54 protein-coding genes (1 of these 54 running past the window's edge) are annotated in these 57671 nt (G+C 52.9%); 23 read left to right on the top strand and 31 right to left on the bottom strand.

Annotated features, from left to right (window positions below; translation table 11 throughout):
* A protein-coding gene (locus J5224_RS13805; protein ID WP_264625914.1) for a hypothetical protein crosses the window boundary here: on the top strand, positions 1 to 428 show its 3' portion. 22 nt of this gene lie to the left of the window's left edge; only the last 428 of its 450 coding nucleotides appear in the window; its start codon lies beyond the left edge, outside the window; it ends in the stop codon at positions 426 to 428.
* 219 nt (positions 429 to 647) lie between these two features.
* On the opposite strand, the gene clpA is transcribed toward J5224_RS13805, so the two are convergent.
* Together clpA and clpS are read right to left on the bottom strand one after the other, a co-directional pair.
* Positions 648 to 2924 (bottom strand): ATP-dependent Clp protease ATP-binding subunit ClpA, encoded by a 2277-nt coding sequence (gene clpA / locus J5224_RS13800; RefSeq protein ID WP_264625913.1) that lies wholly within the window; start codon positions 2922 to 2924, stop codon positions 648 to 650.
* Positions 2925 to 2954: 30 nt separating this feature from the next.
* Positions 2955 to 3272, bottom strand: a complete 318-nt coding sequence (clpS, locus tag J5224_RS13795; protein WP_264625923.1) for an ATP-dependent Clp protease adapter ClpS — start codon at positions 3270 to 3272, stop codon at positions 2955 to 2957.
* A gap of 432 nt (positions 3273 to 3704) precedes the next feature.
* Between clpS and cspD the strand changes: the two genes are divergently transcribed.
* Positions 3705 to 3926, top strand: coding sequence for a cold shock-like protein CspD (gene cspD / locus J5224_RS13790; protein WP_264625912.1), 222 nt, complete (start codon positions 3705 to 3707; stop codon positions 3924 to 3926).
* A gap of 93 nt (positions 3927 to 4019) precedes the next feature.
* Here cspD and J5224_RS13785 read toward each other — a convergent pair whose 3' ends face one another.
* On the bottom strand, positions 4020 to 5687 hold the full coding sequence (locus J5224_RS13785) for an ATP-dependent endonuclease (protein WP_264625911.1): 1668 nt from the start codon (positions 5685 to 5687) through the stop codon (positions 4020 to 4022).
* Positions 5688 to 5805: 118 nt separating this feature from the next.
* A complete protein-coding gene (locus J5224_RS13780) occupies positions 5806 to 6690 on the bottom strand; it encodes a hypothetical protein (RefSeq protein ID WP_264625910.1) in 885 nt (294 codons plus the stop codon).
* A gap of 262 nt (positions 6691 to 6952) precedes the next feature.
* Here J5224_RS13780 and hcp point away from each other — a divergent pair, with 262 nt between their 5' ends.
* Both hcp and hcr read left to right on the top strand, forming a co-directional pair.
* Positions 6953 to 8605, top strand: a complete 1653-nt coding sequence (gene hcp / locus J5224_RS13775) for a hydroxylamine reductase (protein WP_264625909.1) — start codon at positions 6953 to 6955, stop codon at positions 8603 to 8605.
* Positions 8606 to 8664: 59 nt separating this feature from the next.
* Positions 8665 to 9681, top strand: coding sequence for an NADH oxidoreductase (gene hcr / locus J5224_RS13770; protein WP_264625908.1), 1017 nt, complete (start codon positions 8665 to 8667; stop codon positions 9679 to 9681).
* A gap of 1 nt (position 9682) precedes the next feature.
* Here hcr and J5224_RS13765 read toward each other — a convergent pair whose 3' ends face one another.
* Entirely contained in the window at positions 9683 to 10801 is a 1119-nt protein-coding gene (locus tag J5224_RS13765; RefSeq protein ID WP_264625907.1) for a glycosyltransferase, read from the bottom strand.
* Positions 10802 to 11002: 201 nt separating this feature from the next.
* Entirely contained in the window at positions 11003 to 11815 is an 813-nt protein-coding gene (locus tag J5224_RS13760) for a polysaccharide deacetylase family protein (protein WP_264625906.1), read from the bottom strand.
* Positions 11816 to 12198: 383 nt separating this feature from the next.
* On the opposite strand from J5224_RS13760, the gene artP reads away from it, so the two are divergent.
* The 5 genes from artP to J5224_RS13735 all read left to right on the top strand — a co-directional run bounded on the left by artP (position 12199) and on the right by J5224_RS13735 (position 15979).
* On the top strand, positions 12199 to 12927 hold the full coding sequence (gene artP / locus J5224_RS13755; protein ID WP_264625922.1) for an arginine ABC transporter ATP-binding protein ArtP: 729 nt from the start codon (positions 12199 to 12201) through the stop codon (positions 12925 to 12927).
* A 20-nt stretch (positions 12928 to 12947) separates the two neighbouring features.
* Positions 12948 to 13679: an arginine ABC transporter substrate-binding protein gene (gene artJ / locus J5224_RS13750; protein WP_264625905.1), complete on the top strand. Its 732-nt coding sequence runs from the start codon at positions 12948 to 12950 to the stop codon at positions 13677 to 13679.
* A gap of 9 nt (positions 13680 to 13688) precedes the next feature.
* Positions 13689 to 14405: an arginine ABC transporter permease ArtQ gene (gene artQ / locus J5224_RS13745; protein WP_264625904.1), complete on the top strand. Its 717-nt coding sequence runs from the start codon at positions 13689 to 13691 to the stop codon at positions 14403 to 14405.
* Positions 14405 to 15073, top strand: coding sequence for an arginine ABC transporter permease ArtM (gene artM / locus J5224_RS13740; RefSeq protein WP_264625903.1), 669 nt, complete (start codon positions 14405 to 14407; stop codon positions 15071 to 15073). Before artQ ends, artM begins: the two co-directional genes overlap by 1 nt.
* A 174-nt stretch (positions 15074 to 15247) precedes the next feature.
* Positions 15248 to 15979: an arginine ABC transporter substrate-binding protein gene (locus J5224_RS13735; protein ID WP_264625902.1), complete on the top strand. Its 732-nt coding sequence runs from the start codon at positions 15248 to 15250 to the stop codon at positions 15977 to 15979.
* Between the two features lie 58 nt (positions 15980 to 16037).
* On the opposite strand, the gene rlmC is transcribed toward J5224_RS13735, so the two are convergent.
* From rlmC to nfsA, 9 genes are all read right to left on the bottom strand, one after another.
* On the bottom strand, positions 16038 to 17165 hold the full coding sequence (gene rlmC, locus J5224_RS13730) for a 23S rRNA (uracil(747)-C(5))-methyltransferase RlmC (RefSeq protein ID WP_264625901.1): 1128 nt from the start codon (positions 17163 to 17165) through the stop codon (positions 16038 to 16040).
* A 94-nt stretch (positions 17166 to 17259) separates the two neighbouring features.
* Entirely contained in the window at positions 17260 to 17736 is a 477-nt protein-coding gene (locus tag J5224_RS13725) for a YbjO family protein (RefSeq protein WP_264625900.1), read from the bottom strand.
* Between the two features lie 79 nt (positions 17737 to 17815).
* Positions 17816 to 18661, bottom strand: a complete 846-nt coding sequence (gene potI / locus J5224_RS13720) for a putrescine ABC transporter permease PotI (protein WP_264625899.1) — start codon at positions 18659 to 18661, stop codon at positions 17816 to 17818.
* Positions 18658 to 19638, bottom strand: a complete 981-nt coding sequence (potH, locus tag J5224_RS13715) for a putrescine ABC transporter permease PotH (RefSeq protein ID WP_264625898.1) — start codon at positions 19636 to 19638, stop codon at positions 18658 to 18660. The genes potI and potH overlap by 4 nt, the downstream gene beginning before the upstream one ends.
* A gap of 12 nt (positions 19639 to 19650) precedes the next feature.
* Positions 19651 to 20784 (bottom strand): putrescine ABC transporter ATP-binding subunit PotG, encoded by a 1134-nt coding sequence (gene potG / locus J5224_RS13710; RefSeq protein WP_222160418.1) that lies wholly within the window; start codon positions 20782 to 20784, stop codon positions 19651 to 19653.
* A gap of 164 nt (positions 20785 to 20948) precedes the next feature.
* Complete coding sequence (gene potF / locus J5224_RS13705) at positions 20949 to 22058, bottom strand: spermidine/putrescine ABC transporter substrate-binding protein PotF (protein ID WP_264625897.1); 1110 nt, start codon at positions 22056 to 22058, stop codon at positions 20949 to 20951.
* A gap of 384 nt (positions 22059 to 22442) precedes the next feature.
* Complete coding sequence (locus J5224_RS13700) at positions 22443 to 22922, bottom strand: YbjN domain-containing protein (RefSeq protein WP_264625921.1); 480 nt, start codon at positions 22920 to 22922, stop codon at positions 22443 to 22445.
* An 89-nt stretch (positions 22923 to 23011) separates the two neighbouring features.
* Entirely contained in the window at positions 23012 to 23908 is an 897-nt protein-coding gene (gene rimK / locus J5224_RS13695; protein ID WP_264625896.1) for a 30S ribosomal protein S6--L-glutamate ligase, read from the bottom strand.
* Positions 23909 to 23926: 18 nt separating this feature from the next.
* Positions 23927 to 24649 carry an oxygen-insensitive NADPH nitroreductase gene (gene nfsA / locus J5224_RS13690; protein WP_264625895.1) on the bottom strand — a complete coding sequence of 241 codons (723 nt, stop codon included), beginning with the start codon at positions 24647 to 24649 and terminating at the stop codon, positions 23927 to 23929.
* A gap of 263 nt (positions 24650 to 24912) precedes the next feature.
* On the opposite strand from nfsA, the gene J5224_RS13685 reads away from it, so the two are divergent.
* A complete protein-coding gene (locus J5224_RS13685; RefSeq protein WP_195312865.1) occupies positions 24913 to 25176 on the top strand; it encodes a GrxA family glutaredoxin in 264 nt (87 codons plus the stop codon).
* A 63-nt stretch (positions 25177 to 25239) separates the two neighbouring features.
* Here the strand turns inward: J5224_RS13685 and J5224_RS13680 are convergent, their stop codons facing one another.
* On the bottom strand, positions 25240 to 25608 hold the full coding sequence (locus J5224_RS13680; RefSeq protein WP_264625894.1) for an inner membrane protein YbjM: 369 nt from the start codon (positions 25606 to 25608) through the stop codon (positions 25240 to 25242).
* A 361-nt stretch (positions 25609 to 25969) separates the two neighbouring features.
* Between J5224_RS13680 and J5224_RS13675 the strand changes: the two genes are divergently transcribed.
* Positions 25970 to 27658 carry an aspartate:alanine antiporter gene (locus J5224_RS13675; protein ID WP_264625893.1) on the top strand — a complete coding sequence of 563 codons (1689 nt, stop codon included), beginning with the start codon at positions 25970 to 25972 and terminating at the stop codon, positions 27656 to 27658.
* A 239-nt stretch (positions 27659 to 27897) separates the two neighbouring features.
* On the top strand, positions 27898 to 28671 hold the full coding sequence (gene deoR / locus J5224_RS13670) for a DNA-binding transcriptional repressor DeoR (RefSeq protein WP_264625892.1): 774 nt from the start codon (positions 27898 to 27900) through the stop codon (positions 28669 to 28671).
* Here the strand turns inward: deoR and J5224_RS13665 are convergent.
* The 4 genes from J5224_RS13665 to J5224_RS13650 form a co-directional block, all read right to left on the bottom strand.
* Entirely contained in the window at positions 28668 to 29837 is a 1170-nt protein-coding gene (locus tag J5224_RS13665) for a serine hydrolase (protein ID WP_264625920.1), read from the bottom strand. The genes deoR and J5224_RS13665 overlap by 4 nt on opposite strands.
* 306 nt (positions 29838 to 30143) lie before the next feature.
* Positions 30144 to 30803: a methionine ABC transporter permease gene (locus J5224_RS13660; RefSeq protein ID WP_264625891.1), complete on the bottom strand. Its 660-nt coding sequence runs from the start codon at positions 30801 to 30803 to the stop codon at positions 30144 to 30146.
* A complete protein-coding gene (locus tag J5224_RS13655) occupies positions 30796 to 31812 on the bottom strand; it encodes a methionine ABC transporter ATP-binding protein (RefSeq protein ID WP_264625890.1) in 1017 nt (338 codons plus the stop codon). Before J5224_RS13655 ends, J5224_RS13660 begins: the two co-directional genes overlap by 8 nt.
* Before the next feature lie 88 nt (positions 31813 to 31900).
* On the bottom strand, positions 31901 to 32752 hold the full coding sequence (locus J5224_RS13650; RefSeq protein ID WP_264625889.1) for a MetQ/NlpA family ABC transporter substrate-binding protein: 852 nt from the start codon (positions 32750 to 32752) through the stop codon (positions 31901 to 31903).
* A 250-nt stretch (positions 32753 to 33002) separates the two neighbouring features.
* Between J5224_RS13650 and J5224_RS13645 the strand changes: the two genes are divergently transcribed.
* The gene (locus tag J5224_RS13645) at positions 33003 to 33620 is read left to right on the top strand and encodes a glutathione S-transferase family protein (RefSeq protein ID WP_264625888.1); all 618 of its coding nucleotides are present in this window, start codon (positions 33003 to 33005) and stop codon (positions 33618 to 33620) included.
* A gap of 39 nt (positions 33621 to 33659) precedes the next feature.
* On the opposite strand, the gene J5224_RS13640 is transcribed toward J5224_RS13645, so the two are convergent.
* A complete protein-coding gene (locus tag J5224_RS13640) occupies positions 33660 to 34793 on the bottom strand; it encodes a PQQ-dependent sugar dehydrogenase (RefSeq protein ID WP_264625887.1) in 1134 nt (377 codons plus the stop codon).
* A gap of 231 nt (positions 34794 to 35024) precedes the next feature.
* Here J5224_RS13640 and rimO point away from each other — a divergent pair, with 231 nt between their 5' ends.
* Together rimO and sanA are read left to right on the top strand one after the other, a co-directional pair.
* The gene (gene rimO, locus J5224_RS13635) at positions 35025 to 36362 is read left to right on the top strand and encodes a 30S ribosomal protein S12 methylthiotransferase RimO (RefSeq protein ID WP_264625886.1); all 1338 of its coding nucleotides are present in this window, start codon (positions 35025 to 35027) and stop codon (positions 36360 to 36362) included.
* A gap of 177 nt (positions 36363 to 36539) precedes the next feature.
* Positions 36540 to 37319: an outer membrane permeability protein SanA gene (sanA, locus tag J5224_RS13630; protein WP_264625919.1), complete on the top strand. Its 780-nt coding sequence runs from the start codon at positions 36540 to 36542 to the stop codon at positions 37317 to 37319.
* Between the two features lie 38 nt (positions 37320 to 37357).
* Here sanA and yeiB read toward each other — a convergent pair whose 3' ends face one another.
* The 3 genes from yeiB to J5224_RS13615 all read right to left on the bottom strand — a co-directional run bounded on the left by yeiB (position 37358) and on the right by J5224_RS13615 (position 41152).
* Positions 37358 to 38524, bottom strand: a complete 1167-nt coding sequence (gene yeiB / locus J5224_RS13625) for a DUF418 domain-containing protein YeiB (RefSeq protein WP_264625885.1) — start codon at positions 38522 to 38524, stop codon at positions 37358 to 37360.
* A gap of 68 nt (positions 38525 to 38592) precedes the next feature.
* On the bottom strand, positions 38593 to 39261 hold the full coding sequence (folE, locus tag J5224_RS13620) for a GTP cyclohydrolase I FolE (RefSeq protein WP_222160407.1): 669 nt from the start codon (positions 39259 to 39261) through the stop codon (positions 38593 to 38595).
* A gap of 214 nt (positions 39262 to 39475) precedes the next feature.
* A complete protein-coding gene (locus J5224_RS13615; RefSeq protein WP_264625884.1) occupies positions 39476 to 41152 on the bottom strand; it encodes a methyl-accepting chemotaxis protein in 1677 nt (558 codons plus the stop codon).
* A 761-nt stretch (positions 41153 to 41913) separates the two neighbouring features.
* Here J5224_RS13615 and ptrR point away from each other — a divergent pair.
* The 4 genes from ptrR (at position 41914) to J5224_RS13595 (ending at position 45415) form a co-directional block, all read left to right on the top strand.
* Positions 41914 to 42780, top strand: coding sequence for a putrescine utilization regulator PtrR (gene ptrR / locus J5224_RS13610; protein ID WP_264625883.1), 867 nt, complete (start codon positions 41914 to 41916; stop codon positions 42778 to 42780).
* A gap of 80 nt (positions 42781 to 42860) precedes the next feature.
* The gene (locus tag J5224_RS13605; protein ID WP_264625882.1) at positions 42861 to 43982 is read left to right on the top strand and encodes an S-(hydroxymethyl)glutathione dehydrogenase/class III alcohol dehydrogenase; all 1122 of its coding nucleotides are present in this window, start codon (positions 42861 to 42863) and stop codon (positions 43980 to 43982) included.
* A gap of 25 nt (positions 43983 to 44007) precedes the next feature.
* Positions 44008 to 44850, top strand: a complete 843-nt coding sequence (fghA, locus tag J5224_RS13600) for an S-formylglutathione hydrolase (protein WP_264625881.1) — start codon at positions 44008 to 44010, stop codon at positions 44848 to 44850.
* A gap of 355 nt (positions 44851 to 45205) precedes the next feature.
* The gene (locus J5224_RS13595) at positions 45206 to 45415 is read left to right on the top strand and encodes a KTSC domain-containing protein (RefSeq protein WP_264625880.1); all 210 of its coding nucleotides are present in this window, start codon (positions 45206 to 45208) and stop codon (positions 45413 to 45415) included.
* 95 nt (positions 45416 to 45510) lie between these two features.
* Here the strand turns inward: J5224_RS13595 and J5224_RS13590 are convergent, their stop codons facing one another.
* From J5224_RS13590 to yieE, 3 genes are all read right to left on the bottom strand, one after another.
* Positions 45511 to 46473, bottom strand: a complete 963-nt coding sequence (locus J5224_RS13590) for a 2-hydroxyacid dehydrogenase (protein ID WP_264625879.1) — start codon at positions 46471 to 46473, stop codon at positions 45511 to 45513.
* A gap of 511 nt (positions 46474 to 46984) precedes the next feature.
* On the bottom strand, positions 46985 to 48460 hold the full coding sequence (locus J5224_RS13585; protein ID WP_264625878.1) for an amino acid permease: 1476 nt from the start codon (positions 48458 to 48460) through the stop codon (positions 46985 to 46987).
* A gap of 143 nt (positions 48461 to 48603) precedes the next feature.
* Positions 48604 to 49476, bottom strand: a complete 873-nt coding sequence (gene yieE / locus J5224_RS13580) for a DNA-binding transcriptional regulator YeiE (RefSeq protein WP_264625877.1) — start codon at positions 49474 to 49476, stop codon at positions 48604 to 48606.
* Positions 49477 to 49590: 114 nt separating this feature from the next.
* On the opposite strand from yieE, the gene J5224_RS13575 reads away from it, so the two are divergent.
* Together J5224_RS13575 and nfo are read left to right on the top strand one after the other, a co-directional pair.
* Positions 49591 to 50661, top strand: a complete 1071-nt coding sequence (locus J5224_RS13575; protein WP_264625876.1) for a YeiH family protein — start codon at positions 49591 to 49593, stop codon at positions 50659 to 50661.
* A 113-nt stretch (positions 50662 to 50774) separates the two neighbouring features.
* Positions 50775 to 51617, top strand: a complete 843-nt coding sequence (nfo, locus tag J5224_RS13570; RefSeq protein ID WP_264625875.1) for a deoxyribonuclease IV — start codon at positions 50775 to 50777, stop codon at positions 51615 to 51617.
* A 55-nt stretch (positions 51618 to 51672) separates the two neighbouring features.
* Here nfo and fruA read toward each other — a convergent pair whose 3' ends face one another.
* The 3 genes from fruA to fruB are packed head-to-tail and all read right to left on the bottom strand — an operon-like array spanning position 51673 to position 55452.
* Positions 51673 to 53367: a PTS fructose transporter subunit IIBC gene (fruA, locus tag J5224_RS13565; RefSeq protein ID WP_264625874.1), complete on the bottom strand. Its 1695-nt coding sequence runs from the start codon at positions 53365 to 53367 to the stop codon at positions 51673 to 51675.
* A 16-nt stretch (positions 53368 to 53383) separates the two neighbouring features.
* The gene (gene fruK / locus J5224_RS13560) at positions 53384 to 54325 is read right to left on the bottom strand and encodes a 1-phosphofructokinase (RefSeq protein WP_222160345.1); all 942 of its coding nucleotides are present in this window, start codon (positions 54323 to 54325) and stop codon (positions 53384 to 53386) included.
* Positions 54322 to 55452, bottom strand: coding sequence for a fused PTS fructose transporter subunit IIA/HPr protein (gene fruB / locus J5224_RS13555; RefSeq protein WP_264625873.1), 1131 nt, complete (start codon positions 55450 to 55452; stop codon positions 54322 to 54324). The genes fruK and fruB overlap by 4 nt, the downstream gene beginning before the upstream one ends.
* Before the next feature lie 419 nt (positions 55453 to 55871).
* On the opposite strand from fruB, the gene J5224_RS13550 reads away from it, so the two are divergent.
* Positions 55872 to 57050, top strand: coding sequence for a sugar efflux transporter (locus J5224_RS13550; protein WP_264625872.1), 1179 nt, complete (start codon positions 55872 to 55874; stop codon positions 57048 to 57050).
* 15 nt (positions 57051 to 57065) lie between these two features.
* Here J5224_RS13550 and J5224_RS13545 read toward each other — a convergent pair whose 3' ends face one another.
* Positions 57066 to 57320: a YkgJ family cysteine cluster protein gene (locus tag J5224_RS13545; RefSeq protein ID WP_264625871.1), complete on the bottom strand. Its 255-nt coding sequence runs from the start codon at positions 57318 to 57320 to the stop codon at positions 57066 to 57068.
* Between the two features lie 211 nt (positions 57321 to 57531).
* On the opposite strand from J5224_RS13545, the gene J5224_RS13540 reads away from it, so the two are divergent.
* Positions 57532 to 57671 (top strand): aromatic amino acid transport family protein (locus tag J5224_RS13540; protein ID WP_319802441.1); only part of this gene is annotated, 140 nt, incomplete at its 3' end.

The raw sequence follows: 57671 nt of genomic DNA, 5'->3' as shown, positions 1-57671 counted from the left end.
ACTGGGCCTTAATTCCTGTAAAACTGGTAGGCCAATTATATTATTCAGAGAACAGTGGTCAGTCATTTTCTGGGATAGCAACATATGAACACCCTGAAGCGCCTTATGGTAGTAGGCAATTTGTTTTATCTGGGGGGTTTTTAGAGGCTACTCCTCCAATCCTAGGGGATATGGTCATTGACCTTGAATCTATTGATGGACAAATGCACATTAGTCTTCTTGATCCATCATTTTATTATGGCGAACTTAGCATTTCCGGCACACGCTTGCATTTATTTATTTATGAATTACCTGTGGCGGGCGAACCAGATGACAGAATTGTTCATGCTACGATTTTTACTGAGATAGAATTTAAAAACAATGCTCATGTTATTGAAAGAGCTCGCACAACTCAATCACTGAGTGTTGTTAAAAGTCCTATCGGCTAAGCCATACAAAACGGGGGTATATTGAGTTATGACTCATTTACCAGTTTGTATTTCTTTATTTTCATCAAAAAAGACATTAACTCAACTCACTTGGTAAGTTTTATAAAAACACATCATCTTGGTTTGCGATATTCTTATTCATTGTTCTATACACTTAACATTATCAATAAAAAAGCAGTGCTCTCGCACTGCTTTTTCTTTTACCGCACAACAATACACTCAGTGCACTGTCCCTTCCGCTTTCAGTTTCTGCGCACTGTGGAAGCTGTAAGTTAATGCTTTCGTAGCACTATCCAGTTCCACCTTCACGGAACCACCGTTCACCAACGACCCAAACAGCAGCTCGTTCGCCAACGGTTTTTTGAGGTTTTCCTGTATCACGCGCACCATTGGCCGCGCGCCCATCGCCTTGTCATAGCCTTTATCCGCCAGCCAGTTACGCGCATCTTCGCTGACTTCTAACGACACGCCCTTCGCGTCCAACTGCGCTTGCAGTTCCACAACAAACTTATCCACCACCTGCTGAATAATCTGCGCAGACAGATGGTTAAACCAGATGATGCCGTCCAGACGGTTACGGAATTCTGGCGTGAAGATCTTTTTAATCTCTTCCATCGCGTCGCTGCTGTTGTCCTGCTGTATCAGGCCAATCGATTTGCGCTGCGTCTCTTGCACGCCCGCATTGGTGGTCATGACGACAATCACGTTGCGGAAATCCGCCTTGCGACCGTTATTGTCAGTCAGCGTACCGTTATCCATCACCTGTAGCAGCAGGTTGAAGACATCCGGGTGCGCCTTTTCAATTTCATCAAGCAGCAACACCGAATGCGGATGCTTAATCACCGCGTCAGTCAGCAATCCGCCCTGATCGAAACCGACGTAGCCCGGAGGTGCACCGATCAGACGGCTCACCGTGTGGCGCTCCATGTATTCCGACATATCAAAGCGCAGAAGCTCAATATCCATCGCTTTCGCCAGTTGCACGGTGACTTCGGTTTTCCCAACCCCCGTCGGCCCGGCAAACAGGAAAGAGCCGACAGGCTTGCGCTCACTGCCCAAACCAGCGCGGCTCATCTTGATAGCCTCACTCAGCGCTTCGATGGCCTTATCCTGACCAAACACCAGCATCTTCAAGCGATCGCTGAGGTTTTTCAACACATCGCGATCGCTGGCAGACACGGTTTTCTCGGGGATGCGGGCGATACGCGCCACCACCGACTCAATGTCTGAAACGTTCACCGTTTTTTTGCGTTTGCTGGCTGGCATCAAACGACTGCGAGCACCCGCTTCATCAATCACATCGATAGCTTTATCCGGCAGATGGCGATCGTTGATGTATTTGACCGACAGTTCAACGGCGGCGCGCACGGCTTTGGCGGTGTAACGCACATCGTGGTGAGCTTCATATTTCGGTTTAAGCCCATTAATGATTTGTACGGTCTCTTCGACGCTTGGCTCAGTAATATCGATTTTCTGGAAACGACGCGCCAAGGCACGGTCTTTTTCGAAGATAGTGCTGAATTCTTGGTAAGTGGTAGAGCCGATAACCCGAATCTTACCGCTGGAGAGCAGCGGTTTGATCAGGTTGGCGGCATCTACCTGTCCACCCGACGCCGCGCCCGCACCGATGATGGTGTGGATTTCATCAATAAACAGGATGCTGCTTTGATCCTGTTCCAACTGCTTGAGCAGCGCTTTGAAACGTTTTTCAAAATCGCCACGGTATTTGGTGCCCGCCAGCAGCGAACCGATATCAAGAGAATAGAGCGTGCAACCGGCCATCACTTCCGGCACGTCACCTTGGACGATGCGCCAGGCCAGGCCTTCCGCAATGGCGGTTTTCCCTACGCCAGACTCACCGACCAGCAGCGGGTTGTTTTTGCGCCGACGGCACAGCACCTGGATGGTGCGTTCCAGCTCTTTTTCACGACCAATCAACGGGTCAATACCGCCAACGCGAGCCAATTGATTAAGGTTAGTGGTGAAGTTTTCCATGCGATCCTCCCCGCCTACCGGCTCTTCGTTGACAGGGTTTTCCGAGCTTGGTGCCTGACCGGGCTCTTCTTTACGCGTGCCGTGGGAAATGAAGTTCACCACATCAAGCCGACTCACATCATGCTTACGCAACAGGTAAGCGGCCTGCGATTCCTGCTCGCTGAAGATAGCCACCAGCACGTTAGCACCAGAAACTTCACTGCGCCCAGAAGACTGAACGTGGAACACGGCACGTTGCAATACGCGCTGAAAGCTCAGCGTCGGTTGCGTTTCACGTTCTTCATTATTTTGCGGTAACGTCGGGGTGGTCTGTTCGATGAACGTTTCCAACTCCTGGCGCAATGCAGCCAAATCCACCGAACAGGCTTCTAACGCTTCGCGCGCGGCCGGGTTGCTGAGCAACGCCAGTAGCAAATGCTCCACGGTCATAAACTCGTGGCGGCGCTCACGCGCTCTGGCGAAAGCCATGTTGAGACTGAGTTCCAGTTCTTGATTAAGCATAGGCGCCTCCCCACAATAAATTACCTGATATCAGGCCCTTTCCAGCGTACAGAGCAACGGGTGCTCATTTTCCCTTGCATAACGATTCACTTGCACCGTCTTGGTTTCAGCCACATCGGCACTGTAAACACCACAGACAGCCTTCCCTTCATAGTGAACCGTCAGCATAAGTTGCGTTGCGCGTTCAATATCATAAGAAAAGAACTTTTGCAGAACGTCAATAACAAATTCCATCGGGGTGTAATCATCATTGTTTAAAATCACGTTATACATCGATGGCGGTTGCAATTTTTGCTGCTGTTTTTCCAACAGAACGCTGTCAGAATGCGTCCAGGGACGGCTCTCCATACGTATCTGCGACGTTGCATTAACGTGGGTAACTTGCTCCCACCGATTTTCAATCCCCACACTGCGGTTACTCATTATTCATCCATCTTCATTAATGCGACACCAGGCTGAGTGTCCCACATCAACCATTTACTCTTTATTTTATCACCTGAACGCGCACTGTGTTGCCAAGAAGCAAGAAATCGTCCGGTGATGTCATCGGTAACAGCACACGTATTGAAGCAACAACCCTGCATGAAAATCATCAATTGCGTTACCTGCATCAAACTTTGACAAACTGCTCTGCGCTGCCCCGGTGGGATGGCTTGACGCTCTTTTCGATTTCACTAGAGTGTACAGGTGAATTGACGGGGTTTTAATCAATTCGCATTCATATCGACCAAATAACCTAACCTCTCGTTTCGATAATACTCTTGCGAAGGACGTAAATGCATGGAGACAGGTACTGTTAAATGGTTCAATAATGCCAAAGGCTTTGGATTTATCTGTCCCGAAGGTGGAGGCGAGGATATCTTTGCCCACTACTCGACGATCCAAATGGACGGTTATCGCACGCTGAAGGCAGGCCAGGCGGTCAGATTTGATGTTCATAAAGGGCCTAAAGGAAATCACGCCAGTTTGATCGTCCCGCTGATCGCAGAGGCTGTAGCCTAGCGGTGGTTTGAAGCACGTCCCCATTATCCACAAAAGAAAATGCTGGTTTTACAACCGGCATTTTTATTTTGAATCCTCTGAGAGCAGATCGGTTTAATCAGCGCGACCACGCGCTAACCAGAATACGCGAGAAAAAAGTGTGCGAATCAACACCGGAATGGCGTCATTGCCGCGCTCAGCCGCAGCCATTGCCACTTCAATGGCCAGATCCGGTTTTGAGGCACGGTGAATCGCTTTCACGATCACTTTCGCGGCCGAGAGTGGCACATTTTCCGGCAGTTGTGCAACACGGTGGAAAACGTCCTTATAGCCATTGCGATACATAAAATGTTCCATATCAGGGGCAGAAAGCATCGTTATATGGTCACGATCGGTTTCCCCCTGTTGGGTCAGTAGGCTGCGCGCCGTGGCAGCATACTTTTTACCTGCGTCATCGCCGTCCACCAGCACGTGCCACTCAATACCCATGCGGTGCGCAAATTTCAGCAGCGGTCGTAGCCCTGATTGCGCAAACTCAATGACGCGCACGCCTTCTGCTTCAAAGTGATGTCCACATTGACGGCCGAGCTCGCTCAGCATCCACACTTCCGTTTCGCCTTCAACCAGCAGCCAGCAGCGCGCAAACAGCGATGAGGGGCGATTAAAACGGATATGGAACGCGATACGGCGGCTGTCTTCAGGACTCATCCCTTGTCTGCCAATACGGTAAGTCGCCACCCGCGAGGACTCACGCACCAGGCGGCACACCTGCTCCACCGGCACCAGCGACAGCAGATCGCCGGAATTGGTGGTGGTGATTTTCTGCAAGGGCAAGTGCATCAGCAACTCCCAGGCAACCGACAGCATGATGGGGTGTAAGCGTGTTTCAGGATCTTCTATCAGCAACAGCGGACGCGATTCCGTATCCAGCGATACCACGCCTTTCGCCTGCAACAGCGTCGAAAACAATTCGAGAAGGATGATACGGCGGCTGCGACTGTTGGGATCGCTCAGCATCCGGTTGATGTTATCCAGAGCGCGCCAGGATTTTCCGCCATGCGCGCGCGCATGGCGGTGATGGCGCAGCGTGACATCTTCATCGCCCTGCTCGGAAAAATAATGTTCCAGCAGTTGCCGCATCACCACAATCCCCTGACGCAGATCCTGATCGGTCAGTCTCTGCGGATTGCGGGTTAGCTCCTGCATTAGTTGATTGAGGTGTTGGGTCAGGTCATCGCTGTTACTCTCCCGTACCGGCAACGGTGACACGTCAACCCGCTTGCGCCGGGTGAAGCGCGCATCGCGCAGCCGTAAAACCGGATGCAAGCGAATCAGTTCACGCGCCAGCGTATCAATGTTTTCCAGCGCCAGCGGCTGCCCGTCCGCGTCGAGGAAACTGCGCCAGGTGCACACCGCGCCGCTGTCATCCACTTCACCTTCCAGACGGTAGAAAATACGCTGTAACCTTCCCTCGCCCCTGACCCAAACCGGTGCCAGACCACGGTAACGCGGCCCAAGGTGATGCCCAACGCCGTTTTCACAGAAGGTGAAAATAACCTGTAAGTGATGTTCCCGGCTCGCTTCATCACCGGGCGTAAAGTGGAAGTCCTGTAAAGAGAAATGATACAACGGCAGCGCTGGCGACAGCAGCAGGGACAAGGCATCCAACAGACTTGACTTGCCCCAGGCATTTTCCCCAATCAAGACTGTATTGTGCTCCAGTACCAATGACAGACGATTGATGCCGCGGAACCCAACAATCTCCACGCTTTCAAGGTACATGCACACCTCCTGATGTTCGGGCTGCACAACTGCACAGCACTGTTTTCATTGTATACCCTAACGAGCGTGCTTTACCCCGACTGCCGTGTCATCCACAAGATGCCTTTTCTGTGATCCCTTACGGGTTCGAGCTTGCGTCACCAGAAATATTTCTCCTCATTGCTTTACAGTACGCCAGCACGTCATTCCCTGAGCGGAGAAGCGTGACATAGGATCGAATAGTTTTATCGACCGCGGCTCTGTCAAGGTTGGCAGGCGGATACGTGTACCAGAATTGGTGTAATCTCACCATCATGGCGGTCAGATAAATACGTTGCCCAATCGCAAGCTCGTCATACAGTTGGTGCGCACAGGCATAAAAATCATTGAGCTGCGCTAATTTGCAAATATTACTCGCCTGAAAAATCACTTCTGCTTGCGCATCAAACGTGCGCATATCAATGCTGATATTATATTGGCACTGGTAGGACAGCGCCGGACTCGAAGGCGGTTTCTGGCACATGGCCATGGTCCTCAGCTTCTTGCAAAATATCTCCACAATCTCCATGATGCCATCGTTTAACGCCAAATCGTCTATTGGGTATTGGCACTCAACCACGATAGCCCTGTCGAGCGTATAGTCTGGCTGCACGCGTAGGTTAAGTAACGTTGTAATTTCACGCTCGGTCAATCTGTGACAGCGGGCCTCAAGATGTTTAGCCTCTGTACAAATTTTGTAGAATGCGCCTTGTGCGCCATAGTGAGGTTTTTCTGCCAACACGTTGTGCATACCCTTTATTGATATCAGGGCATTGCAAATAGTTCGATTAGTCACTCTAAGATTGTCATAGTCATTGATGGGAAGGTAGGTTGCAATTTTTTGGATCATTTCAATCGGTAAGCTATCGATATTCACGATGTGGAAGGTCACTGTCGGGGATGCCGATAAGCACGTTGATGATGACACAGCAAGGTCTTCATACTGCTTGCAAACGCGGCTTTTCTTGGCGCTAACATCTAGCATGGGCAACAGAACTCCTGTATCACAAATTATTCAGTAGCAGATACTGTACGTGAAAGCAGAAATAGCCCCTTTCATAAAGTAGTCGCGTATGCATTTCCCGACGTAAACAGACTGAATTGAGACGTATTTTCATCCGACAAGGTGAAAATTGCGCTACATCAAATTTACCTGAAGTTGCATGTAAAAAGCCTTTTTTACTGAGGGGGAAGTCACTATGCTTCAAAACAAGCATTATAAATGCAACTTTAAAAAGGATAACGTTATGTTTTGTGTGCAATGTGAGCAAACTATCCGTACCCCGGCTGGAAACGGTTGCGCCTATGCGCAAGGCATGTGTGGTAAAACCGCTGAAACCTCCGATCTGCAAGACCTACTGGTCGCCGTATTGCAAGGGTTGTCAGCCTGGGCGCTGAAAGCACGTTCTCTGGATATCATCGACCACACGGTTGATAACTTCGTACCTCGTGCTTTCTTCGCCACGCTGACCAACGTCAACTTCGATTCGCAGAGAATCATTGGTTACGCGCAAGAAGCTATCCAGTTGCGTCACGGGCTGAAAACGCGCTGTCGTCTGCTTGAGGCAGATGCCAGCGTTGATCACCCGCTGTCTGAACTGCAACTGGCAGGCAACGATATTCCGACGCTGTTACAACAGGCCAGCCAGTTCGCACTGGATCATGATAAGGCCACGATTGGTGCCGACCTGCATGGTCTGCGTATGCTGTGCCTGTATGGCCTGAAAGGGGCCGCCGCCTATATGGAGCATGCCCATGTACTCGGCCAATACGATGACACTATCTATGCCGAATTCCACGCGCTGATGGCCTGGTTGGGCACGCAGCCGAGCGACATGGATACGCTGCTGAACAATGCCATGGCGATTGGCAAGATGAACTTCAACGTGATGGCAATTCTGGATAAAGGTGAAACCGATACTTACGGTCATCCCAATCCAACACAGGTAAACGTGCGTCCGGTCGCAGGCAAAGCCATTTTGATTTCCGGTCACGACTTGAAAGACCTGCGGATGCTGTTGGAGCAGACCGAAGGCACTGGCGTCAATATTTATACGCACGGTGAAATGCTGCCTGCGCACGGCTATCCCGAGTTGAAAAAATTCTCGCACCTGGTGGGTAACTACGGCAGTGGCTGGCAGAACCAACAGGTGGAATTTGCCAAATTCCCAGGTCCTATCGTGATGACCTCCAACTGCATCATCGATCCGAACGTTGGGAACTACGGCGATCGTATCTGGACGCGTAGCATTGTGGGTTGGCCGGGTGTGAACCATCTGGAAGGGGATGATTTCAGCCAGATCGTGGCTCAGGCACAAGGCCTGGCCGGTTTCCCCTACAGCGAAATTGAGCACAACATCACCGTCGGTTTCGGGCGTGAAACCTTACTCAGCGCGGCGGATACCGTGATCGATTTGGTGGCTACAGGCAAATTGCGTCACGTGTTCCTGGTGGGTGGCTGTGACGGTAGCCGTAGTGAACGCAGCTATTTTACCGATTTCGCGCGTAGCGTACCGGATGACTGCCTGATCATGACGCTGGCATGCGGTAAATATCGCTTTAACAAGCTGGATTTTGGCACGCTGGAAGGGTTACCGCGTCTGCTCGATGTCGGTCAGTGTAACGATGCCTACTCAGCCATCATTCTGGCCGTGAAACTGGCGGAAAAACTGGGCTGTGGGGTGAACGACCTGCCATTGAGCCTGGTACTCTCCTGGTTTGAGCAAAAAGCCATCGTTATTCTGCTCACGCTGCTGTCGCTGGGCGTGAAAAACATCAGAACCGGCCCTACCGCACCTGGCTTCCTGACGGATAACCTGCTGGCCGTGCTGAACGAAAAATTCGGTATGTGCTCGATTACCACCGTAGAAGAAGACATCAACACCATTCTGTCCGCTTGAGAGCAATAGGATAACAAGCGGCGCGGCAACGCGTCGCTTGTGCTGTTTGGAGAGCACACATGACACAACCGACCTCCGCATGCCCGAACCGCATGCAAGTTCACTCCATTCGTCAGGAAACGCCTGACGTCTGGACGCTTTCGCTGATTAATCACGATTTCTACCCCTATCGTCCGGGGCAGTATGCGCTGGTTTGCATTGCCAACGACCCCGATACCCTGCGCGCCTATACCCTCTCGTCAACCCCTGGGTTAAGCCCGTTCATCACGCTGACGGTGCGGCGGTTGGAAGAAGGGACGGGTTCAGGCTGGCTGACTCAGCAGGTCAAACCCGGTGACTATCTGTGGCTTTCCGATGCTCAGGGCGAATTTACCTGCGTTGATAAAGGCCATGCAGAGCAGGAACGTTATCTCATGATGGCCGCAGGCTGTGGCGTTACCCCCATCATGTCGATGAGTCGCTGGTTATTGGCACACCGTCCGAACGTTCACTTGCAGGTTATCTTTAATGTTCGTAATCCGCAGCAGGTGATTTTCGCCGCAGAGTGGCAACGTCTCGCAGAATGCTATCCATCACAGCTGTCGCTGACCTTGGTCGCCGAGTTTGACGCCGAACCCGGTTTTCTCGTTGGAAGGTTAACGCCTGAGTTACTGAAACAGGCGGTGCCGGATCTGGCACAGCGCATTGTGATGACCTGCGGTCCAGCCCCTTATATGCAGCAAGTTGCCGCACTGGTTGCTGACGCTGGCGTCCCCGCGACGCGTTTTTACAAAGAGCAGTTCCAGATTGGCGCTGAATCATTGGAAGAGGACGGTGAACAGTTGACGCTGACCATTCGCCAGCCGCTAAATACGCTGCGTGTTCCTGTTGGCATCAGTTTGCTCGCTGCGTTGGAAAGCAACAAAATACCGGTTAATGCCGCCTGCCGTGCTGGTGTCTGTGGCAGTTGCAAAACCAAAGTGCTTTCCGGCGATTACACCACCAGTAGCACCATGACGCTGACAGCGGAAGAGATAGCACAAGGCTATGTGCTCGCGTGCAGTTGCCAACTGCACGGGGATACAGTGCTGGCGTAACCTAAGGCGTTGCCACACCCGCAACCGTGGGTGTGGGCTCCTTATAGGCCAAGGCGATAATTTTTTTGACGCAAGCATCGACAGCGTAGCGTAACACCACGTCATCGCTGGCGTGACGTGCCCTCTGGCGGTAGGGTTCAGGATGCATGAGGAAATCAGCAATAGCATTCTGCCAGGCCGCAATATCATTGCACGGCAACAATACGCCGTTTTCCTGATGGCGGATGATATCCGGGATGCCTCCCACGTCGCTCGCCATTACCGGGACGCCAAAATACATCGCCTCAACCAATGCCATTCCAAATGATTCATTACGTGAAGGCATCAACACCAGATCTGCATGCCGGTAGACGGCCGCAGCCGGAAACAGCTTGCCCGCCATCATCACGTTATCTTGTAAACCGTAGCGCGCAATCATCGCGTTGATAACCTTGTACTCAGGGCCATCACCCACAATCAGATAACGAAACGCATGGCCTGACTGTTTGAGCGCCGCCAACGCCGCCAACGCGGTATCATGGCCTTTTTCACCGCGTAGCATACCGACCTGTACAATGACAGGTGACGTACCGCCCTCCAGCCAGCATTGCACAGAGACAGGCAAAGGCTGCTCACTGTGGGCGTGCAAGGTAGCAAAGTCAAACCCGGGGGCGACCACCTCAATTTTTTCATCATGGCAGCCACCCGCCACCATCGCGCGCTTCATGCCACTGCTCGGCACCACCACCTGATCCGCGAGATAATTGGTGCTAAACGGTTTAATTCGGCTGGTCAGATAGGTTTTTTGCCGCACAAGCGTTGGCTTGTTCCAGGCCAGCTTGGTTGCCAAGGCAGCAATATTTGCATCGTGTCCGCTGTGACTGACGATAAATAACGGATGATATTCATGAATAAGCTGTCTGAAACGCCACAATGAGGGGAAATGATAACTATTTCTAAATGTAATCGGGAATATTGGAATATGTTTTTCGGCGGCAAGTGTAGCAACTTCACTTTCCGGGCGACATGCCAGTAACACCTCAAAGCCTAAATGTTGTAAGGCGTGTAATTGCATCATCGCCTGCAATTCCTGCCCGCCCACATGCTTAGAGGATTCCGTATAGAGAATGCGTTTTCTCATAAATAAACCTAATAAAAACAAACAACACCCTACTCTCGAATGAGAGCATGCGCGGTGTGTATAACGTCTGGCGTAATTTTATGGGAGCGAAGCTAAACGGAAGGTAAATACTTTTTATACAAAAGCGTACTTTCGGAAAATAAATACATAAAATGCCCAGGAACATTATTCTGGGCACGTGGTCATGGCATAAAAAAAGCTTTAGGTATAACGCTGCCCCTTGTGTAAGGAAAATAGTGAAGAAATAACCGGTGTGGTATACATAAACAGTCTCCGCTTAAGCCAGGAAGTGTCTTCTCGCTCTTTGGTACTGATACGTCCCAAACGCCAGGTAAGGTCTCGCGGCATGTTCATTCGCCGTTCGGTAGTATAGAGATAGTCAAACCCTTGCGCTTGAGCAATGGCAGCATAGTCGTGGTTATAAAAACCCATAGGCCAGCAAAAATGGCGGCTGCACGACCCCAGTCGCGCAAGCAGCGTTTCACGACACAAACGCAGATCGGCCTCCAAAGCGCGATGGCGTTCAGCAGGATCGGTGATCTGCCAGTCCCAGCGCTGATGCGTGTGGGTATGCGCGTGAAACTCCACTAACCCGCTGGCTTGCATCTCTTTAATTTCAGACCAGCGCATCATCACATCGTCGGCATGGCCAGTGGTGACTTTTTCCTCACACGCTTTGTGAGAGAATGCAATCTCCGCCAGTTCACGAACGGGGCCGTCCCCAATCTGGCCCGTAATAAGAAAAATATGCGCATGCAGTCCAAGACGCTTTAACACCGGAAACGCATAAACCCAATTGTCCAAATAGCCGTCATCAAAGGTGATCATCACACTTTTACGCGGCAAGGGCTCTCCACGGTAGAATCCTTCCAATTCAGCTGCGGTCACGGTTTTCCACCCGGCACGCGCCAGCCAGGTCATTTGTTCAATAAAGGTGTCGGGGGACAGCGTCACCAGCCCAGGTTTAGGGCCAACGTGGTGATACATCAGGATAGGAATTGCACTGGCATTCATTCTATTACGCTCTTTTTTGTATGCGCGTGTTCACTGGCGCAACTGACCGCCACGCTTGGGGCGCTAACGTCATAACCAAAAATACACAAACCATTAATCTTGCCACAAACAACTTCAACCATTCATCACTATAATGCATTCATAACCTGTATTTTTTAATACTATCAGCGCTAAACCGTAGCATGATAATCGTCGGTACGGGCAGATTTGCTGTCTGTTATCCTTCGGTCCCGACAATCACAGCCACCCCGCCTCTTAACCGATATTTTGTGCTATTATTTATCCATTAGTCCGCTAATCAGCAAATTTTAACCCACGGCGATTGCATAAGTATCCTGCCGACGTTAACATTCGCGGCATCAATGTCTATTCAATTCTTGCGCATGAGTATTCAACTAAACAGCATTAACTGTTTCTATGGCGCGCATCAGGCGCTATTCGATGTCACCCTTGATTGTCCGGCTGGCGAAACGCTGGTGTTATTGGGCCCCAGTGGTGCAGGGAAAAGCTCGCTGCTGCGCGTATTGAACCTGCTGGAAATGCCGCGCTCGGGCACGCTTGCCATCGCAGGCAACCAGTTTACGTTTGCGCAGCCGCCGAGTGACGGTGCCATCCGCGAACTGCGTCGCAATGTCGGCATGGTATTTCAGCAATACAACCTGTGGCCACACCTGACCGTCACGCAAAACCTGACCGAGGCACCTTGCCGGGTATTGGGGTTGAGCAAAGACGAGGCGCTGGCGCGAGCAGACAAACTGTTAACACGTTTACGCCTGCGCGATTTTGCCGATCGTTTCCCGCTGCATTTGTCCGGTGGGCAGCAACAACGCGTGGCGATTGCCCGCGCACTGATGATGGAACCTCAGGTGCTGCTGTTTGATGAACCGACGGCCGCTCTCGATCCTGAAATCACCGCCCAAGTGGTCGGTATTATTCAGGAACTGGCGCAGACCGGCATCACCCAGGTGATCGTCACTCACGAAGTGGATTTTGCACGTAAAACTGCCAGCCGTGTGGTCTACATGGAAAATGGCCGTATTGTCGAACAGGGTGATGCGGGCCACTTTACCGCGCCGCAAACCGCCGAGTTCGCCAGTTATCTTTCTCATTGATGAACAAGATGGAAATGACAATGAAAAAATTACTCGTTGCAGCACTCCTCGCCAGCGCCAGCGTTGCCGCCAGCGCCGCAGAAACCATCCGTTTCGCGACTGAAGCCTCTTACCCTCCGTTCGAATTCGTGGGCGATGATAACAAGATTCAAGGGTTTGACGTCGATTTAGCCAACGCACTGTGCAAAGAGATGAACGCCACCTGTACGTTTAGCAATCAGGCCTTTGACAGCTTGATCCCAGGGCTTAAATTCCGCCGTTATGAAGCCGTTATGGCTGGGATGGATATTACGCCGGAACGTCAGCAACAGGTGACCTTTAGCCAACCTTACTACGACAACTCAGCGCTGTTTATCGCACAGAAAGGCAAAGTGGCCGATATTGACGCCCTGAAAGGTAAGCGCGTTGGCGTGCAGAACGGTACGACTCACCAGAAATACCTGCTGGACCAACACAAAGATGTGACTACAGTACCCTATGACAGCTATCAGAATGCCATTCTGGATCTGAAAAGCGGCCGTCTGGACGCGGTATTCGGTGACACCGCCGTGGTGAATGAGTGGCTGAAACAAAACGACCAGTTAGCTACCGTAGGCAGCAGCGTGACGGATAAAAATTACTTTGGTATCGGTTTGGGCATTGCGGTGCGTCAGGGTAACGATGCGCTGGTCAAACGCTTCAATGACGCGCTGGACAAAGTCAAACAGGATGGCACGTATCAGTCCATCTACAACAAATGGTTTCAGCAGTAATCTCGCTCAATGATTGAATTTCATCCTCTTGCAAGCGCCGCCGGCATGACCGTCGGCCTTGCCGTTTGTGCACTGGTACTCGGTTTGATTCTGGCGATGCTGTTTGCTGTCTGGGAAATGGCGCGCTGGAAGCCCGTTGCCTGGTGTGGCACAGCGTTAGTGACGCTGCTACGTGGTCTGCCAGAAATTCTGGTGGTGCTGTTTATCTATTTTGGTTCATCACAACTGCTGCTGATACTGGCGGATGGTTTTACGCTCAATGTGGGTGGCGCAGCGTTTCCCATCAAGTTAAACATTGAGACGTTTGAAGTCAGCCCGTTTCTGTGCGGTGTGATTGCGTTGGCGCTGCTGTATGCAGCCTATGCGTCACAAACGCTGCGCGGCGCGCTTAAAGCGGTTCCGCAAGGGCAGCGCGAATCAGGACAAGCCCTGGGGTTGAGCAAAGCGGCCATCTTCTTTCGTCTGATCATGCCGCAAATGTGGCGTCATGCCCTGCCCGGCCTCGGCAACCAATGGCTGGTATTACTGAAAGATACTGCATTGGTGTCATTGATTAGCGTGAACGATCTGATGCTGCAAACCAAGAGCATCGCCACACGTACCCAAGAGCCCTTTACTTGGTATGTGATTGCGGCAGCGATTTATCTGGTGATCACCTTGTTGAGTCAATACGTCCTCAAACGTATCGAACTGCGTACTACGCGCTTTGAACGGAGGCCGTCCTGATGCTCGCCTACTTACCTGAATTGCTTAAAGGTCTGCACACCAGTCTGAGCCTTACGCTGGTGGCGCTGATTGCTGCACTGGTTATCTCTTTGGTGCTGACGGCGGTGCTTGCGTTAAAAACACCGGTATTGTCCCTGCTATCTCGGGCCTACATCACCCTGTTTACCGGCACGCCGCTGCTAGTGCAAATCTTCCTGATCTATTATGGACCGGGGCAGTTTCCGGCTATCCAGCAGATCCCGTGGTTGTGGCACTTGCTCTCTCAGCCCTGGCTGTGCGCCATGATTGCGCTGGCATTAAACAGCGCGGCCTATACGACGCAACTGTTTTACGGCGCGGTGCGCGCCATCCCTTCCGGGCAGTGGCAATCCTGCGCGGCGCTGGGTATGTCACCGGCACAAACGCTGCGAATTTTGCTGCCTTATGCCTTTAAACGCGCCCTGTCGTCCTATTCAAACGAAGTGGTGTTGGTGTTTAAAAGCACCTCACTGGCGTATACCATCACGCTGATGGAGGTGATGGGTTACAGCCAACTGATGTATGGTCGCACTTACGATGTCGCCGTGTTCGGTACCGCAGGGATTATTTACCTGTGTGTCAATGGGTTGCTGACATTGTTGATGCGGCTTATCGAACGTCGCGCGCTGGCGTTTGAACACCGTAACTGATTCAGTTTGTACGGCAAAAAGCAGGCTACGGCCTGCTTTTTTTGTCTATTTTATCGCCACTCAAATGTATTTTTAATCATTTTATTTGCATATTAATTCACTTAATGGCAATGTAATTGCCGTTGAGCGGGAAGCATGCCGCAGAAAAAATTCAAAAAATCGTTGGAGCACAACATGAAAAAATTCGTGGTCACCACGTTACTGGCAGGTATGGCATTCGGCGCTAACGCCGCAGACACTATTCGTTTTGCTGCTTCCGCCACCTATCCACCGTTTGAATCTCTCGATGCTAACAACGAGATCGTCGGCTTTGATATGGATCTGGCGAAAGCCCTGTGCAAACAGATGCAAGCTAACTGCACCTTCACCAACCAGGCTTTCGACAGTCTGATCCCGGCGCTGAAATTCCGTCGTTATGATGCCGTGATCTCTGGGATGGACATCACCCCAGAGCGCAGCAAGCAAGTGGCCTTCACCCAACCCTATTATGCCAACTCTGCCGTGGTTATCGCGCAGAAGGGCAAATTCAGTGATTTTGCCGCCATGAAAGGCAAGCGTATCGGGATGGAAAACGGCACCACGCACCAGAAGTACATGAATGACAAGCACCCTGAAGTACAGACCGTCTCCTACGACAGCTATCAAAATGCGGTGCTGGATTTGAAAAACGGGCGCATTGATGGCGTTTTCGGTGACACGGCGGTGGTCAATGAGTGGATCAAGAACAACCCGGAACTGGCAAGCGTGGGCGAACACGTGACTGATCCGGAATACTTCGGCACCGGTCTCGGTATCGCCGTTCGCCCTGATGACAAGGCGCTGCTGGCAAAATTGAACGGTGCGCTGGATGCCATCAAAGCGGATGGCACCTATAAAGCCATTAACGACAAATGGTTCCCGCAATAAATCAGATTCAAGTCAACAAGCGCCCTCGGGCGCTTTTTTTGTCTCTTTTTCCTGAACCTTACTCACGCCGCAATAGCGTCAGCACTTCATAGTGTGCAGTATGCGGGAACATATCGAACAGTTGCACCTGGACAATCTGGTATCCCGGCAACAGGCTGATATCACTGGTCATGGTCTGTGCATTACAGCTTGAGTAGAGGATATACGCCGGGGCCATCTGGCTCAGATAGGCACAGAGCTCGCGCCCTATGCCGCGTCGGGGTGGGTTGACCAGCACCAGATCCGGCGCACTGGCATTGCCAGTGGCAAATTGTGTGGAGTCCAGCGCCTGAAATGTCACCTGCGTCAGCCCAAGTTGCGTGGCGGAGCGCTGCGCACAGGCGATAGCCTCGGCACTGATTTCAATACCGGTCAGCGGCATGTCCGGCGTGGCGCAATGCAACCCAAAGCCACCAACGCCGCAAAACAGATCCCACATGCTGGTCACTGGCAACGCGGCAACCCAGTTGCGCGCCGTGGCATAGAGTGTGGCAGCGACGTGCGGGTTCGTTTGAAAGAAACCGCGCGGTCGCAAGAAAAGTGGCACCTGATTGAATGCCTCTTCCAGCATCTGGCTTTCGGTTAGCGCAATCTCCTCTTCCCCTTCCAGAATCGCCTGATGAACAGGCTGGATATTGGCTGAGATCACCGCCAACTGCGGCAACTGCTGCTGTAACCAGGGAAGCGCCTGCTGTAGCTGGGCCAGTTTGGTTTTTGAGCGCAACACAAAGCGCAGCATAAACTCACCGCGCAGGCGACTTTCGGTCAGCAGCAGATACTTTAATTCACCGCGCCGCCGGGCCACCTGATAGGGCGTGAGCCCAGCGCGCACAATAAACGTTTTGAGCACAGCAAGCACCGGCGCGAACGATGCCGGATAAAGCGGACAGTCACACAAATCGACCGCGCTGCCATCCTGACGCAGAATACCGAACACCGGGCGTTCGACGCTGCCACTGACCACCATTTTGGCCTTGTTGCGAAAGGCCTGCTGTGGCGAGGAAACCACGGGCAGCCAAGCCCCCACTGCGTGTTGGTCCAGCAGCGCAGCCAAATGTTGCTGCTTGTCAGACAACTGCTGCGTATAAGGTTTTTTCAGCCACTGGCAGGAGCGGCAACTGCCTTCGGTATATCGTGCACACTGCATAGAAGAAGAGGAGTCAATAAAGTCGGGGCGGCATTATAGCACCGTCAGGCTCGATGTCTTATAGTCGTGCACCGAGCGGCACGATGGCATAGCGCTACGCGGTGTCGCGCTGAAAAAAACGGCGGCTACGGTGCGGGACAAATAGCAAAAAAAGCACGAGTATGTCAGGCAGGCGCTGTGTGGCAAACTGGTGCAGAACGTCCCAGTTTGTCTCTCCGCTAAAGTGAAAGATATCAGGCAAAAAATCGCTAAAAGAGGCCAGCAGCATGTAGCCAGAGATCGCTCCCTGACCAATCAGGTAGCCCCAGCGCCCCCAGTTTTTCCCTGCCATCACCGCCACACCGCAGCGCACTTCAAAACAGAGAATCACCAGCGCGGCCAATAGCACCAGCGTTGAATCCCAGGACTCTGCGCTGCTACCAATCCAGCCACCAAAACTGCTTAATCCCAGATCCCACAGCAGCATCACAAGGCTCAGTACACAGGTGGCAATAATACCAATGCCCGCAACTGTCACAGCGACAGGGGCGTAATTGCCTTGTGCAACCAATGTCTTCTTGCTGTGCAGCATCGTGAGTCGGTTTCCTTTACAGAGACGACAGCGCCACCGGAGAGGTGGCGCTGTGCCGTTTATATCCTTAGCACTTAGCTCAACCGTGTCTGGCTCGCTGCATATCACGAATGCGCTGCTTCTCCGCACGTGCCATAAACCACCAGGCAATCAAGCCAATCACACCTACCACCAATAATATCAGCGATGCCAGCGCGTTAATTTGCGGATTAACGCCCATTCGCACACTGGAGAACACCAGCATGGGCAGCGTGGTCGCCCCCGGCCCGGAAACGAAACTGGCGATCACCAGATCGTCCAGCGACAGCGTAAACGCCAGCAGCCAGCCGGAAACCAGCGCAGGCGCAATCATCGGGACCGTGATGATGAAAAACACTTTGAGCGGTGCTGCGCCCAGATCCATGGCGGCTTCTTCAATGGAACGATCCAGTTCGCGCAGTCGCGCGCTGATCACCACGGTGACATAAGCGGTACAGAAGGTCACATGAGCTAGCCAGATGGTCAACATGCCGCGCTCCGAGGGCCAGCCGATAGCATGCCCCAGCGCCACAAACAGTAACAGCAACGACAAACCGGTAATCACATCAGGCATCACCAGCGGCGCAGTCAGCATAAACGCAAAGCCGTTGGAACCGCGAAAACTACCAAAACGCACCATCACCACCGCCGCCAGCGTGCCAAGCACCACAGCCATGGTGGCGGAGGCCGCTGCGATAGTCAGGCTTAGCGCCACGGCGCTCATCATGGCGCTGTCCTGAAACAGCGCGCTGTACCATTGGGTCGACCACCCTGCCCACACTGTCACCAGCTTGGAACTGTTGAAAGAGTAAATCACCAGCATCAGCATCGGCGCATACAGAAAGGTAAAACCGATAACCAGAATCAGGGTACGCCACGGGGAACGAACCACAGGTAAATTATTCATGCCTGATCTCCCGCACTTTTGTTCTGATGCTTGTGGAACCACATGATGGGCACAATCAGCAGCAACAGCATAATGGTCGCTACCGCAGAGGCGACCGGCCAGTCGCGGTTGTTAAAGAACTCTTGCCACAGGATACGGCCAATCATGATGCTGTCCGGGCCGCCTAACAGCTCAGGGATCACGTACTCCCCAACCGCCGGGATAAACACCAGCATGGATCCAGCGATAATACCGCCCTTAGTCAACGGCACAATCACGTGGAAAAAGGTTTTCAACGGGCGCGCGCCCAAATCCAGTGAGGCTTCCACCAGCGAATAATCCAGGCGGGTCAACGCGGTATAAATCGGCAACACCATAAACGGCAGATAGGAGTAGACGATACCGATATACACCGCCAGATTGGTGTGCAGGATGATCAGCGGCTCATCAATGACCCCTAGCCACAGCAAGAAGTTATTCAATATCCCGTTGTTCTTCAGGATCCCCATCCAGGCATATACGCGGATAAGAAAGGAGGTCCACGAAGGCAGAATAACCAACAACAACAAAATGTTGCGCGTGGAAGGCTGACTGTGTGCGACCGCCCATGCCAGCGGGTAACCAATGATCAGGCAGAGCACCGTCGACACCGCAGCCACTTTCAACGACTGTAAATAGGCTTCGAAATAGAGCGGATCATCGAGCAGATGAAGGTAGTTGCCCAGATTGAGGGTGATATCGAGCTTATCATCCGCCCAGGAGAGCAAATCGGTATAGGGTGGCACCGCGCGCGCCATTTCTGCCAGACTGATTTTAAAAACAATCAGGAACGGCAGCATAAACAGCAGAATAAGCCAGATATACGGCAGCGCGATCACCAGTTTGCGCCCGTATTTCAGGTGCCACTGGGTCAACAGCCGACGCAGAGGACTGCGCGGCACATCCGGTGGTTCCGCCGTTTTGCCATCCGAAAAGTTATGTTCAGGAAACATGGTCATTATCTCGCCCTATCACACCGTCAACACCACACAGCTGTCCGCTTCCCAGCACAAGCGCACTTCGTCACCCCAGGTGGGGGCACCTTTGCGATAGCGGTAAGCATTTTGCAACTGGGCACTGATGATCTGCCCACTGTTGAGACGCACATGGTAAATCGACAGATCGCCCAGATAAGCAATATGGACCACTTCACCGACGGCAAAGTTACAGCCGTCTTCTGGCACCTCTTCACACAGCATGATTTTTTCGGGGCGCAGTGCAACATGCACAGGCACGCCATCCACCACGGAGACATCGGTATTCACTTTCAGCGGATGCACCAGCCCCGGACTCTGAATGATCAACGCATCGTCCTGGCGCTCTTTCAGCAACCCTTCAAACATATTGACCGAGCCAATAAATTCAGCGCTGAAACGCGTGGTCGGGTGTTCGTAAATCTCTTCCGGCTCACCAATTTGCACAAACTTGCCGCGGTTCATGATGGCGATGCGCCCGGCCATGGTCATGGCCTCTTCCTGATCGTGGGTTACCATCACGCAGGTCACGCCGACACGCTCAAGAATATCCACCACTTCCAGTTGCATCCGGTCACGCAGCTTTTTGTCCAGCGCACCCATCGGTTCATCCAGCAGCAGCAGTTTCGGGCGTTTCGCCAGACTGCGAGCCAGTGCCACGCGCTGACGCTGACCGCCGGAGAGCTGATGCGGTTTGCGTCCGGCAAACTCCTGCATATGCACCAGCGTCAACATTTCTTCCACCCGGTCTTTAATTTCCGCGCGGGATAGCTTGTCCTGCTTCAAGCCGAAAGCGATATTCTTCTCAACTGTCATATGCGGAAACAGAGCATAGGACTGAAACATCATATTGATAGGACGCTGATAGGGCGGCACCAGCGACAGATCCTGCCCATCCAGCACAATCTGCCCCTGAGTCGGGTGTTCAAAACCGGCTAACATACGCAACAAGGTGGATTTACCACAGCCGGAAGCCCCCAGCAGTGCGAAAATCTCACCTTTGTAGATAGTCAGACTCACATCATCCACCGCCGCCTGACCGTCAAAGGACTTGGTCAAATTGCGCACTTCCAACAGCGGCGTTACGGCCTTTTGCGTTTTAGGCTGGGGACGGGAAATTGCATCATTCACTTAGCATTGCTCTCCGGCAAAAGCAGAACAAACGAATAACCCACGGTGGAGAAGGATCGGCGACAAGCCCCCCTCGCACCGCCATGGATTACACCACATACAGCACAAACAGGCGGGGATTAGCCGCCTGTGGATTATCACATACTCTCAACGTACAAAAACAGTTACTTGCCGCTTTTTACCTTGGTCCAGGCACGAGTACGCGTGCGGTCAATCTGCGGTGATTGCACTTTGAGCGTAAACAGCTTGGCACGCACGTCATCTGGCGGGAAGATGCCCGGATCGTTACGTACCGCTTCATCAACCAGCGGAACGGAGGCTTTGTTACCGTTGGCGTAGAAAACGTAATTGCTGATATTGGCAATCACTTCCGGTTTCATCAGGTAGTTAAGGAACTGGTAAGCTTCCTCTTTGTTTTTGGCATCGGCTGGCATCGCCAGCACGTCAAAGAATGCCAACGCCCCTTGCTTCGGAATGCTGTAACCGATGTTCACACCGTTCTTCGCTTCCTTGGCACGGTTAGCCGCCTGTTTCACGTCTCCCGCCCAACCAATAGCCACACAGATGTCACCATTAGCCAGATCGTTGATGTACTGCGAAGAGTGGAAATAGCGGATGCTCGGGCGCAATTTCAGCAGCAGATCGGTAGCACCTTTGCTGTAATCATCGGCCTTGGTGCTGTTCGGATCTTTACCCTGATAGTTCAGCACGGTCGCGAAAATCTCTTCTGGCGCATCCAGGAAGGCAACGCCACAGCTTTTCAGTTTTTCCAGATTTTCCGGCTTCAACACCAGATCCCAACTGTCGATAGGCGCATCTGCACCCAGCGCGGCTTTGACTTTATCGATGTTAAAGCCGATGCCCGTGGTGGCCCACAGGTAGGGAATCGCATATTTGTTGTCAGGATCGTGCTGAGCAATCAGTTTCATCAGCTCAGGATCGAGGTTTTTGTAATTAGGCAGTTTGCTTTTATCCAGCGGCTGGAAAACGCCGGCGGCAAGCTGACGCTCGAGAAAGCTGGCAGAAGGCACGACCAAATCAAAACCGGTACTGCCCGCCATTAGTTTGCCTTCCAACACTTCGTTGGAGTCAAACACGTCATAAACGACTTTGATGCCTGTTTCTTTCTGGAAATTGCTCAGGGTGTCCGGCGCAATGTAATCTGACCAGTTATATACATGCAGCGTTTTTTCTTCCGCAGATGCGGTGACGGACGCGGCCATCATCAAGCCGGCAACAACACCCGAGAGCCATGTTTTACGTTGGGTGAACATCCGTTCCTTCCTCCATACCAGGGGTGAATCATGGAATAAAATCCGTATCAGGACGATACCGGACACATACCTGAATTAATCGCGCCGACGGGCGGGGATGTTGAATGGCTATGCACTAAAAATAATCATAGTACACACAGACATAAATGCATTGTCATCACCTGACGGTCACAGGAAGTTAGCATAACCGCCTCGTGTTCGCGGTGCTATATGTGCAACGTAAAAAACGGCTTTTATCGATTAATTATGCAGGAGTTGGCGCGGTGAACGGCAAGTCTTTACTGTTGGCGGTGGAATATAGTGAAAAAACGATTATTCGCAGAATAAACCAACGGTAACAGAAGAATAAGAAATAATGATTGCTGCCCGCAGGCAGCAACAGAATCAATGCAGGCTGTGTGACAGGGCGCGAGCAGGAGAGGTCTCTTCTTCTTCACCGAGAAACAGCATATTGTTAGCACAGGCTTCCAGAATAACCATGGAGATCTGTTCTTCGGACTGCTGCATAAAGTGGCGGAATTGCTCAATGGCCACGCCTGCCGCCACGTCGAGCGTCTGACAAACAATGAGCTTTGGCAGATTATCGTCCTGCACATCAAGAAAGGCTTTCACCGTTAAGGAACTGGCATTGATTTGGCTCAGGTTGCCCGCGAGCGCAATCAAGGCGCTGGGTTTCACCTCAGCCAGTGCAGAAAATAAAACAACGCCGTCCACCAGATCGACCTTGGCATCGAAAACGCCATCGAAATTCTGCATATGGGGCAAATGCAACGCCTGACAGGAGTCACATTCAAAATAGAGAATATTGAGTTGATCCAACCACCGCCGCAGCAGATTCAGATCCGGAACGATGAGTGAATCCATCATAATGTGCCTCATTTGCGCCTGTAACGTAAAAACCTTACTAGCTTACGTAAAATTCACGCACGATACCAATAGAAAAGCGGGATTGCCTATCTTGCTAGCGATACGCCATCGCAGGCGTGCTGCTCAATAAACGCCATCATCATGCCTGCGATATCCAGTTGGGTAGTGCGTTCAATCCCTTCCAGCCCCGGAGAGGCGTTTACCTCCATCACCAACGGCCCACGCGTCGCGCGCAAAATATCCACGCCCGCCACGCTCAATCCCAGCGTTTGCGTTGCTTTCACCGCAATGGCACGCTCGCGTTCCGTGATAATCACCGGGCGCGCGGTGCCGCCGCGGTGCAAATTGGAACGGAAATCTCCTTCTTTGGCCTGACGTTCGATGGCAGCAACCACTTTGTCGCCAATCACCAGACAGCGGACGTCCCTACCCTGCGCCTCGCGCACATACTCCTGAACCAGAATGTGCGCATTCAGGCCGCGAAACGCATCAATCACACTTTCGGCCGCCTGCCGCGTTTCCGCCAACACCACCCCTATCCCTTGAGTGCCCTCCACCAGTTTAACCACCAGCGGTGCGCCACCCACCATATCGATCAGATCGCTGGTATCGTCCGGTGAATGGGCAAACCCGGTGATGGGCAAATCGATGCCCTCACGCGCCAGCAGTTGCAGCGAATGCAACTTATCCCGTGCGCGAGTGATTGAGAGCGCGTTGTTCAACGCAAAACTTCCCAGCATTTCAAACTGGCGCAACACGGCGGTGCCGTAAAAGGTAATTTGCGAGCCGATGCGTGGAATGACTGCATCGTATTTCACCAACTGTCGGCCGCGATAATGCACCGTGGGCGCCGCAGAGTTAATGTTCATGTAGCACGAGAGCGGATCAATAATATCGACAACGTGCTTACGCGCTTCTGCGGCCTCACGCAGCCGCTTGCAGGAATAGAGACTGCCGTCCCGTGATAAAATGGCGATCTTCATCAGTTCCTCACCCACGTTTTAGCGGATTGCCCAACCTTGCTGATGCAAGTAGTCCAGAATAAAGGGCCTCAGCTCTTTTTGCAGCGTGCGCTGCACGTGCTCACTCCAGGTATCGCGGCGTCGATGACTGCCACGCAGTTGGTAATAATCCCCCAATTGCTGGTCATACTGTGCCAGTACGGTCTTATCTAACGGTTGATAGCCATTCTCATGCACCACCAGCGAGGCGGGCAGGCGCGGTTTGAGGTCAGGTGTCGCAGCGGGGTAGCCCAGACAGAGACCAAACAGCGGCAACACCTGCTGTGGCAATGCCAACAGCGAGGTAACATCGGCAATATGATTACGGATGCCGCCGATGAATACCCCGCCCAACCCCAGCGATTCCGCCGCGACCAGCGCATTCTGGCCCATCAGCGCCGTATCTACGCATCCCAGCAGCAATTGCTCTGCCATCCCAGTTTGTGCCTGCGGAAAAATTTCCAGGTGGCGATGGAAATCGGCGCAAAACACCCAAAACTCAGCGGCGTCAATCACATGTTGCTGATCGCCACAATAATGGGCCAGCGTCTGGCGCAGAGTGGGATCGGTAATGCGAATAATGGAGCTGCATTGTAAAAAACTCGAGCTGGACGCGCTCTGGGCAGCGGCAATAATGGCGTCGCGCGCATCGGGCGCAATAGGCTGTGTGCTAAAAGCACGAATGGAGCGATGATGTAACAGCAGATCGATAGTTGGCGTCACGCTTCGTGTCCTTATGATGGTGTGTCCTGAAGATCGCGGGGTCGGCCCTGTGAACCGGATAGCCAGGCGCTTAACAGGCAGTATAAGCCAGCCGTCGCGACTGACCAATGCCGCTCAGCGTAAGTTATGCGCTTTGATAGCCATTACATATTAATGTAACAGGGATTTACTGCTTTTTTTTCAGCGCGGATGGGGGCATAGTACCCACAGAGAAAGACGAGGATAATATCGTTTATAGCCTTTTGTTTTGATAAGGAGTTAACATGTTTGCTGTTATTTTTGGCCGCCCTGGCTGCCCTTACTGTGTTCGCGCCAAAGCGCTGGCAGAAAAACTGACTGAACAACGTGACGACTTCAGTTTCCGCTACGTTGATATTCACGCAGAAGGGATCACCAAAGATGATCTGTCTAAAACGGTGGGTAAGCCGGTTGAGACGGTACCGCAGATCTTTTTGGACGAAAAACACATCGGCGGTTGCACCGATTTCGAAGCCTATGCCAAAGCGAACCTGAACCTGTTTCAGTAAAACGGCAGCGCATCGACACTATCCTCACCAAAGGCGCTCCCTGCGCCTTTGGTGTTTTTAGCTTCAGCGAAAATAGCGCTGGCACGACACGTAGACGAACAAAAACCCCAATGCGCCCATCAGACTCCAGAATACTGCGCTCATCACATAGGCCAATTCCTGCCAGAACGCGTTCATAGGCGTGCGCCAAAAATGCAGGATAATCAGACACAGAGGTATAGCCATCAGTGCGCCGAGAAAGGGATAACGCAATCGACCACGCGCCGATAATCCGCTGGCGACAATGCCAGGCAGCAAAAACAACAGCATCCCAGGCTCACCCCGAAATCCCGTTTCCGTTGCGGAAAAAACATCCATTTTTTGACTCAAAAACACCACGGTAAACAACAAAAAACAGCAGGTTGCACCGACCCACCCCTTATTGCTTCCCATATTCGCCTCTCTTTGCCCCACACCAACGTCGCAAGACGAGGTCAAGTGAGGCGTATTTAATCGGAACAACATCGGAATATCCCTGATATAACAACAAGCAAGGCGGCATCACTTTTTATAAAATAAAGGCTGGCTGTAATACAAACACCCAACTAAAATGGCAGCACTCTTGCTACGCTATGGGCAATTTATTTTCAGGGAACGGGTAGCACCAGTACCGAGTCACGCGCTTTTTCTGCCGGATGCTTAACACCCTGTTCCGCTATTGCCTTACAGTGAGCACTCCGAGTGAATGGCAATAAATTTAGCCCTTACTTTCATTAATTTCAAGAACTTACTAGTAAACAACACGTTACAAGCCATGAATATAAACGTCGCTGAGTTGTTAAACGGGAATTACATACTGCTGTTATTCGTGGTGCTTTCATTGGGGCTGTGCCTGGGGAAAATACGACTAGGCAGCGTTCAACTGGGTAATTCCATTGGTGTTTTAGTGGTGTCGTTATTATTAGGGCAGCAACACTTTGCCATAAATACCGATGCACTAAATCTGGGTTTTATGCTGTTTATTTTTTGCGTCGGTATCGAAGCGGGTCCAAATTTTTTCTCCATTTTTTTTCGTGACGGTAAAAACTATTTCGCGCTGGCCTTAGTGTTGGTCAGTTCGGCGCTGGTGTTGGCTCTGCTGTTGGGTAAGCTTTTCGGTTGGGATATCGGCTTGACGGCCGGCATGCTGGCGGGGGCTATGACGTCAACACCCGTGCTGGTCGGAGCAGGAGACGCGCTACGCAATGCCAACAGCATCGATCCGCAGCTCAGCGTCGAGTTGGATCATCTGAGCCTTGGCTATGCGCTTACCTATCTGATCGGGCTGGTCAGTCTGATTTTTGGCGCGCGCTATCTGCCGAAACTGCAACATCAGGATCTGCCGACCAGTGCCCAACAAATCGCGCGTGAACGCGGTCTCGATCCTGACAGCCAACGCAAAGTGTACCTCCCCATCATCCGTGCCTATCGCGTCGGGCCGGAACTGGTGGCCTGGGCTGACGGGAAAAATCTGCGAGAACTGGGCATTTATCGGCAAACCGGCTGTTCTATTGAGCGTCTGCGCCGTAACGGCATTCTCGCTACTCCCGATGGGGATGCCACCTTGCAACTGGGGGATGAAATTGCGCTGGTAGGCTACCCGGATGCCCACGCTCGCCTCAACTCCAATTTTCGTGACGGCAAGGAAGTGTTCGATCGTGACCTGCTTGATATGCGCATCGTCACCGAAGAAATTGTGGTCAAAAACAACAACTGTGTCGGCAAACGCCTCAGCCAGTTAAAACTGACCGACCACGGCTGCTTTTTAAACCGTATCGTACGCAACCAGATCGAAATGCCCATTGATGACGGCGTGGTGCTGAACAAAGGGGATGTGCTACAGGTGAGCGGCGATGCCCGGCGAGTGAAAAGTATCGCCGATCGCATCGGGTTTATTTCCATCCACAGTCAGGTTACCGATCTGCTCGCGTTTTGCGCCTTCTTTATCATTGGCATCATGGTCGGGCTTATCACCTTCCAGTTCCGTAACTTCAATTTTGCGATTGGCAGCGCCGCCGGATTGCTGTTTGCCGGGATCATGCTGGGCTTCTTACGCGCCAACCATCCGACCTTTGGCTATATCCCGCAGGGTGCGCTGAATATGGTAAAAGAATTTGGTCTGATGGTGTTTATGGCGGGCGTTGGCCTGAGCGCGGGCAGCACCATCGGCACCAGTTTTGGCTCCGTAGGCATACAAATGTTGTTTGCAGGGCTGGCGATAAGCCTAATCCCGGTGGTGCTTTGTTTTCTGTTTGGTGCCTATGTGCTGCGCATGAACCGGGCGCTGCTGTTTGGCGCCATTATGGGTGCGCGTACCTGTGCGCCCGCTATGGACATCATCAGCGATACCGCCCGCAGTAATATCCCGGCGCTCGGCTATGCGGGCACTTATGCCATCGCCAACGTGTTGCTGACCTTAGCCGGTTCGTTGATTGTCATTATCTGGCCTGAATTGCCGTTTTAAGCAGGTTGAAAAAAATTGTCACGATTCTTTAAAAAAAACCGAACTTTTTCTCATGCATAACGTCTGAATAAGTGCCGCTGCTTTTCTTTGAAATCCCCTTATTGAGGAGCCCGTCGTTCCCGCCTTTTCAGGTTCAAGAATGATGGGCCTTTTCTTTTCTTACCGACCAGACTTCTCTTTGCGACCCGATTCTATTGGATGGTACTATCTACGCCAGACTGACAGGGGATAACCATACGATGGAAACACGGCGCGCAGCACGGATCAACAAACTGACTCAGGCATTGAAGAATGGCGATCGGCTGCATTTGAAACAAGCGGCAGAATTGTTGGGCGTATCTGAAATGACCGTGCGTCGCGATCTGAACGCCACGTCAGCCAGCGTAATTCTCTTGGGCGGTTACGTGGTTAACGATCCGCAGGGCGGCGCTATCGGTCACTATTTTGTGTCCGATCAGCAGAACCAGCAGGTGCAAGAGAAACGCGTGGCGGGCCGTCTGGCAGCGCAACTTATCGAAGCGGGTGATACCGTTTTTTTTGACTGCGGCACTACCCTCCCCTTTGTTATCGATGCCATCGACGAAGACCTGCCGTTTACCGCGGTCTGCTACTCCCTGAACACCTTTCTGGCGCTGCAAGCCAAACCCGCTGCCAAAGTCATTTTATGCGGCGGTGAATTCCATCCCGATAATGCCATTTTCACGCCGCTAACGCGGCAGAGTGAACTGGACCCCATCTGCACCAGCAAAGCGTTCATCTCGGCGGCAGGGGTCGATCTCAAACGGGGAGCGACCTGCTTTAATTTTGCCGAATTGGATATCAAACACCGGGCGATGGCGCTGTCGCAGCGCACTATTCTGGTGGCCGACAGCAGCAAGTTTGGCCGCATACAGCCTGCCACTATCGGCGCATTGACGCAGTTCGATACGCTGGTGACCGATTGTGCACCGCAGGGCACCTACCAGGATTTCGCGCTCGACAACGGCATTATGCTGATCTACCCCGGTGGTTAAAACCAGCCACCAAACCATTTGGTTAGGGTTAACCATACCGCATCCCACAGCCGTCCGAACAGGCCGGCTTCAGGTACCTCATCCAGCACCACCAGCGGGCGCTGGGCGATGACTTTTCCATCCAACTGGAAATCCACCGTACCGACCGCCTGATTTTTCGTCAATGGAGCCTGCAAATGTGGCGACGCCAGAGTAAAACTGGCTTTAAGATTGCGCATTTGCCCTTTAGGTACCGTCAGAGCGACATCGTCAGCAACCCCTAACCGCGCTTCACTCTGTGCACCGTACCAGACACGCTGAGTGGTAAACGTGGTATTAGCCTGAACCGGCGTGACGGTTTCGAAGAAGCGGAAACCCCAGGTCAGCAGCTTTTCGCTGTCGCGGAAACGAACGGCATCTGTCGGTGCGCCCAGCACCACAGAAATTAACCGCATGTTACCTTCCGTCGCGGATGCCACCAGATTGTGTCCGGCACCACTGGTATGTCCGGTTTTGATGCCGTCAACATTCAGGTTACTGCTCCACAATAAGCGGTTGCGGTTGGGCTGCTTAATATTATTGAAGGTGAATTCTTTTTCTTTATGCAGGGCATACTCTTCCGGCACATCGCGTATCAACGCCTGCCCCAGCAGCGCCATATCGCGCGCCGTGCTGTACTGCCCGGCAGCATCCAACCCGTGCACGGTGAGGAAATGAGTATTGGTGAGATTCAGTGATTTGACATAGTTGTTCATCAGGCTGACAAACGCATCCTGGCTGCCCGCCACGTAGTCAGCCAACGCAATGCTGGCATCATTGCCTGATTGAATAACGATGCCTTTATTCAGCTCTAACACCGGAATCTTATCACCGGGTTTTAAAAACATCAGCGACGATCCGCGCAGCACCGGATTACCCGTTGCCCAGGCATCTTTACCGACGGTAACCAGATCGTCGGGTTTAATTTTTTCCGTTTTTATCGCCTGACCGATAACGTAGCTTGCCATCATTTTCGTCAGGCTAGCGGGGTCCAGTCGCTCATCCGCTCGCTGCTCCGCGAGAACCACACCGCTGTGGTAATCCATGAGAATAAAGGCTTTGGCTTCGAGCTGCGGCGCGGCAGGTGCCTGTTCAGCATATACGTGTGGGGTCAACGTCAGCCACAGCAGCGTCGCGCTGCATAGCATCAAGCGGGAGCATGCGGCCTTAGAAAATCGAGCCTGAGGGAAATGGGCCGTGGTGTTCATGCGTCCTCCATGTCGTAAGTCGTGCAGTTAATCTGGTCAGATTTCGATATGCTTTGCAACGAATGGCAATAAACTGTGTACCCTACCGTCCGCGGCCCGACAATGAAACGCCCTACTCTGTAAAGATACTCAAAGAAATGAAAACGTCTAGAAAATACGCTGATTTATAAACACGTTATGAGAGTTTTCTCATGGAAGGAAGGGAAAAGCGGCAAGCGGCACGGACCGCTTGCCGGTAGCACACCGTTAGCGACGATCGCGTTTATCCGCGCGCTTGGCAAACCAATCACCCAGCATCTGTACCACTTGCACCAGAATAACCAGCGCCACCACGGTCACCACCATCACCTGTGTTTCATAGCGGTAATAACCAAAGCGGATCGCTAAATCACCGACGCCACCACCGCCCACAATGCCTGCCATCGCAGAGTAGCCAATCAGGCTCACCAGCGTGATGGTCAGTCCGCGCAGCAAACCCGCCTTGGCTTCCGGCAGCAGCACGGTCGCAATAATGCGTATCGGGCTGGCGCCGAACGCCTCCGCGGCTTCAACAATGCCGGGATCGACTTCGCGCAGGGCACTGTCCACCAGCCGCGCATAAAACGCCATCGCCGCTACTGACATCGGCACCGAAGCCGCCACCGGCCCGATGGTGTTACCCAGCAGAATCTGGGTAAGCGGCAACAACAGCACCAGTAAAATCACAAACGGGATAGAGCGGATAATGTTGACCAAAATGGTGCTGCATAAATACACCGCACGGTTTTGCCAAAACAGGTTTCTGTCGGTGACAAAAATCAGCAGGCCCAAAGGCAGGCCACCAACAATGGCGCACAGCGTCGCAATGCTGACCATCTGAAAGGTTTCACCAAACGCCACGGTCAGGTCGAGCCCAAAATCACCCATGTAACACCTCCACGCGCGCGGTGCGGGTTTGAACATAATGGATAGCGGCAGCCAGTTGCTCGCTGTCCGTCGGGTGGGTCAGTAACACCACCAGAATACCTAGCGCACGGTTGCCGATATATTCAATCTTACCGTGCAAGATGTTGACCGAAACGCCATAGCGCACCGCCACATCGGATAACACCGGCTGCTCGGCGGAATCGCCGATAAACAGGATTTTCAGCAACGTGCCTTGCAGTTCTTCTTTCAGACGTGCGGGCAATTCCAGATTCAGCGTGTGGGAGACCAACTGTTGCGTGAACGGATGTTGCGGTGCAGCAAACACATCGAACACCTCACCTTCTTCCACTACGCGGCCTTGTGTCATCACCGCCATGCGATCGCACACCGTTTTGATGACGCTCATTTCATGAGAAATCAGAACAATGGTGATCCCCAGGCGTTGATTAATCTCTTTGAGCAGCACCAGGATGGCGGCAGAGGTTTCCAGATCGAGGGCCGAGGTCGGCTCATCGCACAACAGTACTTGTGGATGATTGGCAATCGCGCGTGCAATACCGACCCGCTGTTTCTGCCCCCCGCTCAAGCGGGAAGGATAGACATCCGCCTTATCGGACAACCCGACAAGGTTTAGCATTTCAGGCACGCGCTGGGCAATTTCCTGCGCAGATTTGCCCGCTGCTTTCAAACTGAACGCGACGTTTTCCGCCACGGTACGCGTTTGCATCAAGTTGAAATGCTGAAAAATCATACCAATGCCCTGACGGGCCTGGCGCAGGTCGCTGCCGCTTAAATCACTGATCGTGACACCATTCACCGTGACACTGCCACTCGTCGGGCGTTGCAGCAGGTTAATGGTACGCAACAGGGTACTTTTTCCCGCACCGCTGGTGCCCACAATCCCAAAAATTTCGCCCTGCTGGATACGCAAGCTGACGTTATCTACCGCCGCCGTTGCGCCCGCTTTCCCCTGCGAAAAATTCACGCTAATCGCGTTGAGTTCTATCATTGCCGATTCTCTGTTTTATCCCGACCAAAAACATTATCCCGGCCAGAGGCCGGGATAATAACACGCTGTCGCACTGGACTATGCCGACTTACTGTGCGGCACGTGCCTTCATCCATTCTGGCTTCTGGAATTCACTGAACACGCTGCCCGGTGCATTAATCGCCGCAGCATACTCCTCGGATTCCACTGCGGCTTTAATATCTTTGGCAAACGGCTTATCAATATCGTCCGCACGCACCGCAATGACGTTTTTCAGGTTTTCATCCAACGTCTCCAGCTTGAGCGCGGAGGACAGTTTCAGCCCGGCAGCAAACGCAAAGTTACCGTTAACCAGCGATGCGGTGACACTATCCAGCGTGCGCGGCAGTTGGGCCGCTTCCAGCGGTTTGAATACCAGACCGCGTGGGTTATCAACAATATCTTTTTCTGATGCTTTGGTAGCGTCAAGCTCCGGCTTGATAGTGATCAATCCGAGCGATTGCAAAAAACGCAGCCCGCGAGCCAAATTGGTCGCATCGTTGGACAGCGTAATCACATCGCCTTTTTTCAACTCGTCCAACGAGTGGATTTTTTTAGAATAGAACCCCATGCTCGCCGTCGGCACAATGATCAGCTTCGCCAGCTTCAAGCCTTTGTCAGCCGCAAATTTTTCCAGATAGAGCGAGTGCTGGAACAGGTTGGCATCAATACTGCCGTTCGCCAGCGCCAGATTGGGCTGCACGTAGTCGCTAAACTCACGTACCACGACTTTGTAGCCCTTTTTCTCGAGTTGCGGTTTGATGGTCTGATTGACCATATCGCCATAAGGACCGGGTGCCACACCAAACGTCAACGTCTGCGGATCGGTGCTGGCCAATGCCGTGGAAGTACCCGCCACAAACGGCAGTGCGGAAAGAAGCGCCGCGCCCAGCAAAGCGCGAAAACGATGGGTCAAAGTCATGGTGGTTTCCCTGTTTTATCGTGTGTACCGCATTATGAAAAATCCGCTTTGGGATGATAAAGATTAAATTGGCATATCTTTATGTCGGCGACACGTTAGCACAGGCAAGCGGGGATCAAAACAGCATGCTATTCAGGATGATAATTCCCTTTTCTTATCCCCCGCGCCGTTGAAAAACCGGTATAGTGGTTTGCACTGTTGCTGCCGGGGCGTCAACGCACGCCCTCCCATTCGCCATCAGAGGTTTATAATGCTTACTTTATGGGGCCGAGAGAATTCAAGTAATGTCAAAAAAGTCCGCTGGCTCGCCGCCGAACTGGGGTTGAATTATCAGCATATCCTTGCTGGCGGCCAGTTTGGTCGTAATCGCGAGGCGGATTATCTGGCCATGAACCCCAACGGTCTGATCCCCTGCTTACAAGACGACGATGTGGTGTTGTGGGAATCCAATACCATCGTTCGTTATCTGGCCGCCAAATACGGTCAGCAGAGCCTGTATCTGGCCGATCACGGTCAGCGCGCCAGTGCAGAAAAATGGATGGACTGGGCAATATCTTTAGGGGTGCCGTTTGGTGCCGTATTTATCGGCCTGGTGCGCACGGCGCCTGAACAGCGCGATGTAGCCCTGATTGCCAAACAGAAAGCGGAATGCGAACGCCTGCTGGCAATTGCTGACGATGCCCTCTCCCGTCAACCCTGGCTCTCCGGGCAGGCTTTCGGTATTGGCGATATTCCTCTCGGCTGTATCGCGTATGGCTGGTTTAACATGGACATCGAACGCCCATCATTGCCACATCTGGAACGCTGGTACCAGCAGTTGACCGCGCGCCCCGCCTTCCGCGACACAGTCATGTTGCCGTTGACCTGATGCGTTTTATCCGGCGTCATTTCGAACAGAGTGCGCCGGTTATTTCAACCCGACACGCAGCAATTTGCCATTGCTGTCATCGGTCAGCAGGTACAGGTAGCCATCCGGCCCGGTTCTGACTTCACGGATACGTTCATTACGATCCGTCAGCAAGCGCTCCTCAGACAAGATACGATCGCCCTCCAGCGTTAAGCGAATCAGGTTGCGATCTGCCAAGGCGCCGATAAACACCGAATTTTTCCACTGTGGGAAACGCTCACTCTGATAAAATGCCATACCGCTGATACCGGGCGATTTTTCCCACACGTGCACCGGATCGGCCATGCCTGGCACCCGGGTTCCCTTCGCTTCCGGGATTTTCAACCCAGAGTAGTTGATACCGTGTGTCGCCAGCGGCCAACCGTAGTTTTTCCCGGCAGCGGGAAAGTTGATTTCATCGCCACCGCGCGGGCCATGCTCGTGCTCCCACAGGGTTCCGGTAACCGGATTAAAGGCCAGCCCCTGCGGATTACGATGACCATACGACCATATTTCTGGGCGCGCCCCGGCCTTGTTCACAAAGGGATTATCGACAGGGACTTTGCCTTGTGCCGTCAGCCGCACGATCTTCCCTTGCAGCTTATCCAGATCCTGCGCGGTGGGCCGCTGGTTGTTTTCACCGAGCGAGATAAACAGCAAGCCGTTTTTATCGAAAGCCAACTTGCCGCCAAAGTGATTACCGCTGGAGAGTTTGGGCTGTTGGCGGAAGAATACGGTGAACTGCTCCAGATGGCGATAATCCTCAGACAAACGCCCATAGCCTACGGCAGTACCCGCGTTACCGTCGTCGCCCACTTCGGCAAAACTCAGGTAAATACGCCGGCTTTGTGCAAAATCCGGGGCCAGCGCGACGTCCAGCAAGCCCCCCTGCGATTTGGCAAACACCGCAGGTACACCGTCAATCGGCGCGGAAAGCCCCTTCCCCTGCTGCCAATGCCGCAATTGCCCGGCACGTTCGGTGATCAGCATGCCGTTATTTTCCGGTAAGAACGCCAGTGACCAGGGGTGATCCAGTTTATCCTGCAATTCGGTCACCACAGGCTGCGCCGCCAGCAACGGCGTGGCAACGGTAACCGTAAGCAGCAGCAACCCGCGAGCAGCGGCAGCAACGGGTCGGGTCAATGAAAACAGCATGGTGGGGCTCCTTGGCAAGGCATTTCACTAACTGTAGGCAGCGTGGCCACGGCACGCAAAAAAAGCGACGACGTTTTACTTTTCTTGACGTTAGCGCGTCCCGAACACGCCAATCATGCGACGGATAGCGCATGTTGCCACGTTCTCGCATTACCCCCACACTTCGCTGTATAATGTTTGCCGTAATGTCATTAAAATCCCGCGCCATTGATGCAAAGTGAGTAACGTTGAATGTCCCACACAAAAACACCTGCCGCCGCGCCGAAAGTCGGTTTTGTCAGCCTCGGTTGCCCGAAGAACCTGGTCGATTCCGAGCGTATCCTGACCGAATTGCGCAACGAGGGCTATCAGGTTGTGCCAACCTACGATGACGCCGAAGTGGTTATCGTCAATACCTGCGGTTTCATCGACAGCGCGGTGCAAGAGTCGCTGGAAGCCATTGGCGAAGCGCTGAACGAAAACGGCAAAGTGATCGTCACCGGTTGCCTCGGTGCCAAAGAGAACCAAATCCGCGAAGTGCACCCGAAAGTGCTGGAAATCTCTGGGCCGCACAGCTATGAACAGGTGATCTCGCATGTGCATCATTATGTTCCCAAACCGGCGCACGATCCCTTTACCAGTCTGGTACCGGCGCAGGGCGTCAAACTGACGCCCAAGCACTATGCCTATCTGAAAATTTCTGAAGGCTGCAACCATCGCTGCACTTTCTGCATCATCCCGTCGATGCGCGGTGATTTGGATAGCCGCCCGATTGGCAGCGTGCTGGATGAAGCTAAACGCCTGGTTGAAGCGGGTGTGAAAGAGCTGCTGGTGATTTCACAGGATACCTCGGCCTACGGTGCCGATGTGAAGCAGCGCACCGGCTTCTGGAACGGGCAACCTGTCAAAACCAGCATGGTTAGCTTGTGTGAACAACTTGCCTCACTGGGCGTGTGGGTGCGGTTGCACTATGTTTACCCCTATCCACATGTGGATGACGTGATTCCGTTGATGGCCGCAGGCAAGATCCTGCCCTATCTGGATATTCCGTTACAGCACGCCAGCCCGAAAATTCTCAAGCTGATGAAACGCCCTGGAGCAGTAGAACGCACGCTGGAGCGCATCAAAAAGTGGCGCGCGATATGCCCCGATCTGACGCTGCGCTCCACCTTTATTGTCGGCTTTCCCGGTGAAACCGAAGAAGATTTTCAAATGCTACTCGATTTTCTGAGCGAAGCACGGCTGGATCGCGTGGGTTGCTTCCAATACAGCCCGGTGGAAGGCGCGACGGCAAACGAACTGCCGGATCAAGTGCCTGAAGCGATCAAAGAAGAACGTTTTCACCGCTTTATGGCGCTGCAACAACGTATCTCCGCGGAGCGCTTGCAGGAGAAAATCGGCCGCACATTGCGCGTACTGATCGATGAAGTGGACGACGAAGGCGCAATTGGTCGCAGCATGGCCGACGCACCGGAAATCGATGGCAGCGTCTACCTTAACGGCGAAACCAACGTCAAAGTGGGCGATGTTGTGCAGGTGGTTATCGAACACGCCGATGAATACGACCTGTGGGGCAGCCGGGTAAACTGACCGGATCGCAGACTGCATAAACCGGCCCGCTGGCCGGTTTTTTTTGCCTGCTTTTCGCGCATTCGCACAACAATCAATCAATAATCGGCGATTACCTTGGCTATGGCTTGCTTACGCCAGACGGGTAAAGTAGCCTTTGCTCATGATCCTTTTTCTTATTTTGATACCCGTATGAGCATATGGAAGCGCCTGATCGTCGGTTCAGGTATTGTTCTTTGCGTATCATTATTGTCAGCATTCGCTCTGGACCGGTGGATTGGCTGGAAAACGGCCCCCTACATCTATGACGATTTAGCTGAGCTGCCGGAACGTCAAGTAGGCGTGGTGCTGGGTACGGCAAAATATTACCGCGTTGGCGCATTGAACCAGTACTACCTGTTCCGTATTCAGGGGGCTATCAATGCTTACAACGGCGGGAAAGTCAGCTATTTGCTGCTCAGCGGTGACAACGCGCTGCAAAGCTACAATGAGCCGATGACCATGCGGCGCGATTTGATCGCGGCGGGCATTTCACCCAGCGACATTGTGCTTGATTATGCGGGGTTCCGCACGCTGGACTCCATTGTGCGCACGCGCAAAGTGTTTGATACCAACGATTTCACGATTATTACCCAACGCTTCCACTGCGAACGTGCGCTGTTTATCGCTATGCATATGGGTATTCAGGCACAGTGCTATGCAGTACCCTCACCGAAAAACATGATGACGATCCGGCTGCGTGAGGTCGGTGCCCGGCTTGGGACGCTGTTCGATCTCTACATCCTCAAACGCGAACCCCGCTTTCTGGGTCCGTTGGTGCCTATCCCGGCAGAGCACAAAATTGCCAAGGATGAGCCTGATTATCCTGCTGTCCCTCCCGAGTTGCTCAGTACGTTAGACAACCTGCCCGCAGAAGCGGAGAAAGAGCATGACGGTAGCGCCGGCGCAAACAGTAATCCGGCACCACCACAACCGTAATGCGGGAGCCACCCGTTACCAGAGGCGGTTATCCGAGATTAGCGCGAAGGCCCGGCAACCAGCCTCGTTAAGCGTCGCCATCCCCACTCCAATGGGCCTTGTTCGAAATTACGCAGCCAGTAGTGCGCCACTAACCCGTTAATTAACCAGATAAACGGCACAATACCCAGCAATTGCAAACGGCCGAACTGCATAAAACCGCCCCAGTGATAAAAGAACTGGGTGCAGATCAGCGTCTGCAACAGGTAGCTGCTCAACGCCATCCTTCCGATGTCTCCTATCCAGGAGGACACCCGCCATTGTTGCAATGTTGACCAATACCCGTAGCAGAGCGCCAGATATCCGATAGCCTGAATCGGTGCGGCAATATCACGAGGAATTTGCAGCAACAGCCCGCTCCAGCGGTACTCCCAGGCAAGATGCCATTGCAACGCCATGCCAACAGCATCAATCAGCAATCCCCCTGCGATGAACCACAGCGCAACCTTGCGATAGTGCGCCGTACTGAATTCACCGCGCAGCCAACCGCTGCGCATCAACCCGGCACCGAGCAGCAACGAACCTGCCAGCAACCAACCATATTGCACACCCAGCGACAATAAACTCTCGATCAGCAGATCCACGCGATTGCGCCACGCTTCTACGCCCCCCATTTGGAGCCAATAGGCTTCGTAGGCGATGTCTGCATCACCCGGCAACCAATAGCGCCCCGGCTCCGGGCTAAGAATCTGGCTTAGAACCACCAGCATGCCAACGCCTACGGCGTACATGACCATGCCCATACGCATCAGCATGCGACTGCTATCCGCCTGTCGGATCATGGTAAAGCAGAGCAAGCCGATCAGGCCGTAATCCAGCAAGATATCGCCATCCCACAGGAAAATACCGTGCAACAAGCCAATCAGCATCAGCCAGAACAGGCGCGCATGTACCCAGCGCGTACCGCGTGGCAGTAGCAATTGTAAGCCTGCGCCAAACAACAGGGCGAACAGGGTCAGAAACTTCGCCTGCGCCAGCAGATCCATCACAGCCCAGGTCAGGGCATCACGCAGTGCAGGGTAACCCGCGTAGGCAGGGTTAAGGTAGGCTGCTTTGGGCAGGCCGAAGGCGGTGATATTGAGCAATAAAATGCCCAATACGGCAACGCCGCGCACGAAATCCAACGTGGAGATACGGCGAGACGATGACGGAAAGAGAGGCTTCATAGGCGCTTGTGCCAATCCAATGAGACGCATGCTGCCGACAACCACACTCGGTGGCTGCGGCACAACGATCAGTGCTGGTGGTGACGCACCGCGCGCAAGAATTCCTGACGCGTATTCTGGCTCGATTTGAACAAACCACCCAGCGATGTGGTGGTGGTTGCACTGGTCGCATCACAAATACCGCGCGCCTTGACACAGTAGTGCACGGCATCAATCGATACGGCGACGTTGCTGGTGCCAAGCAGGGTTTGCAACGCGACCAGAATCTGCTGCGTCAAACGCTCCTGCACCTGCGGACGCTGTGCAAAAAACTGCACGATACGGTTGATCTTCGACAGGCCAATCACCCCTTCCTTCGGGATATAAGCGACGGTTGCCTTGCCATCGATGGTGACAAAATGGTGCTCGCAGGTGCTGGTCAGTGTGATATCACGCACGGTAACCATTTCATCCACTTTCATTTTGTTTTCAATGATGGTGATTTTCGGGAAATTGGCATAGTCCAGCCCGGCGAAAATTTCATCCACATACATTTTTGCGATGCGATGTGGCGTTTCTGCCAGGCTGTCATCTTGCAGATCGAGGCTCAGCAGATTCATGATTTCAGTCATGTGTTCGGCGATGCGTGCTTTGCGGGTGGCGGCATCCAGCAGCGCGCCGCGCAGCGGGGTTTCCAGACCGCGCGCCAGCAACGCTTCATGAACCAGCGCCGCTTCGCGACTCAACGTGGGGGTCATTCTCTTTCTTCTCCGGCAGGTGTGACATTCCAAGCGCGTTCACTCTAGTGGAGTGACGCAGGATTATCCAGTGATTGTACTTCATCATCGGTGAAATAGGTTCAACTTCATGCCGAGGGATAACGGATCGTAGAACGAAAAAAGCGTCAGACATGTCCGTCTGACGCTCTAGGATAACAGGTTGCTAAAGGTGACTGTTTTACGCCTCTAGACGTCAGAACGTCTCCCAGTTATCGCTTGCTGAGGCACTTTTCTTGCTGCTGGCTAAGAGTGCAGGCGCGAGGGTCGCACTTTTACGCGACAACGCAACGGCAGGTGACAGAGTTTTATCCTGCGCAGAGAGTTTGAACAGCGCAACGGCTTCGGTAAGCTGACGCGCCTGATCCTCCAGAGATGCAGCCGCCCCCGCAGATTGCTCCACCAGCGAGGCATTCTGTTGCGTCACGCCGTCCATCTCAGCAACCGCTTGCCCGACCTGGCTGATGCCACGACTCTGCTCATCCGACGCATTGGCAATTTCCCCCATCAGATCGTTAACCCGCGTCACCGCCACAATAATGGCATTCATCACGTCACCGGTTTGAGCTACCTGCTCGGAACCTTTACCCACCCGTTGCACCGACTCGGCAATCAACGTTTCAATCTCTTTGGCCGCCTGAGCGCTGCGCTGTGCCAGATTACGTACCTCACCGGCCACGACCGCAAACCCACGCCCTTGTTCACCCGCACGTGCGGCTTCCACCGCTGCGTTCAACGCCAGGATATTGGTTTGGAACGCGATGCCGTTAATCACACTGGTAATATCAGCAATCTTTTTCGAACTGGTGGTGATGCTGGCCATGGTTTCCACCACGTCAGAGGCCACTTCGCCGCCGCGCCGTGCAGCCACTGCCGCATTTTGAGAAAGCGTACTCGCCTGATGTACATTATCGGCATTCTGCTTCACCGTGGCGCTCAGTTGCTCCATGCTGGCAGCGGTTTCGGCCAAGGCAGCGGCCTGCTGTTCGGTACGCGCCGAGAGGTGGTTATTGCCACTACGAATCTCGCTCGAACCTTGGTAGATGGCTGCAGAACTGTCTCGAATCGCGGAAACGGTACCAATCAATTTACTTTGCACGTCTCTGAGGTAAGGGATCAGTTGTCCCACGCAGTTACGTCCAAACTCCGTGACCGGGCTGCCAAGATCGCCATCCGCCATCACACGGAAATGGGCCTTGATATCATTTAAGGGCTTCACCAGATAGTTCATCAGATAACGATCGGTGAGCAATAGCATCAAAGCCCCGACCACCAATGCCACCAGAAGCACACTTCTACCCCATGACAGCAAGGAATAGACCTGCTGCAACGACTCGGTTGAACGTGACGTAATGCTGTTCTGGTATTTTTCCATCGCGCCACCAAAAGCGACGCTGAGCGGAGGGTAGGTGTTCATGAATAATTGCTGGAACACCTCGGGTTTGTTCGCTTGCGCTGCCGCAATCATCGGCTGCAACCCATTGCTGATAAGCGCCTGCCAGGTGTTGACCATAGCGCTAGCAATCTCAGGATCGACGATAGAGTGATCGGTATTTTTGAATTGTTCTAAAGCCTCGCTGGTGTTTTTTAATGCGGTCGCAGCGGCGGTCAGGGTTTTTTCAGCGTCTGCACTGTTGCCGACCTGCTTAAAATCCATTGACCGTACCATGCGCGTCACAGTTCGGAAATATTGGTCATTACCTCTCGACAACATTTCTACATTTTTTTTCTGTATTTCGCTCGCTTCAAGCAGCCCTGTCATTTTGCTTAATGATGACATGCTATAAAGGGAAACCCCTGCCCACAACAGCAGAAAAGCCCCCAAAATGATAAGAAGCATTGCCCTGATGGTGATGTTTCTCAAAAAGTTCACGGATGACTCCTGTAACTAATTCAGCGATCTTCTTTTACGCTTTTTGTCTGTTTTCCGCGTATTCATCGAGATCGACCGTCACTGCGTGACACATAGGCCATGCGCCACAACGTATCAAACACTCCTTGTCGTGTAACAAAAAAAACATTTATCGGTCTTAACTGACATCATCGGCAATAAATGACTCACCTTTACCCCGGCCGAGCATTAAACACGAGAAAAACATCCACAACAATAGATAGATTCAATTGTTAGCACGAACTGATTTTTTTCGTAATAAATTCCGCTTTCATTAGGCTTTTTTATTTTCGAATCTGAAAAACCATTGGCAACCAGTGCTTTTTTACACAGTGTATTTATTCGCTCTACCCCAAGCATACTAACAGTAGATATTTCTCAGCTTTTAGACAAAAAATATTAATTTATTTTCATATATAGCAAGATGATAATTTTTAAAAGTTACAGTATACATCCAGTACTATCCCCTTGAGAGATAATGATGTTACGAATAACATTCGTGAGAAACTGGGAGAAAATTAGAGTTTTTCGTTATGTGACAGGCACAATGTTGTGATTTTGTAACAAACTTGAAATAGGTTTAGCGCGCTTTAGCATCGCCTTCGACGGCCTTCACATCAGTAGCGAATTTCTGTCAGATGTAACAAGATCGTTGCTAAGTCACGTGATAGTCGTTAGACTGAGTTCATCATTTAAAGTGAACAAGTCAATTACTGTTAGTCTCATAAAAAGAAAGGTGGTTTATGGACCTGACGCAGCTTCGGATGTTCTGTCTGGTAGCAGAAACAGGCTCAGTGGCTCGCGCCGCCGAGTTGTTGCAGCGTGTTCCCTCCAACTTAACAACCCGATTGCGTCAGTTGGAACAGGAATTAGGTCGCGATCTGTTTATCCGCGAGAAACAGCGACTGCGTTTGTCCCCGGTGGGGCACAATTTTCTCTGTTATGCAGAACGTATTTTGGCGTTGAGTGAAGAAGCGATCAGCATGACGCGCGCGGGGGAACCTACCGGCAATTTCGCTCTGGGTGCGATGGAAAGCCTCGCTGTGAGCCATCTGCCCGCATTGCTGTCGGCCTACCATACACGTTACCCCGCGGTGTCTGTCGCCCTAACCTGCTCAGTGTCCAGTGATATCGTTGAGCGGGTAAGAGCCGGAACGCTGGCGACCGCGCTGGTAGACGGGCCGATACAGGCCGACGAACTTAACGGATGCGCCGCGTTTGGCGAAACGCTGGTGCTGGTTTCCGCCTTGGATCATGCGCCGATCGCCCATCCGCAGGATATTGCGGGCAGCACGTTGCTGGCGTTTCGCGCAGGCTGCGCCTATCGGCACAAGTTGGAAACCTGGTTCCATCAGGCAGGTGTTACGCCCGGTCACACGCTTGACGTGACCTCCTATGCAGCGATGCTGGCCTGCGTCGCGAGCGGCGCCGGTGTGGCGTTGTTGCCACTGTCAGTGTTGGACGCGCTTGCGGCACGCGATCGGGTACAACGCCATCTTCTGCCCGAGCCGCTGGCTAGCACATCCACCTGGTTGATATGGCGGCGAGACGCCTTCGGCCCCAATGTGGAAGCCTTTAAGAAACTGATTATCGAGCAGTTCGATACATAAACGCACTTTCACCTCTTGCTGGACACGAGCGCGAGAGGTTCATCCCATTACTGCAACTGCATTACCTATAGGAGCACACCATGAACATGATCAAAACCCGCGCCGCTGTCGCCTGGGGCCCTAACCAACCGCTCTCGATTGAAGACGTTGATTTGATGCCGCCACAAAAAGGTGAAGTCCTGGTGCGTATCGTCGCGACCGGCGTGTGCCACACCGATGCCTATACGTTGTCAGGTAAAGATCCAGAAGGCGTATTCCCTGCCATTTTGGGCCACGAAGGGGGCGGCATCGTTGAAGCGGTTGGCGAGGGCGTGACCAGCGTTGCCGTCGGCGATCACGTTATCCCACTGTACACGCCAGAATGTGGCGAGTGTAAATTCTGTCGCTCCGGCAAAACCAACCTGTGCCAATCGATTCGCAGTACGCAAGGCAAAGGGTTGATGCCGGATGGCACCACGCGTTTCTTTAAAGATGGCAAGCCGATTTTTCACTACATGGGCACCTCCACCTTCGCAGAACTGACGGTAGTGCCTGAAATTTCCCTGGCGAAAATCAATAAAGAAGCGCCGCTGGAAGAAGTGTGCCTGCTGGGCTGTGGCGTAACCACCGGTATGGGTGCCGTACTGAATACCGCCAAAGTAAAACCCGGTGACAGCGTGGCCGTGTTCGGTCTGGGCGGTATCGGCCTGTCGGCGATTATCGGCGCACAGATGGCCGGCGCTGGACGTATCATCGGTATTGATATCAACACCAGCAAGTTCGATCTGGCCCGCAAACTGGGGGCAACCGATCTGATCAACCCGAAAGATTATGACAAGCCGATTCAGGATGTGATTGTTGAGTTGACCGACGGCGGCGTGGACTTCTCTTTTGAGTGCATCGGCAACGTTAATGTCATGCGTTCCGCACTGGAGTGCTGCCACAAGGGTTGGGGCGAGTCCGTTATCATCGGCGTTGCCGGTGCAGGAGAAGAAATCGCCACTCGTCCGTTCCAATTGGTGACAGGACGCGTATGGCGCGGCTCAGCGTTTGGCGGCGTGAAAGGCCGCAGTCAACTGCCCGGTATCGTCGATCGCTATCTGAAAGGCGAATTCCCGCTAAAAGATTTCATTACGCATACCATGCCGCTGGAACAGATTAATGAAGCCTTCGATTTGATGCATGAAGGCAAATCGATTCGCACCGTTATTCACTACCGTTAATCCGCGCACAAGGAGGCACGCCCCCATGAACGAGACGCTGGAATTACTGGAAGAGCATCGCCTGTTTGGCGGTTGGCAGCAGCGCTATCGCCATAGCTCGAGCAGCGTGAATGGCCCGATGACGTTCAGCATTTATTTGCCACCAACCGCAGACGATACGCCACCGCCGGTGCTGTATTGGCTGTCCGGGTTGACCTGCAACGATGAAAACTTCACCACCAAAGCGGGCGCACAGCGTATCGCCGCTGAACTCGGGCTGGTACTGGTGATGCCGGATACCAGCCCGCGTGGCGAGGAGGTGGCTAACGATCCCGGTTACGATCTGGGTCAAGGCGCGGGATTTTACGTCAACGCCACCCAGGCGCCTTGGGCTGCGCACTATCGCATGTATGATTACGTTAGCAGCGAGCTGCCTGCGCTGGTGCGTGAGCATTTCAACGTCAGCGATCGTCAGTCAATCAGTGGGCATTCAATGGGCGGTCACGGTGCGTTGATGCTGGCACTGCGCCATCCAGAGCGTTATCGGTCCGCTTCTGCGTTTGCGCCAATCGTTAATCCAAGCGAAGTTCCCTGGGGACGTAAAGCCTTTACCGCTTATCTGGGTACAGATGAAACGACCTGGCGTGAATATGACACCTGTTATCTGCTGGCACACACCTCAGCGCGATTGCCGCTGCTGGTCGATCAGGGCGACAGCGATCAGTTTTTACCCGATCAGTTGCAACCCGCACGCTTGGCGCAGCAGGCAGAGGAACAGGGTTGGCCGCTGACGTTACGCACGCAGTCTGGGTATGACCACAGCTATTACTTTATTGCCAGCTTTATTGAAGACCATTTGCGTTTTCATGCCAGCCATCTGAAGGCCTAAGCGGCATTCCCCAGTGAGGCAGATCGTCTGGTCTGCCTCATTTCTCTCCTTCCCCTCGTTTACGCCACACGGACAATCGACTATCACATGGCAATTTGAAAGCGTTTTTTGCGACATTGCCGACAGCTACAGATTGTTAAACTCCTTTTTTTGTCACACAATCGTTCATTCACTAGGTAATGCAAGAAACTGTTTCAGGGACCTGTTTAGCAGAACACTACGTCCGAATAGGACGAGGTATAAACAGGGGGATTTCACTGGGAGGGATTTGATTTGCAACGTAAACGAGTGGCTTCAAGCGAACTGTTTTCTGTCGGAGGTATAAACAGGGGGATTTCACTGGGAGGGATTTGATTTGCAACGTAAACGAGTGGCTTCAAGCGAACTGTTTTCTGTCGGTTATGATGAAGAAAAAAAACATCTGGAAATTGAACTGCTGAACGGCAGCGTCTATCTGTACAAAGGTGTCGCCCGGATGATCTATGAAGAGTTGCTGTCCAGTACGGCAAAATACCGTTACTACACGCGCTACGTCAAAAACTCATTTCCCTTTGATAAACTGTAATTACACAACAAGCGCCTTATCGGTAGCGGGCCAACGACGGCCCGCTGCGCGGTAGCGTGGCGTGTTCATCCGCTCGAATCAGGCACCGGATATGGTTAGAGCCCCTGCTGTTGCACAAACTCATCGATATTGGCGATAGTTTTCTCCATCAGCACTTGCAACGCAGAGCCTGATGTCCAGGCAATGTGCGGCGTAATCAACAGGTTCGGCATGGTTTTCGCGGCTTTCATCAGTGGGTTATCCAACGACGGTGGCTCCTGTGTCAATCCATCCAATGCTGCCCCCGCAATACGATGCTGCAAAAGTACCGACAGCAGTGCATCCTCATCCACCAACGCACCGCGCGCCGTATTGATGATAAACGCCGACGGCTTACACAGTGCCAGCGTCTGCGAGTTGATCAATCCCTGGGTATCCGCTGTCAGTGGGCAATGCAGCGAGATAACATCGGCGGTTTGCATCACTTGTTCAAAGGGTAAGTAACCCGGCCGACACTGCGCCGCACCGCGTCGCTCTGCAAACAGCACTTTCATGCCCACTGCGCTCGCCAATCTTGCGACCTCTTGCCCTATCGCACCAGAACCGATGATGCCGAGCGAGGATCCCGCAATATCTTTTACCGGATGATCGAAATAACAAAACTGATTTTGCGTGGCCCAGCGATCGCTGAGCTGATCGCGATACCATCCCATCAGACTGTGCTTAAGGGAAAATATCATGGCGATAACGTGCTCAGCCACCGACTGCGTCGAATACGCAGGAACGTTGCGCACAGCGATCCCCAGTTCCTGTGCAGCGGCGACATCAATATTGTTCACACCGGTTGCGGTAACCGCAATCAGTTTTAGCGCAGGCAACGCTTGCAGAATCTCCCGCGTCAGCACCACTTTATTAGTGATAATTACCTCACACCCTTGCGCGCGTTCTACCACCAGTTCCGGCGGCGTATAGCTATATTCGATCCATTCGTGTTGACATTGCGGTCTGCGAAAAAAATGCTTTTTCCAGAAAATGGTTTCAGGCAATGCCCCTTTATCCAGGAAAGTGATTTTCAACATGATGTCAGCCCCGAGAGTTATCGTTGTGATTTATTTGATGATAATAACAAACATTAAAAACGACAATGAATACTGTTTTTTAAACGCTGAAGGTTAATTTTTTTCATGTTGCCACGTTTTATTGTTATTCGAGACTTTTGTTAATTTAACTAAATAGCGTGTATTGTTATCAACAACCAGTGGCAATGTTAATTCGCACATCAAGTTAACCGCAAATGGCATTGAACTCATTAACATTCATTGTGATGACTGACGCCAATGAAAAACACTTTTTGACTGAAATCAGGGTGGATACGTGCCAAATAGTTACCTTGATAAACTATTTATCAGCACGCTTATACAATATGATAGAAAAGCACGGTGGATATACTGAATTACGACATAAGCAGAGAAATTCTTTTACGCGGTGCGAATTAACGGTGTAACCCTATTATTAAACGTGGAGTATTTACATCAACACGCCATCGGTAAGCAGATTACCAATGGCGTGTTCAAATCACAGGCTTAATCGTTATTTATGAAAATCAGGAAAGGTCATTTCTGCATATTTCACAAAGCGCGTCCCGCGCGACAACTTATAACCGAACCAAATCAGTAAAAATAATGGGATGCCAATATAGGTTGCGGTGACGCCATACCAGTCAATGTTATCCTGCAAAAATGCCTGGTAATTTTGCCCCAGAGTGATCAACAGGCAAAGCACGAACGCGAAAACGGGCCCAATAGGGAAGAATCCAGAGCGGTACGGCAGAGCGTTAAGATCCAACCCTTGCTGCACATAGCCACGACGGAAACGATAATGGCTAATCGCAATCCCCAGCCAGGCGATAAAACCAGTCATACCGGAAGTATTCAGCAGCCAGAGATAGACCGTTTGGTTACCAAACATCGAGGTCAGGAAGCAGAGCCCCGCCACCACGGTAGTGGCATACAGCGCATTGCGCGGCACGCCGCCTTTGGAGAGTTTGGCAAACATACGCGGTGCCTTGCCTTCCTGCGCCAGGGTAAAGAGCATACGCGTTGAAGCGTACATTCCGGAGTTACCCGCAGAGAGCACCGCCGTCAAGATCACGGCGTTCATCACCGCCGCTGCCGACAGCAGTCCGGCATTCTGGAACACCAATGTAAACGGGCTGACCGTAATGTCTTTTACATCATTACGCAGCAAGTTGGGGTCGGTATAAGGGATAATCAGGCTGATAATCAGGATGGCAAACACGTAAAACAGCAATATACGCCAGAACACCTGACGAATAGCGCGTGGAATGTTCTGAGCAGGATCTTTTGATTCGCCCGCCGCTATGCCGATAAGCTCGGTGCCTTGAAAGGAGAAACCGACGATCATCGCCACGCCAATCATCGCCGAGAAGCCACCAGAAAAAGGGGCATCACCAATTTGCCAGTTGTGCCAGCCAGCGTTCTCTGCGCCGCGCAGAATGCCGACAATCATCAGCACGCCAACGGCGATAAAGATCACGACGGTAACCACTTTGATCAGAGAGAACCAATATTCTGCCTCACCAAACCCTTTTACCGAGATGTAGTTAAGCAGGAACATCAATACTAAAAACAGGGCACTCCAGATCCAGCCGGAAACCTCGGGGAACCAATAGCCCATCACCAGCTGCGCCGCCACCAGATCAACGGCTATGGTCACCGCCCAGTTATACCAATAGTTCCATCCGAGGGCGAAGCCAAAGCCCTCTTCTACGTATTTGGCGCCGTACGTGGAAAACGATCCCGAAACCGGCATAAACGCCGCCAGTTCGCCCAGGCTGGTCATCAAAAAGTAGACCATCAATCCGATAAGCGCATAGGAGAGCAGTGCCCCGCCAGGGCCGGCCTGCGAAATGGTCGCGCCAGAAGCGACAAACAGCCCAGTGCCGATGGAACCGCCAATGGCAATCATGGTGAGATGCCGCGCTTTAAGCTCACGGCGCAGCGTAGGCGCGCCCTGAGATGTGCTATGTAATTGTTGCTGAGCCATAATATCCTGCGCTCTGTCTAAAATGAGGCGGGATTGTAGCAAATCGTTTTCTACAGAAGCGCTATCATTATCGAGTTATAAGAGAGCTTCATAACTGCCTCGCCATCATTAGCAATAAGAAAGTCGAATGGCCGCCGTAAGCGTTATTTTGCTGGCTGGCAGTATTCCAGAAAGCGCTGCAACACATTGGAAAGGTGTTTTTGTCTGTGATGTACCAGATAGAGTGTGCGCACCAAAGGCGGCTGTTCCAGCTGCAATGCCACCAGCGATCCCGCAGCAAGCTGATCGGCAATGACGCGACGCGACAGGCAACTGATACCAATGCCGTGACGCACGGCATGCTTGATAGCCTCCGAGTTCCCCAACTCCATCACCAGCTTGAAATGGGGTAATTGTGCCAATAGCTGATGATCGAGGATTTCCCGCGTTCCTGAGCCGCGCTCACGCAAGATCCAAGGCGCTTCCGCCAGCATAGCAACCGTTAATATCTGCTGCGCGAGAGGATTATTGGGGGCGCAAAAAACCACAAGCTCATCTTCCAGCCAAGGCTGCCTCACCAAATCTGGATGATGACAAGGACCTTCGATAAAACCAAGATCGACGCTGAATTCCGCCACAGCAGTTACCACATCTTGGGTGTTGCCCACGTGCAGCTCAAAAGGGATAGAAGGGAAATCCCGCCGATAGCGAGCAATCATGGCTGGCAACAGATAGTTACCGATGGTGCTGCTGGCAAACACACGTAACGCACCATTCTCCTGCTGGAACATTTTCTCTATCTCCAGCGACTGTTCCAGAATGGCCAACGCTTTTGGATAAAGCAATCGCCCATGCTCATTGACCACCAACCGCTTACCCACGCGATCGAACAGCTGTACGCCCAGTTGCGCTTCTAAATCCGATAACGCTGCGCTCACGGCAGACTGAGAAAGGGCCAGCATAACGGACGCTTGTGTGGTCGATCCGCTTTTCAGGACCTCTGCAAAAACTTCAAGTTGTCTCAACGTGATGTGCATTGTTAGCCCTTACCGGAAATAGCAATAGGTTATAAGCATATAATCAATTTCTCTTTTATGGCTACTCATCATAGGCTGTGTCCCAGATTAGCTCGACTGCGAACAGGTATTCCAATGGCATCTCTTTTTATAATTCAAGGTGATAAATCTATCCACCCGCTTTTACGCAAGCTACCTGGCCTGCTTTTTATTGCCCTCATGACCGTCGGCTTTCTGCAGCTGGCCGCGCTGCCTTCAGTTGCCCACTTGGGGTTGGGTTCACTAACCCTTGCCATGGTTGGCGGCGCATTGCTTGGCAACACGCTTTACCCTCGCCTGCAACGCTACTGTGATGAGGGTGTTAATTGGTCAAAGCATCATCTGCTACGCTTGGGCATTGTGCTGTATGGCTTTCGTCTCAGCCTGCAACACATTGCTGCGCTGGGTATCAGCGGGCTTGTTATTGACGCGCTGATGCTGACATCTACCTTTCTTCTTGCCTGTTATCTGGGTAAAACCCTGCTTGGCCTTGATGACAAGACAGTATATCTGATCGGTGCGGGCAGCAGCATTTGCGGTGCCGCAGCGGTACTGGCTACCGCGCCGACGGTCAAGGCGGAGGGCGACAGCGTCGCGATTGCTGTCGCTACCGTTGTCATCTTCGGCACTATCGCCATGTTTCTTTATCCTTGTCTGTACGCGCTGGCCGTAACTGGCGACTATTTGCCCGTCTCGCCGCAAGTATTCGGCGTTTACATTGGTTCCACCGTGCATGAGGTGGCCCAAGTCGTGGCGGCAGGCCACAGCATTTCACCCGAGGTTGAAAACACCGCGGTGATTGGCAAGATGTTACGCGTCATGCTGCTGGCTCCGTTTCTCATGGTGTTGGGGGCATGTCTGCAACGCCGCACCAGCAGCAGTGAAACCGAAAAAACGCCGATGGCCTTCCCCTGGTTTGCCGTAGGTTTTATTGCCGTTGCAGGGTTCAATTCACTTCACTGGTTGCCGGACGCTTGGTTAACCACACTCAATCAGATTGATAACCTGTTATTGGCAATGGCGATGGGCGCATTGGGCGTGACCACCCGACTCAGCGCTGTGCGTCGTGCGGGCGTAAAGCCGCTGCTGCTGGCGCTAGCGCTGTTTATCTGGCTGATTGTCGGCGGTGCCGGTATCAACCTTGGCGTCACGGCGTTGCTGGCATAACTGCGCTTTTGTTACGCTGAACGGTTAGCATGTTGTTACGCTTTTTAGCTCAAGCGATCACCTTTGGTTAATAACAGTGGCATACTGTGCGCCAGAGCGATAAGGAGAACAGCATGAAATATGTAGGCGCACATGTCAGCGCTGCCGGCGGTGTGGATCAGGCCGTCATCAGAGCCCACGAACTCAAGGCAACCGCATTTGCCTTGTTCACCAAAAATCAGCGTCAATGGCAGGCCGCACCGCTATCCGAAGCGGTCATAGCGCAGTTCAAGGCCGCCTGCCAGCAATACGGCTATCAACCGGGGCAAATCCTTCCGCACGACAGCTATCTGATCAATCTCGGCCACCCAGACACCGAGGCGTTGGAGAAATCACGCAGCGCCTTTATTGATGAAATGGCACGTTGCCAACAATTGGGGCTGTCATTACTTAACTTTCACCCCGGCAGCCATTTGAAACAGATTGATGAACGCGACTGTCTGGCACGCATTGCCGAGTCGATTAACATCGCGCTCGATGCAACCCAAGGTGTAACGGCAGTCATCGAAAATACCGCAGGCCAAGGCACCAACCTGGGATTCCGCTTTGAACATCTGGCAGCCATTATTGACGGCGTCGAGGATAAAACCCGCGTTGGCGTCTGCATTGACACCTGTCACACCTTTGCCGGTGGCTACGATATCCGCACCGAAGCCGCCTGTGATGAGACCTTTGCCGCGTTCGATCGTACCGTGGGCTTTGGTTATCTGCGCGGTATGCACCTGAACGATGCCAAAAGTGCCTTTAACAGCCGCGTCGATCGCCACCACAGCCTGGGAGAAGGAAACATTGGGCACGCCCCCTTCCGCTATATCATGCGCGACCCACGTTTTGACGGAATCCCGTTGATTTTGGAAACTGTAAACTCGGATATCTGGGTTGATGAAATTGCCTGGCTGAAGGCACAAGCGGCATAAAAAACGCCAGCCGAAAGGCTGGCGTTTTAGCATCGCTTCAGTATTGGCCTACCACTTACGCCGCTTTCACCAACTGCTCGTCAGGGCGTTTCAGCACAGCATACAGCAGACCCGCCACCGCCGTGCCCGCCAGGATCGCGAACAGGTAACCCAGTACCGGCGTGATTGCCCCTGGGATCAACAGCACAAACAGCCCGCCATGCGGTGCCATCAGGTGTGCGCCCACAGCCATCGACAGCGCCCCGGTAATGGCTCCGCCCAGAATACAGCACGGCAGCACACGCATCGGGTCACGCGCCGCATAAGGGATCGCCCCTTCAGAGATAAAGCACAGGCCAAGCACAAACGCGGCTTTGCCCCCTTCGCGCTCGGACGCGCTGAATTTCTTCGCAGCCACCAGCGTCGCAAGGCCCATCGCCAACGGCGGAACCATGCCTCCGGCCATAACCGCCGCCATCGGCGCGTAAATCTGGCTACTGAGTAGAGTGGTACCAAACACGTAGGCTACCTTGTTCACCGGACCGCCCATGTCGGTACACATCATGCCGCCCAGTATTGCGCCCAGAATCACCGCGTTAGCCGTGCCCATGGATTGCAACCAACTGGTCAAGCCCGTCAGGATCTTCGCCACCGGCGTACCTACCACATAGATCATGATGAGACCGGTGATGAGCGTAGCCACTAACGGAATAATCAGTATCGGCTTCAGGGCAGACATACTTTGCGGCAGTTTGACATGATCACTGAGCGCTTTCGCCAGATAACCGGCCAGAAAGCCAGCGATAATTCCCCCCAGGAAGCCCGCACCGGTACTCACGGCCAGCATGCCGCCAACCATCCCCGGAGCCAGACCGGGACGGTCAGCAATAGAGAAGGCGATGTAACCGGCTAACACCGGTACCATCAGCGCAAAAGCGGAGCCGCCACCGATCTTCATCAGGTGTGCAGCCAGCGTGCCTTCCTGTTTAAACGCTTCGATGCCAAACACGAAAGAGAGCGCGATACACAAGCCCCCCGCCACCACCATCGGCAGCATGTAGGACACGCCCGTCAGTAAATGGCGGTACGGTCCGGTACCGCCCTTTTTCTGTCCAGCACTGGCTGGTTGCGCACCACTTTGCGCCGATGACTGGTACACCGTGGCTTCTGCCTGCGCTTTATCCAGCTCCTGCGCCGTTTTCTTCAACGCGAGGCCGGTTGAGGTACGGTACATTTTTTTGCCAGCAAACTTCGACAGATCCACTTCAATATCCGCTGCGACGATAACCAGATCGGCCTGCTCGACTTCTTCCGGCGTGATAGCGTTACCCGCGCCAACCGAGCCACGCGTTTCCACTTTCACCCACCAGCCGCGTTTTTTCGCTTCCTGCTCAATGGCTTCTGCTGCCATAAAGGTATGCGCCACGCCGGTCGGGCACGCCGTCACCGCCACGATACGCGGTACGGAAGGCGCACTCACCGCAGCCGCAGCCGCAGCAGGTGCCTGATACGACTCCGCCTGCGCTTTTGCCTGCGTCAGGAATTGTTCTGGTTGGCTTGCTGCCAGCTCAACGTCACCGACATACACCTTTTTGCCATTGAGCGCGCTGTCAGCAGACAATGCACCACCCAGGACTATCGCCAGTTCGCTTTCATCGATCTTGTCAGTCAGCGTCAGGTCCGCTTTCGCAGCCGCCGCGCCGAGCAGTTTTTTCACCAGGTGGCTTCTGGCAAGCCCCAGTGATTTATCTATTATCAGCAGCGTTTTCATGATCTATCTCTTGCTGTTAGTGATTGAAGGGTTTCAGGTCGACACGCGCCATCATCGCGGCCAACTGAGGTCGATCGGTAATGCCAACATTGCTTTGGCTTACGGCCAGCGCCGCCACTGCGGTTGCCAGTCGTAAGGTGTGTTCACTCGATTCACGCATTAACAGGCCATAAATCAATCCGCCGACCATGGAATCACCAGCACCTACAGTGCTGACAACATCGCAAGCCGGTGGCTTGGCCAACCAGGCACCCGAGGCGTTAACCCACAGAGCACCTTCCGCCCCCAACGAGATCACCACATGAGCGATACCTTGCTCGCGCAGCGCATGGGCAGCGTCTACCACATCTTCTAACGTGGGCAGCTTGCGGCCAGCCCAAATCTCCAGCTCACGACGGTTGGGTTTCACCAACCAGGGCGCGGCTTTCAGCCCAGCGACCAGCGCCTCACGGCTGCTGTCGAAAATAATGCACGGACATTGGGTGCGCAGACGAGACATCCAATCGGTAAACGCATCCGGATCGACACCCGCGGGCAAACTGCCGCTGACGGCAACCATATCGAACTGCCCTAACCAACTGAGCGAGTCATTGACGAAGCGCTGCCAGTCTTGCTGCGTGACATCGAACCCAGAGAAGTTGAGATCGGTCACTTCGCCGGCCTTTTCCGTCAGCTTAACGTTGATACGCGTGCGACCGGGGACAACTTGAAAACGGTTGGCAATGCCCAGTTCGCTGAACAATTGCTGAAAGCCGTCCTGATTGTCTTTGCCCAGAAATCCACCCACCGTGACGTCAATCCCGAGGTCTTTCAGCACTTTGGCAACATTAATACCTTTGCCTGCGGCGTGAAGACCCGCCGTTTGCACCAGGTTGACTTCACCCCGTTCAATTTCGGGGCAATATCCCACCAGGTCATACGCGGGATTCAGGGTAATGGTGGCAACTCGCCTGCTCATGCTGCGCCCTCTCCTAATCCAGAATTAATTGCTTCGCCAATCGCCGCCAATGCCTGTTCAGCATCGCTGCCTGCTGCGGTGAAGCGCAGCTTATGGCCCTTTTTAACGCCCAGCGCCACTACCTTCATCAGGCTGCGCCCGTTGGCCGGCTTACCGGTACCGTCCAGGTTGGTCACCGTGATCTCGCTGGTGAACTGCTTGATAACATTCACCAGCATGGTGCCCGGACGTGCGTGCAACCCGTGCTCGTTACGGATGGTGTAATCTGCGGTCAGCACATTGTTTTCTTCCAGTACGTCGCTGGTCAGCAAGGCCAGCAGCGTGGCGGCATCGGCATTCAGCAAGCGTTCAGTTTTCTGTGCAATCAGCAGGTTGCTTAAATAATCGATGGGGGCCAACGCTTGTTCATCCGCGGCGGCAACGGTAATCAGCAGCGCTACCGGTTCGTCATGTGCAGTAAACGCGGTGGCAGGACGGCTTACGGTGACAGCACTCGCTAGGTTGCCCTGTGCGTTATCGTTCAACCACACCCCTTGTCCCAGATAAAGCGGCTTCTGGCTGACGGCTGCGCTGACAAACCCGGCATCGACGGCACCGATCTGCTGCAAACGACCCGCGTTCAGCGCCTGTAATGTTAGCAAGCTGTCGGTAGCAACATCCAACGTAATCAACGAGGTATCAAAACGGAAATCCGCGCCTTGCTGCTCACCCATCAGCAAACTACGCAACTCTTCTGCTGAGTCGGTTTTTGCCATACGCGCTGCAACGTTTTCATCGCTCAGTACGTGGGTTAGCTGACGCAACAATGCCAGGTGTTCATCAGAGCGAGCGGCGATGCCCAGCACCACATAGGCGGTGTCATCTCCCCAGGCAATCCCCTGCGGAAACTGAAACACCTGAACGCCGGTTTTCAGCACCAGATCGCGCGTATCGGTTGTGCCGTGAGGGATAGCAATACCGTTGCCTAAATAAGTCGACGTTTGCAGTTCACGCTGCAACATGCCATCGACGTACGCCGGGCTGACACACCCGGCAGCAGCCAGCGCGGCCGCCACTTGCTGGATAGCGTCCTGCTTATCGCTGGCAGCCGCACCCATATGAATATCTTGCTGTGATAACTGGAACATGACGCTCCTCTCCGCTCTGTTGAATCGTTTCAGCAAACAAGTGAATATTTAAGGCCATGAATGGCAAGCAATGCAAAAAAAGGATGACTGAAACGTTTCAATGAGTCTGGGCCTAATGTTGCTTTTATGCAAATATTCCACGACTTTCATGTGATGGATTTTTGACATCACGCACATTTTAGCCATTGAGCAGGCTGAATTCATAATAGAAAACCGCATAAGCTGAAGGCTTGCTGAAGCAAAAAAGTTGAAACGACTTTTCAGAATGCGTAAAGCTCGCGTAAAATACGCGCGCTGTAGTATCACGGTTTGCATTTTCTGACTCAAACGGCACTGACTCTCATCTTGCACGTTTTTTGCACGCGCGTATCTTCCATACGTTTTCTGACTTACAAACGCACTGCCCTAGATTGTTAACTATGTCTATATTGAACTCCGTATTGCGGCGTCAGCCCGATCTGACATCCTCTGCATTCCTGGTGATTGCTTTCCTGACGGGTATTGCCGGGGCATTGCAGTTACCGACGTTGAGCCTGTTCCTTTCTACCGAAGTGAAGGTAAACCCGCTGATGGTGGGGCTCTATTACACGGGCAGTGCCGTTATCGGCATTGTCGTGAGCCAAATGCTGGCCACGCGCTCCGACAAGCAAGGCGATCGTAAGCGGCTGATTATGCACTGCTGCATACTGGGTGCACTGGGATGCGTGCTGTATGCCTGGAACCGTAATTACTTTATCTTGCTGATTGTTGGCGTCATTCTCTCAAGCTTCGGTTCGACCGCTAATCCACAGCTGTTCGCGCTAGCACGCGAACACGCCGATCGCACAGGACGCGAAGCCGCAATGTTTAGCTCAGTAATGCGTGCCCAGATCTCCCTGTCCTGGGTGATTGGTCCTCCGGTGGCTTTTGCCCTGGCGCTGGGTTTTGGCTTCCCGGTGATGTACCTCACCGCAGCGATTGTCTTTTTGCTGTGCGGCGCGCTGGTGACCTTTCTGCTCCCCTCCATGCCGAAATCCACATTGAAAACGGATACAACACTGGCATCACCACGCCAGAATCGACATGACACACTGCTGCTTTTTTTCGCCTGCACCGCCATGTGGACGTGTAACGGGGTTTACCTGATCACCATACCGTTATATGTGGTCAACGCCCTGGGACTGTCAGAGAAGCTGGCCGGGATCATGATGGGCACGGCGGCAGGGCTGGAAATTCCGGTTATGTTGATTGCGGGATATGTGGCAAAACGCGTTGGCAAACGCGTTTTGATGCGTATTGCCGTTGGTGCAGGCCTGCTGTTTTATGTTGGACTGGTGCTGTTTAACGCAGAGTGGGCGCTGCTAGGATTACAACTGCTGAACGCCATTTTCATCGGTATTTTGGCCGGTATTGGCATGCTCTATTTTCAGGATTTAATGCCAGGACAAGCAGGCACCGCCACCACGCTGTTTACCAACACCACGCGCGTGGGTTGGATCATATCCGGATCGCTGGCGGGCATCGTGGCACAATTTTGGGGTTATCACGCCGTGTTCTTTATTTCCCTGCTGATGAGCGTGGGGGCGGGTTACTGCATGTGGAAAATCAAAGATGTATAAACAACACGGCGCCTATCAGGGCGCCGTCTCTGCTTCAAGCCGTAAAAGATAAGTCATCGCATCATCACGGTTTGTCATACACATCTCCGCCTGCGGTTGTAGCGTTGCACACACCGCAGGTCGCAGTGGTGAACCAAACAGGCCGCAGCGCATCGCGGCATCAAGATGCAGGCAGCGTACGTTGGCGGGCTTCCCCTCGGGCATGCCCGGCAGCGGACTGGAGATTGACGGGGCGATACAGCAGGCCCCACAGCCTGAACGACATTCCATCCTGTTTACTCGCAAGGCGGGTTTAGTGGCTGCTCCAGCCTAGCAAATTTGCTCGATAAGACCAGTTTAATACAGAGACATTCACCATTTTTTCCTTCTTTATCCTCATATGCGTTGGCTATTTCACGTTTTACTGGCAGATCGACGATTTACTTAACCATAAGTTTTTCGTATCATTAAACTAGTACAACAATTTTACTTTGGAGCTGCAATGTCAGCTGACGTTTTTCCGCTTTCCCGTTCTCGCTCTGCCTTTGGCGGTGCCATGATCATTGCTGGCACTGCCGTGGGTGCAGGCATGTTTTCCATTCCCATTGTTACCGCCGGAGTCTGGTTTAGCGGCTCCGTGCT

The organism is Candidatus Symbiopectobacterium sp. NZEC135 (assembly GCF_025962695.1).
The sequence above is the reverse complement of the archived record's forward strand: the minus strand, read 5'-3'. Positions and strand labels throughout refer to the sequence as shown.

Excerpts from the sequence above, each read along its gene's own strand:
- clpA (WP_264625913.1), bottom strand. The coding sequence starts at position 2,924 with ATGCTTAATCAAGAACTGGAACTCAGTCTCAACATGGCTTTCGCCAGA.
- clpS (WP_264625923.1), bottom strand. The coding sequence starts at position 3,272 with ATGGAGAGCCGTCCCTGGACGCATTCTGACAGCGTTCTGTTGGAAAAA.
- cspD (WP_264625912.1), top strand. The coding sequence starts at position 3,705 with ATGGAGACAGGTACTGTTAAATGGTTCAATAATGCCAAAGGCTTTGGA.
- J5224_RS13785 (WP_264625911.1), bottom strand. The coding sequence starts at position 5,687 with ATGTACCTTGAAAGCGTGGAGATTGTTGGGTTCCGCGGCATCAATCGT.
- J5224_RS13780 (WP_264625910.1), bottom strand. The coding sequence starts at position 6,690 with ATGCTAGATGTTAGCGCCAAGAAAAGCCGCGTTTGCAAGCAGTATGAA.
- hcp (WP_264625909.1), top strand. The coding sequence starts at position 6,953 with ATGTTTTGTGTGCAATGTGAGCAAACTATCCGTACCCCGGCTGGAAAC.
- hcr (WP_264625908.1), top strand. The coding sequence starts at position 8,665 with ATGACACAACCGACCTCCGCATGCCCGAACCGCATGCAAGTTCACTCC.
- J5224_RS13765 (WP_264625907.1), bottom strand. The coding sequence starts at position 10,801 with ATGAGAAAACGCATTCTCTATACGGAATCCTCTAAGCATGTGGGCGGG.
- J5224_RS13760 (WP_264625906.1), bottom strand. The coding sequence starts at position 11,815 with ATGAATGCCAGTGCAATTCCTATCCTGATGTATCACCACGTTGGCCCT.
- artP (WP_264625922.1), top strand. The coding sequence starts at position 12,199 with ATGAGTATTCAACTAAACAGCATTAACTGTTTCTATGGCGCGCATCAG.
- artJ (WP_264625905.1), top strand. The coding sequence starts at position 12,948 with ATGAAAAAATTACTCGTTGCAGCACTCCTCGCCAGCGCCAGCGTTGCC.
- artQ (WP_264625904.1), top strand. The coding sequence starts at position 13,689 with ATGATTGAATTTCATCCTCTTGCAAGCGCCGCCGGCATGACCGTCGGC.
- artM (WP_264625903.1), top strand. The coding sequence starts at position 14,405 with ATGCTCGCCTACTTACCTGAATTGCTTAAAGGTCTGCACACCAGTCTG.
- J5224_RS13735 (WP_264625902.1), top strand. The coding sequence starts at position 15,248 with ATGAAAAAATTCGTGGTCACCACGTTACTGGCAGGTATGGCATTCGGC.
- rlmC (WP_264625901.1), bottom strand. The coding sequence starts at position 17,165 with ATGCAGTGTGCACGATATACCGAAGGCAGTTGCCGCTCCTGCCAGTGG.
- J5224_RS13725 (WP_264625900.1), bottom strand. The coding sequence starts at position 17,736 with ATGCTGCACAGCAAGAAGACATTGGTTGCACAAGGCAATTACGCCCCT.
- potI (WP_264625899.1), bottom strand. The coding sequence starts at position 18,661 with ATGAATAATTTACCTGTGGTTCGTTCCCCGTGGCGTACCCTGATTCTG.
- potH (WP_264625898.1), bottom strand. The coding sequence starts at position 19,638 with ATGACCATGTTTCCTGAACATAACTTTTCGGATGGCAAAACGGCGGAA.
- potF (WP_264625897.1), bottom strand. The coding sequence starts at position 22,058 with ATGTTCACCCAACGTAAAACATGGCTCTCGGGTGTTGTTGCCGGCTTG.
- J5224_RS13700 (WP_264625921.1), bottom strand. The coding sequence starts at position 22,922 with ATGGATTCACTCATCGTTCCGGATCTGAATCTGCTGCGGCGGTGGTTG.
- rimK (WP_264625896.1), bottom strand. The coding sequence starts at position 23,908 with ATGAAGATCGCCATTTTATCACGGGACGGCAGTCTCTATTCCTGCAAG.
- J5224_RS13685 (WP_195312865.1), top strand. The coding sequence starts at position 24,913 with ATGTTTGCTGTTATTTTTGGCCGCCCTGGCTGCCCTTACTGTGTTCGC.
- J5224_RS13680 (WP_264625894.1), bottom strand. The coding sequence starts at position 25,608 with ATGGGAAGCAATAAGGGGTGGGTCGGTGCAACCTGCTGTTTTTTGTTG.
- J5224_RS13675 (WP_264625893.1), top strand. The coding sequence starts at position 25,970 with ATGAATATAAACGTCGCTGAGTTGTTAAACGGGAATTACATACTGCTG.
- deoR (WP_264625892.1), top strand. The coding sequence starts at position 27,898 with ATGGAAACACGGCGCGCAGCACGGATCAACAAACTGACTCAGGCATTG.
- J5224_RS13665 (WP_264625920.1), bottom strand. The coding sequence starts at position 29,837 with ATGCTATGCAGCGCGACGCTGCTGTGGCTGACGTTGACCCCACACGTA.
- J5224_RS13660 (WP_264625891.1), bottom strand. The coding sequence starts at position 30,803 with ATGGGTGATTTTGGGCTCGACCTGACCGTGGCGTTTGGTGAAACCTTT.
- J5224_RS13655 (WP_264625890.1), bottom strand. The coding sequence starts at position 31,812 with ATGATAGAACTCAACGCGATTAGCGTGAATTTTTCGCAGGGGAAAGCG.
- J5224_RS13650 (WP_264625889.1), bottom strand. The coding sequence starts at position 32,752 with ATGACTTTGACCCATCGTTTTCGCGCTTTGCTGGGCGCGGCGCTTCTT.
- J5224_RS13645 (WP_264625888.1), top strand. The coding sequence starts at position 33,003 with ATGCTTACTTTATGGGGCCGAGAGAATTCAAGTAATGTCAAAAAAGTC.
- J5224_RS13640 (WP_264625887.1), bottom strand. The coding sequence starts at position 34,793 with ATGCTGTTTTCATTGACCCGACCCGTTGCTGCCGCTGCTCGCGGGTTG.
- rimO (WP_264625886.1), top strand. The coding sequence starts at position 35,025 with ATGTCCCACACAAAAACACCTGCCGCCGCGCCGAAAGTCGGTTTTGTC.
- yeiB (WP_264625885.1), bottom strand. The coding sequence starts at position 38,524 with ATGAAGCCTCTCTTTCCGTCATCGTCTCGCCGTATCTCCACGTTGGAT.
- folE (WP_222160407.1), bottom strand. The coding sequence starts at position 39,261 with ATGACCCCCACGTTGAGTCGCGAAGCGGCGCTGGTTCATGAAGCGTTG.
- ptrR (WP_264625883.1), top strand. The coding sequence starts at position 41,914 with ATGGACCTGACGCAGCTTCGGATGTTCTGTCTGGTAGCAGAAACAGGC.
- J5224_RS13605 (WP_264625882.1), top strand. The coding sequence starts at position 42,861 with ATGAACATGATCAAAACCCGCGCCGCTGTCGCCTGGGGCCCTAACCAA.
- fghA (WP_264625881.1), top strand. The coding sequence starts at position 44,008 with ATGAACGAGACGCTGGAATTACTGGAAGAGCATCGCCTGTTTGGCGGT.
- J5224_RS13590 (WP_264625879.1), bottom strand. The coding sequence starts at position 46,473 with ATGTTGAAAATCACTTTCCTGGATAAAGGGGCATTGCCTGAAACCATT.
- J5224_RS13585 (WP_264625878.1), bottom strand. The coding sequence starts at position 48,460 with ATGGCTCAGCAACAATTACATAGCACATCTCAGGGCGCGCCTACGCTG.
- yieE (WP_264625877.1), bottom strand. The coding sequence starts at position 49,476 with ATGCACATCACGTTGAGACAACTTGAAGTTTTTGCAGAGGTCCTGAAA.
- J5224_RS13575 (WP_264625876.1), top strand. The coding sequence starts at position 49,591 with ATGGCATCTCTTTTTATAATTCAAGGTGATAAATCTATCCACCCGCTT.
- nfo (WP_264625875.1), top strand. The coding sequence starts at position 50,775 with ATGAAATATGTAGGCGCACATGTCAGCGCTGCCGGCGGTGTGGATCAG.
- fruA (WP_264625874.1), bottom strand. The coding sequence starts at position 53,367 with ATGAAAACGCTGCTGATAATAGATAAATCACTGGGGCTTGCCAGAAGC.
- fruK (WP_222160345.1), bottom strand. The coding sequence starts at position 54,325 with ATGAGCAGGCGAGTTGCCACCATTACCCTGAATCCCGCGTATGACCTG.
- fruB (WP_264625873.1), bottom strand. The coding sequence starts at position 55,452 with ATGTTCCAGTTATCACAGCAAGATATTCATATGGGTGCGGCTGCCAGC.
- J5224_RS13550 (WP_264625872.1), top strand. The coding sequence starts at position 55,872 with ATGTCTATATTGAACTCCGTATTGCGGCGTCAGCCCGATCTGACATCC.
- J5224_RS13545 (WP_264625871.1), bottom strand. The coding sequence starts at position 57,320 with ATGGAATGTCGTTCAGGCTGTGGGGCCTGCTGTATCGCCCCGTCAATC.